The 55,145-nt window shown below is 68.3% G+C and carries 57 protein-coding genes and 2 tRNA genes (1 of these 59 running past the window's edge); 44 read left to right on the top strand and 15 right to left on the bottom strand.

All coding sequences use genetic code 11. The features are described from left to right. The 4 genes in view from K9D25_RS05805 to K9D25_RS05790 are tightly spaced (at most 12 nt apart) and all read left to right on the top strand, a layout consistent with a single transcriptional unit that may run on beyond the window. On the top strand, positions 1-198 hold the end of the coding sequence (locus tag K9D25_RS05805; protein WP_244449934.1) for a Tim44/TimA family putative adaptor protein. Its footprint begins 531 nt before the window's first position; 198 of the gene's 729 nt are visible here — the last part of the coding sequence; the start codon falls outside the window, past its left edge; the stop codon is at positions 196-198. Between the two features lie 12 nt (positions 199-210). Beyond that, complete coding sequence (mltA, locus tag K9D25_RS05800) at positions 211-1,470, top strand: murein transglycosylase A (RefSeq protein WP_244449933.1); 1,260 nt, start codon at positions 211-213, stop codon at positions 1,468-1,470. Next, positions 1,470-2,075 (top strand): Smr/MutS family protein, encoded by a 606-nt coding sequence (locus tag K9D25_RS05795; protein ID WP_244380375.1) that lies wholly within the window; start codon positions 1,470-1,472, stop codon positions 2,073-2,075. The genes mltA and K9D25_RS05795 overlap by 1 nt, the downstream gene beginning before the upstream one ends. Further along, positions 2,072-2,437: a helix-turn-helix domain-containing protein gene (locus K9D25_RS05790; protein ID WP_244380373.1), complete on the top strand. Its 366-nt coding sequence runs from the start codon at positions 2,072-2,074 to the stop codon at positions 2,435-2,437. Before K9D25_RS05795 ends, K9D25_RS05790 begins: the two co-directional genes overlap by 4 nt. A gap of 175 nt (positions 2,438-2,612) precedes the next feature. On the opposite strand, the gene hslU is transcribed toward K9D25_RS05790, so the two are convergent. From hslU to hslV, 3 genes are read right to left on the bottom strand one after another with little or no spacing between them, the layout of a single operon-like run. Next, positions 2,613-3,920, bottom strand: a complete 1,308-nt coding sequence (gene hslU, locus K9D25_RS05785) for an ATP-dependent protease ATPase subunit HslU (protein ID WP_244380371.1) — start codon at positions 3,918-3,920, stop codon at positions 2,613-2,615. Further along, positions 3,917-5,005 (bottom strand): hypothetical protein, encoded by a 1,089-nt coding sequence (locus tag K9D25_RS05780; protein ID WP_244380369.1) that lies wholly within the window; start codon positions 5,003-5,005, stop codon positions 3,917-3,919. The genes hslU and K9D25_RS05780 overlap by 4 nt, the downstream gene beginning before the upstream one ends. Further along, on the bottom strand, positions 5,002-5,547 hold the full coding sequence (hslV, locus tag K9D25_RS05775; RefSeq protein ID WP_244380367.1) for an ATP-dependent protease subunit HslV: 546 nt from the start codon (positions 5,545-5,547) through the stop codon (positions 5,002-5,004). Before hslV ends, K9D25_RS05780 begins: the two co-directional genes overlap by 4 nt. Before the next feature lie 145 nt (positions 5,548-5,692). Between hslV and hisB the strand changes: the two genes are divergently transcribed. From hisB to K9D25_RS05730, 9 genes are all read left to right on the top strand, one after another. After that, the gene (gene hisB, locus K9D25_RS05770) at positions 5,693-6,286 is read left to right on the top strand and encodes an imidazoleglycerol-phosphate dehydratase HisB (protein WP_244380363.1); all 594 of its coding nucleotides are present in this window, start codon (positions 5,693-5,695) and stop codon (positions 6,284-6,286) included. A gap of 21 nt (positions 6,287-6,307) precedes the next feature. Further along, entirely contained in the window at positions 6,308-6,805 is a 498-nt protein-coding gene (locus K9D25_RS05765) for a DUF2628 domain-containing protein (RefSeq protein WP_244380356.1), read from the top strand. After that, complete coding sequence (gene hisH / locus K9D25_RS05760; protein WP_244380354.1) at positions 6,802-7,464, top strand: imidazole glycerol phosphate synthase subunit HisH; 663 nt, start codon at positions 6,802-6,804, stop codon at positions 7,462-7,464. Before K9D25_RS05765 ends, hisH begins: the two co-directional genes overlap by 4 nt. Next, the gene (gene hisA / locus K9D25_RS05755; protein ID WP_244380346.1) at positions 7,461-8,195 is read left to right on the top strand and encodes a 1-(5-phosphoribosyl)-5-[(5-phosphoribosylamino)methylideneamino]imidazole-4-carboxamide isomerase; all 735 of its coding nucleotides are present in this window, start codon (positions 7,461-7,463) and stop codon (positions 8,193-8,195) included. The genes hisH and hisA overlap by 4 nt, the downstream gene beginning before the upstream one ends. A gap of 26 nt (positions 8,196-8,221) precedes the next feature. Further along, entirely contained in the window at positions 8,222-9,019 is a 798-nt protein-coding gene (gene hisF, locus K9D25_RS05750; RefSeq protein WP_244450804.1) for an imidazole glycerol phosphate synthase subunit HisF, read from the top strand. Beyond that, a complete protein-coding gene (locus K9D25_RS05745) occupies positions 9,019-9,354 on the top strand; it encodes a phosphoribosyl-ATP diphosphatase (protein WP_244380341.1) in 336 nt (111 codons plus the stop codon). The genes hisF and K9D25_RS05745 overlap by 1 nt, the downstream gene beginning before the upstream one ends. Before the next feature lie 129 nt (positions 9,355-9,483). Further along, complete coding sequence (gene coaA / locus K9D25_RS05740) at positions 9,484-10,443, top strand: type I pantothenate kinase (RefSeq protein WP_244380339.1); 960 nt, start codon at positions 9,484-9,486, stop codon at positions 10,441-10,443. A gap of 1 nt (position 10,444) precedes the next feature. Continuing rightward, positions 10,445-11,086, top strand: coding sequence for an alpha-ketoglutarate-dependent dioxygenase AlkB family protein (locus K9D25_RS05735; RefSeq protein WP_244380337.1), 642 nt, complete (start codon positions 10,445-10,447; stop codon positions 11,084-11,086). 54 nt (positions 11,087-11,140) lie between these two features. Next, positions 11,141-12,094: a hypothetical protein gene (locus tag K9D25_RS05730; RefSeq protein ID WP_244380335.1), complete on the top strand. Its 954-nt coding sequence runs from the start codon at positions 11,141-11,143 to the stop codon at positions 12,092-12,094. A gap of 76 nt (positions 12,095-12,170) precedes the next feature. Here K9D25_RS05730 and grpE read toward each other — a convergent pair whose 3' ends face one another. Both grpE and hrcA read right to left on the bottom strand, forming a co-directional pair. Next, on the bottom strand, positions 12,171-12,791 hold the full coding sequence (gene grpE, locus K9D25_RS05725) for a nucleotide exchange factor GrpE (protein WP_244380333.1): 621 nt from the start codon (positions 12,789-12,791) through the stop codon (positions 12,171-12,173). Between the two features lie 81 nt (positions 12,792-12,872). Beyond that, positions 12,873-13,973 carry a heat-inducible transcriptional repressor HrcA gene (gene hrcA, locus K9D25_RS05720; RefSeq protein WP_244380331.1) on the bottom strand — a complete coding sequence of 367 codons (1,101 nt, stop codon included), beginning with the start codon at positions 13,971-13,973 and terminating at the stop codon, positions 12,873-12,875. A gap of 211 nt (positions 13,974-14,184) precedes the next feature. On the opposite strand from hrcA, the gene rph reads away from it, so the two are divergent. From rph to K9D25_RS05700, 4 genes are all read left to right on the top strand, one after another. Next, complete coding sequence (gene rph, locus K9D25_RS05715) at positions 14,185-14,898, top strand: ribonuclease PH (protein ID WP_244380326.1); 714 nt, start codon at positions 14,185-14,187, stop codon at positions 14,896-14,898. Beyond that, positions 14,895-15,548, top strand: a complete 654-nt coding sequence (gene rdgB / locus K9D25_RS05710) for an RdgB/HAM1 family non-canonical purine NTP pyrophosphatase (protein WP_244380322.1) — start codon at positions 14,895-14,897, stop codon at positions 15,546-15,548. Before rph ends, rdgB begins: the two co-directional genes overlap by 4 nt. Further along, positions 15,541-16,716 (top strand): radical SAM family heme chaperone HemW, encoded by a 1,176-nt coding sequence (gene hemW / locus K9D25_RS05705; protein WP_244380321.1) that lies wholly within the window; start codon positions 15,541-15,543, stop codon positions 16,714-16,716. The genes rdgB and hemW overlap by 8 nt, the downstream gene beginning before the upstream one ends. A 66-nt stretch (positions 16,717-16,782) precedes the next feature. Then, positions 16,783-17,586, top strand: coding sequence for a DUF3800 domain-containing protein (locus K9D25_RS05700; protein ID WP_244380317.1), 804 nt, complete (start codon positions 16,783-16,785; stop codon positions 17,584-17,586). A 160-nt stretch (positions 17,587-17,746) separates the two neighbouring features. Here the strand turns inward: K9D25_RS05700 and K9D25_RS05695 are convergent, their stop codons facing one another. After that, on the bottom strand, positions 17,747-18,952 hold the full coding sequence (locus K9D25_RS05695; protein WP_244380315.1) for a penicillin-binding protein activator: 1,206 nt from the start codon (positions 18,950-18,952) through the stop codon (positions 17,747-17,749). A 215-nt stretch (positions 18,953-19,167) separates the two neighbouring features. Here K9D25_RS05695 and rsmI point away from each other — a divergent pair, with 215 nt between their 5' ends. The 3 genes from rsmI to gshB all read left to right on the top strand — a co-directional run bounded on the left by rsmI (position 19,168) and on the right by gshB (position 21,545). Further along, positions 19,168-20,091: a 16S rRNA (cytidine(1402)-2'-O)-methyltransferase gene (gene rsmI / locus K9D25_RS05690; RefSeq protein WP_244380306.1), complete on the top strand. Its 924-nt coding sequence runs from the start codon at positions 19,168-19,170 to the stop codon at positions 20,089-20,091. Beyond that, complete coding sequence (locus K9D25_RS05685; protein ID WP_244380290.1) at positions 20,084-20,488, top strand: YraN family protein; 405 nt, start codon at positions 20,084-20,086, stop codon at positions 20,486-20,488. The genes rsmI and K9D25_RS05685 overlap by 8 nt, the downstream gene beginning before the upstream one ends. 115 nt (positions 20,489-20,603) lie before the next feature. Next, positions 20,604-21,545 (top strand): glutathione synthase, encoded by a 942-nt coding sequence (gshB, locus tag K9D25_RS05680; protein WP_244380289.1) that lies wholly within the window; start codon positions 20,604-20,606, stop codon positions 21,543-21,545. An 83-nt stretch (positions 21,546-21,628) separates the two neighbouring features. On the opposite strand, the gene K9D25_RS05675 is transcribed toward gshB, so the two are convergent. From K9D25_RS05675 to K9D25_RS05660, 4 genes are all read right to left on the bottom strand, one after another. Beyond that, a complete protein-coding gene (locus K9D25_RS05675) occupies positions 21,629-21,913 on the bottom strand; it encodes a DUF1150 family protein (protein ID WP_244380288.1) in 285 nt (94 codons plus the stop codon). Between the two features lie 47 nt (positions 21,914-21,960). Next, positions 21,961-22,383: an Hsp20 family protein gene (locus tag K9D25_RS05670; RefSeq protein ID WP_244380287.1), complete on the bottom strand. Its 423-nt coding sequence runs from the start codon at positions 22,381-22,383 to the stop codon at positions 21,961-21,963. A 197-nt stretch (positions 22,384-22,580) separates the two neighbouring features. Further along, entirely contained in the window at positions 22,581-23,627 is a 1,047-nt protein-coding gene (locus tag K9D25_RS05665) for a GNAT family N-acetyltransferase (protein ID WP_244380286.1), read from the bottom strand. 259 nt (positions 23,628-23,886) lie between these two features. Beyond that, positions 23,887-25,419 carry a YifB family Mg chelatase-like AAA ATPase gene (locus K9D25_RS05660; RefSeq protein ID WP_244380285.1) on the bottom strand — a complete coding sequence of 511 codons (1,533 nt, stop codon included), beginning with the start codon at positions 25,417-25,419 and terminating at the stop codon, positions 23,887-23,889. Between the two features lie 262 nt (positions 25,420-25,681). On the opposite strand from K9D25_RS05660, the gene K9D25_RS05655 reads away from it, so the two are divergent. The 14 genes from K9D25_RS05655 (at position 25,682) to K9D25_RS05590 (ending at position 42,441) form a co-directional block, all read left to right on the top strand. After that, complete coding sequence (locus tag K9D25_RS05655; RefSeq protein ID WP_244380283.1) at positions 25,682-26,155, top strand: formate dehydrogenase subunit gamma; 474 nt, start codon at positions 25,682-25,684, stop codon at positions 26,153-26,155. Next, a complete protein-coding gene (locus K9D25_RS05650; RefSeq protein WP_244380281.1) occupies positions 26,152-27,711 on the top strand; it encodes a formate dehydrogenase beta subunit in 1,560 nt (519 codons plus the stop codon). The genes K9D25_RS05655 and K9D25_RS05650 overlap by 4 nt, the downstream gene beginning before the upstream one ends. Positions 27,712-27,723: 12 nt before the next feature. Further along, positions 27,724-30,579, top strand: coding sequence for a formate dehydrogenase subunit alpha (gene fdhF, locus K9D25_RS05645; protein ID WP_244380272.1), 2,856 nt, complete (start codon positions 27,724-27,726; stop codon positions 30,577-30,579). 16 nt (positions 30,580-30,595) lie between these two features. Beyond that, a complete protein-coding gene (gene fdhD, locus K9D25_RS05640) occupies positions 30,596-31,444 on the top strand; it encodes a formate dehydrogenase accessory sulfurtransferase FdhD (RefSeq protein ID WP_244380264.1) in 849 nt (282 codons plus the stop codon). After that, positions 31,434-31,721, top strand: coding sequence for a formate dehydrogenase subunit delta (locus K9D25_RS05635; RefSeq protein ID WP_244380262.1), 288 nt, complete (start codon positions 31,434-31,436; stop codon positions 31,719-31,721). Before fdhD ends, K9D25_RS05635 begins: the two co-directional genes overlap by 11 nt. A gap of 271 nt (positions 31,722-31,992) precedes the next feature. Beyond that, complete coding sequence (locus tag K9D25_RS05630) at positions 31,993-33,819, top strand: monovalent cation:proton antiporter-2 (CPA2) family protein (RefSeq protein ID WP_244380260.1); 1,827 nt, start codon at positions 31,993-31,995, stop codon at positions 33,817-33,819. Positions 33,820-33,961: 142 nt separating this feature from the next. Next, positions 33,962-34,969: a phosphogluconate dehydrogenase (NAD(+)-dependent, decarboxylating) gene (gene gnd / locus K9D25_RS05625; RefSeq protein WP_347881464.1), complete on the top strand. Its 1,008-nt coding sequence runs from the start codon at positions 33,962-33,964 to the stop codon at positions 34,967-34,969. A gap of 17 nt (positions 34,970-34,986) precedes the next feature. Beyond that, positions 34,987-36,531 carry a glucose-6-phosphate dehydrogenase gene (zwf, locus tag K9D25_RS05620; protein WP_244380256.1) on the top strand — a complete coding sequence of 515 codons (1,545 nt, stop codon included), beginning with the start codon at positions 34,987-34,989 and terminating at the stop codon, positions 36,529-36,531. After that, the gene (locus tag K9D25_RS05615) at positions 36,528-37,397 is read left to right on the top strand and encodes a Cof-type HAD-IIB family hydrolase (RefSeq protein ID WP_244380254.1); all 870 of its coding nucleotides are present in this window, start codon (positions 36,528-36,530) and stop codon (positions 37,395-37,397) included. The genes zwf and K9D25_RS05615 overlap by 4 nt, the downstream gene beginning before the upstream one ends. Positions 37,398-37,570: 173 nt before the next feature. After that, positions 37,571-37,921, top strand: a complete 351-nt coding sequence (locus K9D25_RS05610; RefSeq protein ID WP_244380253.1) for an AraC family ligand binding domain-containing protein — start codon at positions 37,571-37,573, stop codon at positions 37,919-37,921. Between the two features lie 89 nt (positions 37,922-38,010). Beyond that, complete coding sequence (locus K9D25_RS05605) at positions 38,011-39,753, top strand: alkaline phosphatase (RefSeq protein ID WP_244380252.1); 1,743 nt, start codon at positions 38,011-38,013, stop codon at positions 39,751-39,753. 17 nt (positions 39,754-39,770) lie between these two features. Continuing rightward, positions 39,771-40,265: a hypothetical protein gene (locus K9D25_RS05600; RefSeq protein ID WP_244380250.1), complete on the top strand. Its 495-nt coding sequence runs from the start codon at positions 39,771-39,773 to the stop codon at positions 40,263-40,265. Between the two features lie 2 nt (positions 40,266-40,267). Next, a complete protein-coding gene (locus K9D25_RS05595) occupies positions 40,268-40,984 on the top strand; it encodes an ABC transporter ATP-binding protein (RefSeq protein WP_244380238.1) in 717 nt (238 codons plus the stop codon). Positions 40,985-41,094: 110 nt separating this feature from the next. Beyond that, positions 41,095-42,441, top strand: a complete 1,347-nt coding sequence (locus tag K9D25_RS05590) for an ABC transporter permease (protein ID WP_244380236.1) — start codon at positions 41,095-41,097, stop codon at positions 42,439-42,441. Between the two features lie 158 nt (positions 42,442-42,599). Here the strand turns inward: K9D25_RS05590 and K9D25_RS05585 are convergent. Both K9D25_RS05585 and K9D25_RS05580 read right to left on the bottom strand, forming a co-directional pair. Beyond that, positions 42,600-42,675 (bottom strand) — tRNA-Ala (locus K9D25_RS05585). 166 nt (positions 42,676-42,841) lie between these two features. Further along, positions 42,842-43,240, bottom strand: coding sequence for a TIGR02300 family protein (locus tag K9D25_RS05580; protein ID WP_244380234.1), 399 nt, complete (start codon positions 43,238-43,240; stop codon positions 42,842-42,844). Between the two features lie 213 nt (positions 43,241-43,453). Between K9D25_RS05580 and aroA the strand changes: the two genes are divergently transcribed. The 8 genes from aroA to K9D25_RS05540 all read left to right on the top strand — a co-directional run bounded on the left by aroA (position 43,454) and on the right by K9D25_RS05540 (position 51,510). Then, positions 43,454-44,818: a 3-phosphoshikimate 1-carboxyvinyltransferase gene (gene aroA / locus K9D25_RS05575; protein WP_244380232.1), complete on the top strand. Its 1,365-nt coding sequence runs from the start codon at positions 43,454-43,456 to the stop codon at positions 44,816-44,818. After that, entirely contained in the window at positions 44,815-45,453 is a 639-nt protein-coding gene (cmk, locus tag K9D25_RS05570; protein WP_244380230.1) for a (d)CMP kinase, read from the top strand. The genes aroA and cmk overlap by 4 nt, the downstream gene beginning before the upstream one ends. 59 nt (positions 45,454-45,512) lie before the next feature. Next, on the top strand, positions 45,513-45,920 hold the full coding sequence (locus K9D25_RS05565) for a carboxymuconolactone decarboxylase family protein (RefSeq protein WP_244450803.1): 408 nt from the start codon (positions 45,513-45,515) through the stop codon (positions 45,918-45,920). A 3-nt stretch (positions 45,921-45,923) separates the two neighbouring features. Continuing rightward, complete coding sequence (gene cobF / locus K9D25_RS05560) at positions 45,924-46,697, top strand: precorrin-6A synthase (deacetylating) (protein ID WP_244380211.1); 774 nt, start codon at positions 45,924-45,926, stop codon at positions 46,695-46,697. A 212-nt stretch (positions 46,698-46,909) separates the two neighbouring features. Then, positions 46,910-47,251, top strand: coding sequence for a hypothetical protein (locus K9D25_RS05555; protein ID WP_244380188.1), 342 nt, complete (start codon positions 46,910-46,912; stop codon positions 47,249-47,251). A 576-nt stretch (positions 47,252-47,827) separates the two neighbouring features. Next, positions 47,828-47,926, top strand: a tRNA-Leu gene (locus tag K9D25_RS05550). Positions 47,927-49,222: 1,296 nt separating this feature from the next. Continuing rightward, positions 49,223-50,929: a 30S ribosomal protein S1 gene (gene rpsA, locus K9D25_RS05545; RefSeq protein WP_244380186.1), complete on the top strand. Its 1,707-nt coding sequence runs from the start codon at positions 49,223-49,225 to the stop codon at positions 50,927-50,929. 200 nt (positions 50,930-51,129) lie between these two features. Continuing rightward, a complete protein-coding gene (locus tag K9D25_RS05540; protein WP_244380184.1) occupies positions 51,130-51,510 on the top strand; it encodes an ester cyclase in 381 nt (126 codons plus the stop codon). Positions 51,511-51,661: 151 nt separating this feature from the next. On the opposite strand, the gene K9D25_RS05535 is transcribed toward K9D25_RS05540, so the two are convergent. Next, positions 51,662-51,835, bottom strand: a complete 174-nt coding sequence (locus tag K9D25_RS05535) for a transposase (protein ID WP_244380179.1) — start codon at positions 51,833-51,835, stop codon at positions 51,662-51,664. Continuing rightward, the gene (locus K9D25_RS05530) at positions 51,832-52,740 is read right to left on the bottom strand and encodes a DMT family transporter (RefSeq protein ID WP_244380172.1); all 909 of its coding nucleotides are present in this window, start codon (positions 52,738-52,740) and stop codon (positions 51,832-51,834) included. The genes K9D25_RS05535 and K9D25_RS05530 overlap by 4 nt, the downstream gene beginning before the upstream one ends. A 119-nt stretch (positions 52,741-52,859) precedes the next feature. Between K9D25_RS05530 and K9D25_RS05525 the strand changes: the two genes are divergently transcribed. Both K9D25_RS05525 and K9D25_RS05520 read left to right on the top strand, forming a co-directional pair. Continuing rightward, positions 52,860-53,573 (top strand): ArsR/SmtB family transcription factor, encoded by a 714-nt coding sequence (locus K9D25_RS05525; RefSeq protein WP_244380170.1) that lies wholly within the window; start codon positions 52,860-52,862, stop codon positions 53,571-53,573. A 226-nt stretch (positions 53,574-53,799) separates the two neighbouring features. Beyond that, positions 53,800-54,327: a YqhA family protein gene (locus K9D25_RS05520; RefSeq protein WP_244380168.1), complete on the top strand. Its 528-nt coding sequence runs from the start codon at positions 53,800-53,802 to the stop codon at positions 54,325-54,327. Between the two features lie 6 nt (positions 54,328-54,333). On the opposite strand, the gene K9D25_RS05515 is transcribed toward K9D25_RS05520, so the two are convergent. Then, positions 54,334-54,927: a sugar O-acetyltransferase gene (locus tag K9D25_RS05515; protein WP_244380167.1), complete on the bottom strand. Its 594-nt coding sequence runs from the start codon at positions 54,925-54,927 to the stop codon at positions 54,334-54,336. Between the last annotated feature and the right edge of the window lie 218 nt (positions 54,928-55,145).

Here is a 55,145-nt window from a genome sequence, read left to right as displayed (position 1 = left end):
GAGGCGCGCGGACGCAGCGCGCAGATCACCGTGCGCTTCCTCTCGCAGCTGATCTCCGTCACCCGCGACCGCAATGGCGGCGTGGTGGACGGCGATCCCGAACAGGTCGCCGACGTGACCGATGTGTGGACCTTCGCGCGCGAACTTGGCGCCCGCGACCCCAACTGGAAGCTGGTCGCCACCGAAGCGGCTTCGTGAGAAGATGACGGGGTGCGCACGCCTCTCATCCTCCCGGCCCTTCTCCTCGTTCTGACCGGCGCCCTCGCCGGCGGGGGCAACGGCGCGCAGGCCGCCCCGGCCCCGCTGTTTCCGCAGGCGGTGCTGGAGCCGACCCGTTTCAACGACCTGCCCGGCTGGGCCGGCGATGACCATGTGAAGGCGCTCGCCACCTTCCGCTGCAGCTGCACGGCGCTTGCCCGCAAGCCGGACCTCGTAAATCCGCCCCGCCCCGTCTTCACCGCCTTGCGCCCGATCTGCGCCCGTGCGGCGCGGCTGCCGAAGCAGGTGGGCGAGGCGGCGGCGCGAAAATTCTTCGAGCGCGAATTCCGCCCCTACATCATCACCGCGCTGGACAAGCCGGACGGCTTCCTCACCGGCTATTACGAGCCGGAAGTGGAGGGGTCGCGCACCCGTTCCGACGTTTTCGCCACGCCACTCTATGCCCGGCCGCGCGACCTCATCATCGAAACCCTGCCGGGCGGCGGGCCGCCGACCAACAAGAGCGGCGCCTTTCGCGAGGTGGATGGCCAGCGCCTGCCCTATTTCGACCGCGCGGCCATCGAGGACGGCGCGCTGGGCGACCAGGCCGAGGTGGTGGCGTGGATCCGCGATCCCGCCGACGCCTTCTTCGCCCATATTCAGGGATCGGTGCGGGTGCGCCTGCCCGATGGCGAGGTGCTGCGGCTCAATTACGATGGCCATAACGGCCAGCCCTATACGCCGATCGGCCGGCTGCTGATCGAACGCGGGCTGGTGCCGCGCGAAAAGATGTCGATGGACGCCATTCGTGGCTATATCGCCGCCCATCCCGACGAAGGGCGCGAGCTGATGCGGCAGAACCGTTCCTATGTCTTTTTCCGCGTCGCCCATGAACTCACCGCCGAGGACGGCGCGGTGGGCGCGCAAGGCCTGCCGCTGACCGCCGGGCGCTCGCTCGCCGTCGACAAGGCGATCCATGTCTACGGCACGCCCATTTTCCTCGACGCGGAGCTGCCGACCGGGCCGGACGGTGCGCCCGAGCCCTTCGAGCGGCTGATGATCGCGCAGGACACCGGATCAGCCATTATCGGCCCGGCGCGCGGCGACATCTTCTTCGGCGCGGGGCCGGAGGCGGGGACCATCGCTGGCCGGGTGCAGCATCCCGGCCGCTTCGTGCTGCTGCTGCCGCGCGCGCTCGATCCCGCCCGCGCCCGCGTGCCGCTGCCGAGGCCCCGTCCCGCGATCCCCGCTGCGCTGTCGGAGACGCCGTGATGGCGGGCAGCGATTCAGCCGGGCGTACCCGCCGGCGGCGGCCGCTCGACGCCGAGGAAAAGGCGCTGTGGGAGCATGTGACCCGCTCCATCAAGCCGATCCGCCCGGTGAAGCGCGCCGCCCTCGCCAAGGCCGAGGCCGGCGGCGTGGTCGAAGCGCCGCCCGAGGCCGCCCCGACGGTCGCCAAGCCAGCCAAGGCCGTGCCCGCCGCCCCCAAGGCGCCACCGAAGCCACCCGCCCCGCCGCCGCTCGCTCCGCTGGAGCCGAAGCTGCGGCGCCGGCTGTCGCGCGGGGCGGAGGTGGATGCGCGGCTTGACCTGCACGGCATGACCCAGGCCGCCGCGCATGGAAGGCTGATCGGCTTTCTGCGCGCGGCGCAGGGCGAGGGTCACGGGCTGGTGCTGGTGATTACCGGCAAGGGCGAGGCGATGAGCATGCTGGCCGGCGAAGGCGGGCGCGGGGTGCTGCGCCGGCTGGTGCCGCAATGGCTCGGCGCGCCGGAGCTGCGCACCATCGTGCTCGGCTTCGAGACCGCCGGGCGTGGCCATGGCGGGGAAGGCGCGCTCTATGTGCGGGTGCGGCGCCTGCGCGGAGGCCGGCTGTGACCCCCTTCGGCCGCCGTTTGCGCGAACTGCGCGCCGAGCGCGGGGTGACGCTGAGCCAGATGGCCGAGGCGATCGGCGTTTCCGCCGCCTATCTCTCCGCCCTGGAACATGGCAAGCGCGGCCAGCCGACCTGGCTGATGCTCCAGCGCATCATCGCCTATTTCAACGTGATCTGGGACGAGGCAGAGGCGCTGCAGGCGCTGGCGGAGCTTTCCGACCCGCGCGTGGTGGTGGACACATCAGGCCTCTCGCCCGAGGCGACGGAACTGGCCAATCTCCTCGCCCGCGAGATCGCCACCCTGCCGCCGGAAGCGGTGGCGGAACTGCTTGGCCGGCTCAAGATCCTGGGGCGGCCGGGGTAGCGCGAACACCGCCGCCGTCGGTCATCCCAGCCGAAGGCGAAGCCGCAGAGCCGGGATCGTCAGCGAAAGAGAGCGATCCCGGATCGGGCTGCGCCCGTCCGGGATGACTTACGAAAGGGGAGCCCCCGTTTCACGTGAAACGGTGAGTCGGCTCAGCGCTCGTTCCGGCGCCGAATCAGAGGATGTAGCGACTCAGATCCGTGTTGCCGGCGAGGTCGGCGACGCGGGAGCGGACATAGTCGGCATCCACCACCACTCGGTCGCCGGCGCGATCCGGCGCGGTGAAGGACAGGTCGTCCAGCACCCGCTCGATCACCGTCTGCAGCCGCCGGGCGCCGATATTCTCAACGCTGGCGTTCACCTGCACGGCGATGTCGGCAATGGCGGCCACCGCGTCCTCGGTGATGATGAGTTCCACCCCTTCCGTGCCCATCAGCGCCACCGACTGCTTGACGAGGCTCGCCTCGGTCTCGGTGAGGATGCGGGTGAAATCCTCGCGGGTGAGGGCTTCCAGCTCGACCCGGATCGGCAGCCGGCCCTGAAGCTCGGGCAGCAGGTCCGACGGCTTGGAGACGTGGAAGGCGCCGGAGGCAATGAACAGGATGTGGTCGGTCTTCACCGCCCCGTGCTTGGTGGAGACGGTGGTGCCCTCGATCAGCGGCAGCAGGTCGCGCTGCACGCCCTCGCGCGAGACATCGGCGCCGCCGCGCCGCTCAGAGCCGGCGATCTTGTCGATCTCGTCGAGGAAGACGATGCCGTTCTCCTCCACCGAGCGGATGGCTTCCTGCACGATGGCGTCCTGGTCGATCAGCTTGTCGGCTTCTTCCGAGAGCAGCAGCGGATGGGCGTCCTTCACCGTCACCCGGCGCGGCTTGGAGCGGCCGCCGAACGCCTTGCCCAGCATGTCGCCAATGGAGACCGCGCCCATCTGCGCGCCGGGCATGCCGGGAATCTCGAACATCGGCATGCCCTGATTGCCCGAGGCGATCTCGATCTCGATTTCCTTGTCGTCCATCAGCCCGTCGCGCAGCTTCTTGCGGAAGCTCTCCCGCGTGCCTGACGAGGCGGTGGCGCCGACCAGCGCGTCGAGCACCCGCTCCTCGGCGGCGAGATGCGCCTTGGCCTCGACGCCCTTGCGGCGCACCTCGCGCACCAGGCCGATGCCGATCTCGACGAGGTCGCGGATGATCTGTTCGACATCCCGGCCGACATAGCCGACCTCGGTGAATTTGGTCGCCTCCACCTTGAGGAAGGGCGCGCCGGCCAGCTTGGCGAGGCGGCGGGAGATTTCCGTCTTGCCGACGCCGGTGGGGCCGATCATCAGGATGTTCTTCGGCAGCACTTCCTCGCGCAGCTGCCCTTCCAGCTGCTGGCGGCGCCAGCGGTTGCGCAGGGCGATGGCGACCGCGCGCTTGGCCTTGTGCTGGCCGACAATGTAGCGGTCGAGCTCGGAGACGATTTCGCGGGGCGAGAAGCTGGTCATGACGATGAGGCGTTCCGCGTCGAGAGAGAAACAGGGGGGTGGGGCAGGCGCTGCGCCAGGCGGGTCGGGAGGAGCGCGAGCACGCCCCGGCGCAGCGGGTGCCAGAGCGCGCTCAGCAGGAGGATCAGGGCGCCGAGCACCAAGAGGCTCAGCGGCGTCGAGCTGTCGGCAAAGCCGCTGACCTCGATGAGCGAGGCGAAGGCGAAGCCGGCATAGGCGAGGCCGGAGACCAGCAGCGCGCGGCGGTCGATCAGCACCGCGACCACGCCGAGCATGGCGAACACCGCCAGCACCGGCAGCGCGCTGGCCTCTCCGGGCGTGCCGTCCGGCCAGATGAAGCCGTGGATGAGCGGATGCACGATCAGCGGCGCCGCCAGCAAATGCAGCCAGAAAGCGATGTCGGTGCGCCGGGTGAGCCGCTGGGGATCGCTGATGTCGAAACGCATGGCGAGGGCGAAGACGCCGAGCCCGCAAAGCATGAGCACCGGATTGATCGCGGCCTCGATGCCGCCGGGCGCCACGGCCGCAACCAGGCCGACCACGATCGCGACCAGTGCCGCCGCGCCCGCGGCGATGGTGATCGGCACCCGGAAGCGCCAGTAATGCAGCGTTGCCGCCGCCAGCGTCGCCAGGCCGGCGAGCGCCAGGGTCACGGGTTGCTCGCTCAGCGACAGGACGCTCGGAAACAGAGGCACGGTGCTGCCCAGCGCGGCCGACGCCGCCACGAACACCGAGGCGCAGAACACCACCAGCAGCACGATGCTGGGCAGCGCCATGCGCTGTACGCGGGTGAAGAATTCCGCCAGCAGCCAGCTGGCCGCGGCGATCGCGGCCCACATGCCGGCGGGGCCGAGCGCCGCGCTGAAATAGCCCAGCGCGCCGAGGAACAGCGCGAGGCCGATGGTGACGAAGATGTCGCCGAAGCCGGTGACGAGGCGCAGTCGCTCGTCATCCTCCGGCGGCGGGAGGGCGGCGGCGGTGCTCGGCGCCAGTTCCGCCTCCAGCGCACGCAAGCGCTCGGCCTGCTCCGGCGAGAGGATGCCGCGCTCGGTCGCGATGCGGACGGTGGCGTCGGAGATCGTCACCCGATCGTCTCCACCACCACATTATGGTTGGTGTAGATGCAGATATCGGCGGCGATGGCGAGGCTCTTGCGGACGATAGTCTCGGCGTCCTTGCCACTGTCGGCGAGCGCGCGGGCCGCTGCCAGCGCGAAGCCGCCGCCCGAGCCGATGGCGGCGATGCCGTTTTCCGGCTCCAGCACGTCGCCGGTGCCGGTGAGCACCAGCGTGACGTTGGCGTCGGCGACGATCATCATCGCCTCCAGCCGGCGCAGATAGCGGTCGGTGCGCCAGTCCTTGGCGAGCTCGACACAGGCGCGCTGCAGCTGGCCGGGATACTGTTCCAGCTTGGCTTCCAGCCGCTCGAATAGGGTGAAGGCGTCCGCCGTGGCGCCGGCGAAGCCGCCAATCACGTCGCCCTTGCCCAGCCGGCGCACCTTGCGCGCGTTCGACTTCATCACCGTGTTGCCGAGCGTCACCTGCCCGTCGCCGCCAATGGCGACGCGCCCGTCGGCGCGGACGGAGACGATGGTGGTGCCGTAGATCGTGTCGGGGGAATGGGTCATGAAGGGCTCCGGTAGAGGTCCCTTACTTAAGGCCTCGCTGCGCGGGCGCAACTCGCCGCGCGCGCAGGCGCCGCTGTCATGCGTGCATATGGCATAGCAACCGCATAGCTGCTAAGAGGCGCGCTCTTTCCGGGAGCCCTTTGCCATGCGCACGGCCAGCATCACCCGCGCCACCAAGGAAACGCAGATCCGCCTCTCCGTCGATCTCGACGGCACGGGGAAGGCGATGGTCGCGACCGGGGTGGGCTTTTTCGACCACATGCTGGACCTTCTGGCCCGCCATTCGCGCATCGACATGGAGATCGAGGCGAAGGGCGACCTGCACATCGACTTCCACCACACGGTGGAGGATGTCGGCATCGCGCTCGGCCAGGCGGTGAAGGCGGCGCTGGGCGACATGCGCGGCGTCACCCGCTATGCCAGCCTTCACCTGCCGATGGACGAGACGCTGACCCGCGTCGCGCTCGACATTTCCGGCCGGCCGTTCTTGGTATTCCGCACCGAGTTCGCGGTGGCGAAGATCGGGGAGTTCGACACCGAGCTGGTGCGCGAATTCTTCCAGGCCTTCGCCATCAATGCCGGGCTGACCCTGCATGTGGAGACTCTCTATGGCGCCAACGCGCACCATATAGCGGAGAGCTGCTTCAAGGGTCTGGCCCGCGCGCTGCGCGCGGCGGTGGCCATTGATCCGGCGGCGGCGGGGGAAATCCCCTCCACCAAGGGCAGCCTTGGCGGCTGACAGGGCAGGAACGGGCATCACATGGCGGTCTGGACGGTTTTCGAACCCGAGGAGGCGGAGACGCGACGCAGCACCCCGCAATGGGCGGACGGCTTCGTCTTCGTGCCTGAACGCCTGTCCTGGAGCGCGCTGCTCCTTGCCCCGTTGGTGTTGCTGCGCCACCGCCTGTGGCTGGCTTTCGTCGGCTATGCGCTGCTCCAGGCGGCGGTGATCCTCGCTGTCAGCGTGCTCGACCTGCCCGACCGTGCGCTGGTGCTGCTGCTGGCCGGCAATATAGCCGTCTCCGTCGGCCTGCCGGGCCTGCGGCGGTCGAAGCTGCTCGCGCAGGGCTATGAGGAAGCGGGCTGCGTGGTGGCGCCGAAGCTGGACGCCGCCGAACAGCGCTATTTCGACGCCCGGCTCGGCGATGTGGCCGCGCCGCGTCCCTTCCTGCCGCCGATGGGCGGCGCCCGTGCCCCTGCCGGGGCGCGGCCGGCCGAGGCCGGCGTGCTCGGCCTGTTTCCGGAGGCGTCCCGATGACCCCACCCGCCCCCGTCGCTTTGATCGACTACGGTTCCGGCAATCTTCATTCCGCCGGCAAGGCGCTGGAGCGCGCCGCGCGCGAGGGCGGCAGCGGCAAGGCCGTGCTGGTGACGGCCGACCCCGACGTGGTGCGCCGCGCCGACCGTATCGTGCTGCCCGGCGTCGGCGCCTATGCCGATTGCCGGCGCGGGCTCGACGCCGTGCCCGGCATGGTGGAGGCGCTGACCGAGGCGGTGATGGAGCGCGGCCGCCCCTTTCTCGGCATCTGCGTCGGGCTGCAATTGATGGCGACGCGTGGGCTGGAGCATGGCGAGACCGCCGGGCTCGGCTGGATCGACGGCGATGTGGTGAAGATCGAGCCGGCCGATCCGACGCTGAAGATCCCGCATATGGGCTGGAATTCGCTCGACGTGGCGCGTGCCCACCCGATCCTCGACGGCATTCCCACCGGCGCGGACGGGCTCGACGCCTATTTCGTCCATTCCTACCATCTCAAGGCCGCGCGCGCGGCGGACGTGATCGCCACCACCTCCTATGGCGGGGCGATCACTGCCATGGTCGGCCGCGACAACATCGCCGGAACGCAGTTCCATCCCGAGAAGAGCCAGCGCCTCGGCCTCGCCCTTCTCGCCAATTTCCTGAAGTGGGCGCCGTGATCCTCTTTCCCGCCATCGATCTCAAGGAAGGCAAGTGCGTGCGCCTGCAGCAGGGCGACATGGCACGCGCCACCATCTTCAACCACGACCCCGCCCAGCAGGCGGCGCAGTTCGAGGCCCAGGGCTTCCGCTATCTGCACATCGTCGATCTCGACGGCGCTTTCGCCGGCGCGCCGGTGAACGCGGCGCCGGTGGAGCGCATTCTCGAAGCCGTCAGCATGCCGGTGCAGCTCGGCGGCGGCATTCGCGACATCGGCCGGGTCGAGGACTGGCTGGAAAAGGGCATCACCCGTGTCATCCTCGGCACGGCGGCGGTACGCGACCCGGCCTTCGTGAAGGAGGCAGCGCGGCGCTTTCCCGGCCGCGTGGCAGTGGGGCTCGACGCCAAGGACGGGCGCGTGGCGGTGGAAGGCTGGGCGGAAACCTCGGACCTCACCGCGCTGGAACTGGCGCAGCGCTTCGAGGATGCCGGCGTCGCCGCCATCATCTACACCGACATCGCCCGTGACGGGCTGCTGAAGGGCCTCAATATGGAGGCCACCATCGCGCTGGCAGAGGCGATCTCCATTCCGGTCATCGCCTCGGGCGGGCTCGCCTCGCTCGACGATGTGAAGGCGCTGATGGAGCCGCGCGCGGCGAAGCTGGAAGGCGCCATCACCGGACGGGCGCTCTATGATGGCCGGCTCGATCCGCGCGCCGCGCTGGCACTGGTGGCGGGGCGGACGGCATGAGCGACGCAGCCGCCCAGGGGGATTCCATGCTGAAAGTCCGCGTCATTCCCTGCCTCGACGTGAAGGACGGCCGGGTCGTCAAGGGCGTGAAGTTCGTCGATCTGCGCGATGCCGGCGATCCCGTGGAGGCGGCCAAGGCCTATGACGCCGCCGGAGCGGACGAGCTCTGCTTTCTCGACATCACCGCCAGCGTGGAAGCCCGCAGCACGCTGATCGATGTGGTGAGCCGCACCGCCGAACAGTGCTTCATGCCGCTCACCGTCGGCGGCGGCGTGCGCACGGTGGAAGATATCCGCGCGCTGCTCAACGCCGGCGCCGACAAGGTGTCGATCAACACGGCGGCGGTGAACCGGCGGGACTTCGTGCGCGAGGCGGCGGAAAAGTTCGGCGAGCAGTGCATCGTCGTCGCCATCGACGCCAAGAAGGTTTCCGCCGAGGGGGAGCCCGACCGCTGGGAGATCTTCACCCATGGCGGGCGCAACCGCACCGGCATCGACGCGGTGGAGTATGCTAGGGAAGTCGTCGCGCTCGGGGCCGGCGAAATCCTGCTCACCTCCATGGACCGCGACGGCACCGGCGAGGGCTTCGACCTGAAGCTGACCCGCGCCATTTCCGATGCGGTGCAGGTGCCGGTGATCGCATCCGGCGGGGTGGGCACGCTCGACCACCTCGTCGACGGCATCCGCGACGGCGGGGCCTCGGCGGTGCTGGCCGCCTCGATCTTCCATTTCGGCACCTTCACCATCGGCGCCGCCAAGGACGCCCTGGCTGAGGCCGGCCTACCCGTCCGGCACGGCGGTGGCGATAGCGCGGAGACGGCCTGATGACCGACACACCCACCCGCGTCAGCCTGGAAGACCTCGCCGCCATCGTCGCCCGGCGCGCCGCGGCCGAGGGCGAGCCGTCCTATACCCGCACCCTGCTCGCCAAGGGCGTCGCCAAATGCGCGCAGAAGCTGGGCGAGGAAGCGGTGGAGACGGCGCTCGCCGCCGTCGGCACCGATACGAAAGCGGTCATTTCCGAAAGCGCCGATCTTCTCTACCATCTTGCCGTGCTGCTTCAGGCGCGCGGCGTGTCGCTGGATGACGTGTATGCGGAGCTCGGCCGCCGGACGAACCAGTCCGGCCTGGAGGAAAAGGCGTCCCGCCCCAAGGGCTGAGGGCGCCATCCCCTTGTTCCCGACGGCGGTTCTCCGGCCGGCGGCCAGTATCCTGCCTTCAACTAAGGTGGTATACGGTCGACCAACGCCCGGCGCTTTGAATGTCCGGGCGAGCCGGGAAACGCTACCATGGACCTGAAGCTCGACGGGGCGGTGCTGTCGCCTTTCCGTCAATTCAGCCGCGCCGAATGGGCGGCTTTGCGCGCCGACACGCCCCAACCGCTGAAGCCGGACGAGATCCAGCGGCTGCAGGGTCTCAATGACCGGCTGTCACTGCCCGAGATCGAGGAAATCTACCTGCCGCTCTCGCGCCTGCTCTCGATCTATGTCGGGGCGACGCAGAAACTGTTCCGGCAGATGCAGAAGTTTCTCGGCCCCGAGCAGAACGGCAAGATGCCCTACATCATCGGCGTTGCCGGCTCGGTGGCGGTGGGCAAATCCACCACCGCCCGCGTGCTGCAGGCGCTGCTGGCGCGCTGGCCCAACACGCCGAAGGTGGCGCTGGTGACCACGGACGGCTTTCTGCTGCCCAACGCCATCCTGGAGCAGGAAGGGCTGATGGGGCGCAAGGGCTTCCCGGAAAGCTACGACCTGCCGGCGCTGCTGCACTTCCTCACCGACATCAAGGCCGGCCGCCGGCCGGTGCGGGCGCCGCTCTACAGCCATTTCGACTATGATGTGACGCCCAATGCGGCGATCGAGGTCGATCAGCCCGACATTCTCATCGTCGAGGGGCTGAATGTGCTGCAGACCAGCCGCCCGCCCAAGGATGGCAAGGGCATTCCCTTCGTCTCCGACTTCTTCGACTTCAAGGTCTATATCGACGCCGACGAGACCATTCTGGAGCGCTGGTATGTCGAGCGCTTCATGCGGCTGCGCGAGACCGCCTTCCGCGATCCCAAAGCCTATTTCCACCGCTATTCCAGCCTCACCGGCGCGGAGGCGGACGCCACCGCCCGCGCCATCTGGCGCTCGATCAACCTGGTGAACCTGCGCGAGAACATCCTGCCCACCCGCCAGCGCGCCGACCTCATCCTGCGCAAGGGCGGCGACCATGAGGTCGAGGCGGTAGCGCTGAGGAAGCTCTGACGTGACGGCGGCGGTCGATATCGTGCCCGGCTGCCGCTACTGGCCGGGCTGGCTCGACCGGCAGGGGCAGGAGGCGCTGGCGGAGGAACTGCGCGCCGTCCTGGCTGTGGCGCCGCTGTTCACCCCGCTCATGCCGCGCACGGGCAAGCCCTTCTCCGTCCGCATGTCCAATTGCGGGCCGCTCGGCTGGGTGTCGGACGTCTCCGGCTATCGCTACCAGCCGACCCATCCCGAGACCGGCCAGCCCTGGCCGCCCTTCCCGCCTGCGCTGATCCGCGCCTGGGACGTGCTGGCGGGCGTCGATCTGGCACCCGAGGCCTGCCTCATCAACTGGTATGGGCCTGAGGCGCGGATGGGGCTGCATCAGGACCGCGACGAGGAGGAGTTTTCCGCGCCGGTCCTCTCGCTGTCGCTCGGCGACACCGCGCTGTTCCGTATCGGCGGCACGGCGCGCAGCGATCCCACCCGCTCGCTCCGCCTCGCCTCGGGCGATGCGCTGCTGCTGGCAGGGCCGGCGCGGCTGGCCTTTCACGGCATTGACCGCATCTATCCCGGCACGTCGACGCTTTTGAAGCAGCCGGGGCGCATCAATCTGACGTTACGGCGGGTACACAGGGCGGGCACGAGCGAAATTCGGCCTTGATGAATGCGCAGAAAGGGCGAAGTTACAGCCGCCTTGAGATTTGAAGGATTGCGAATGCGCCTTGTTGCCCGCCTTGCCGCCGCAGCCTGTGTGCTGGCGGCGCTCGCCCTTCCCGCTGCCGCCCAGACGGTGTTCGTCAATGAGGGCACGATCGGCCTGGTGCCGCCGGAGGGCATGGTGCCTGTGCCCGGCGTGCCCGGCTTCCAGGACCGTGCCGCCAGCGCCTCGCTGCTCGTGCTGGAAATGCCCAAGCCTGCTTATGAGGAGATCACCAAGAGCTTCGCCGCCAAGGAGCTGGAGAAGCAGGGCGTGACGGTCGAGGAGCGCCGCGACGTGACGCTCGCCGATGGCGTGCCGGCGATCCTGCTCAAGGGATTCCAGACCGTCGGCGCCGGGGCGCTGAAGAAATGGATCCTCGTCGCCGGCGGCAAGGACCAGACCGGCATGATCACGGTGCAGTTCCCGGAGGCTGCGAGCAGCCGCTATCCCGACGCCAAGATCGAGGAGGCGCTGAAGACGGTGGTGTTCCGCGCGCCGCCCAGCACCGAGGAGATGCTCGCCAAGCTGCCCTTCACGCTGGACCAGCTGAGCGGCTACAAAGTGATGAAGGTGATCGGCAATAATGCGGTGCTGCTCACCAAGGCCGATGCCGCCCCGGCGGACAAGGGCGAGACCCAGTCCCAGTCCTTTTTCATCGTCGCCGTAGGGCCCGGTGAAATCCGCGAGGATGAGCGGGAGGCGGTGGCCAAGCGGGCGATCGCCAGCGTGCCGGGCATCAAGGAACTGCGCGTCGAGCGCGGCGGCCCGCTGCGCGTCGGCGGCCAGCCCGGCTATGAGCTGATCGCCAATGCGGTGGACCAGCAGAGTGGCACGCCGGTGAAGGTGGCGCAGTGGCTCAGCTTCGGCCGCAATGGCTATCTGCGCATGGTCGGCGTGGCGGCGACGGAGAATTTCGATGCCGACTACACCGCCATGCGCGCCGTGCGCGATGGCGTGACCCTGCGCTGATCTTCTGAACCAGCCGCAAAAAAGGGCCCCACGGGGCCCTTTTTCATCTCGGATGGGCCGGCGCGCGGAGCGCGGCTCAGTTTCCAGCCGGCGGCGCGTCCGTGGACGCTGCCTTCGGGCCGCCCTTGGAGACGCCGACCAGCGCCGGGCGCAGCACGCGCTCGCCGAGCTTGTAGCCGGGCTGGATGACCTGAACCACGGTGCCGGAGGGCACCTCGGTGTTCGGCACCTCGAACATCGCCTGATGCATGTTCGGATCGAACTTCGCCCCATCCGCCTCGATGCGCGCCACGCCGTGCTTGGACAGCGCATGCAGCAACGCGCGGCCGGTGAGGTCGATGCCTTCCAGCAGCGTCTTCAGCGTGCCGTCGGCCTTGGCGCGGGCCTCGGCGTCGATGGCGCCCAGCGCGCGCTCGAAATCGTCGGCCACGGTGAGGATGTCGCGGGCAAAGCCGGTGATGCCGTAGATTTTGGCGTCTGCCACCTCGCGCTCGGCGCGGCGGCGCACATTGTCGGCCTCGGCGAAGGCGCGCAGGAACTTGTCCTTCAGCGCGGCGATCTCGGCCTCGAGCTGTTCCTTCTCGGCGGCGAAGGCGGCAGCGAGGTCGTCCGGCGCGCCCGCAGCGCCGTGGCCGGCGTCGACAGTCTGATCGCCCGTTTCGGGCTGGTCAGCCGGGGTGCGGTTTTCGTCGCTCATGAATACCTCGTCGAAGAATGGATTTGTCCCGGCGGCGTGGCCGCGCGGACGCCCGCCATATCGGGGCGGAAGCCGCAAAAATCAAGCCGCGTCAATCCCCGGACCGGCAAGGACGCGGCTGACGACGCGGGCGGTGAAGTCGACCATCGGCACGATGCGGGCATAGTTGAGCCGCGTCGGCCCGATGACGCCGAGTACGCCGACCACTCGGCCCTGCCCGTCGCGATAGGGCGCGACGATGGTGGAGGAGCCCGACAGCGAGAACAGCTTGTTCTCCGAGCCGATGAAAATGCGCAGGCCCTGCGCGTCCTCGGCCCGCCCCAGAAGGTCCACGACCTCCTGCTTGGCTTCGAGATCGTCGAACAGCAGACGCACCCGCTCCAGATCCTCGATGGCGCGCAGATCGTGCAGCAGCCGCGTTTGGCCGCGTACGATCAGCCGCCGCTCGGCCTTGTCGCCGCCCGACCAGCTGGCCATGCCGCTTTCCACCACCCGCGCCGTCACCTCGTCGAGCTCGGCGCGGCGGGCGGCGAGGGTGCGCTCCACCTCGGTGCGCAGTTCCACCAGCGTGCGCCCGCGCGTCAGCGCGCTGAGGAAATTGGTCGCTTCCACCAGCGCGGAGGAGGGCAGGCCCTTGGGCAGCGGCACGAGGCGGTTTTCCACCTCGCCATCCTCGGAGACGAGGATCAGCAGCGCCCGGCTGGGGTCGAGCGGCACGAATTCGATATGTTTGAGCCGCACATCGGTCTTGCCTGTCGTGACGACGCCGGCGCCGCGCGACAGGCCGGAGAGCAGGTTGGACGCTTCCGCCAGCACCCCGTCCACCGTCTGGGCGCGGGCGGCGGCGCGCACCTGCGTCTCGATCGAGTTGCGCTCGTCTTCCGACACGTCGCCGATCTCCAGCAGCGCATCGACGAAGAAACGCAGCCCCCGCTCGGTCGGCAGACGGCCGGCGCTGGTGTGGGGAGCGAAGATCAGCCCCGCCGCTTCGAGGTCCGCCATCACATTGCGCACCGAGGCGGGCGACAGGGTCATGGGGATGAGCCGGGAGATGTTGCGCGAGCCGGCCGGCTCGCCGGTGGCGAGATAGGTCTCGACAATCTGCCGGAAAATCTCGCGCGAGCGCTCGTCGAGCCGCGCCAGCGACGGCGCGGTGGCGGAGAGAAATGGGTCGAGGGGCATCGCGGGGCCTGTCCCTTGTCTCGTCTACCCGGTCATGGGTGTCTATTATCTCGGTAATCGCCGCCCATGTACAAGGCGGCGCGTGTTGAGGCCCCGTCATTGGGCCGTGAGGGACCGCCGGCGATTGCACCGGGCCCGCGCCGCCCTTACAAGGTCCGCCCACAGGGCCTGTCGCGACGGGCTCGTCGCCGCCGTTCAGGAGATCGTCCGCATGCGCCCTTCCCGCCGCCTTCCCGACGAGATGCGGGCCGTAAGCTTCGAGCGCGGCGTGCTGCGCCATGCCGAGGGCTCCTGCCTCGTGAAGTTTGGCGAGACCCATGTACTCGTCGCCGCGACGCTGGAAGAGCGGCTGCCGCCCTGGCTGAAGGGGCAGGGGCGGGGCTGGGTGACGGCGGAATACGGCATGCTGCCGCGCGCCACCCATGACCGCACGCGCCGTGAGGCCGCTGCCGGCAAGCAGTCCGGCCGCACGCAGGAAATCCAGCGCCTCATCGGCCGGTCGCTGCGCGCGGTGATGGATCTCGAAAAGCTCGGCGAGCGGCAGATCACCATCGATTGCGACGTGATCCAGGCCGATGGCGGCACCCGCACCGCTTCCGTCACCGGGGCGTGGATCGCGCTGCATGATTGCCTGAGCTGGATGAAGGCGCGCGGCATGCTCTCCACCCTGCCGCTGCGCGACCATCTCGCCGCGGTTTCCTGCGGCATCATCGACGGCGAGCCGCGGCTCGATCTCGATTATGCCGAGGATTCCGAGGCGCATACGGATGTGAACTTCGTCATGACCGGCTCCGGCGGCTTCGTCGAGGTTCAGGGCACGGCGGAGAAGACGCCGTTCACCGAGGACGAGTTCAACGCCATGCTGGGCCTCGCCCGCAAGGGTGTCGCCAAGCTGGTCGATCTGCAGAAGCTGGCCGTCGCATGAGCCCCGCCGCGCACCGCCGGCTCGAAGGCCGGGTCGTCATCGCCACCCATAATCCCGGCAAGCTGGAGGAGATGCGGGGCCTGCTGGCACCCTATGGCATCGACGCCGTTTCCGCCGGCGAGCTCGGTCTGCCGGAGCCGGAGGAAACCGGCCTCACCTTCGGCGAGAATGCCCGCATCAAGGCCATCGCCGCCGCCAATGCGTCGGGCCTGCCGGCCTTCGCCGACGATTCCGGCCTGTGCGTCGATGCGCTGGGCGGCGCGCCGGGGCTCTACACCGCCCGGTGGGCGGGGCCGGAAAAGGACTTCATGGCGGCGATGACCCGCGTGGAGGAGGAACTGCGCGACGCCGGGGCGGAACTCCCCGATCTGCGCAAGGCGCATTTCATCTCCGCTCTGTGCCTCGCCTGGCCGGACGGGCATGTCGAGGATTTCGAGGGCGTGGTGAACGGCACGCTGGTCTGGCCGCCGCGCGGGCCGGCCGGCTTCGGCTATGATCCGATGTTCCAGCCCGATGGCCATGAGCGCACCTTCGGCGAGATGAGCGGGGCGGAGAAGCACGGCCTGCCGCCGCATGGGCGTGGCCTCTCCCACCGCGCGCGGGCCTTCATGACGCTGGCGCAGGCCTGCCTCGGGGCGACGTTTGACTGAGCGCGCCCCCGCGCCGCCGCCGGTGGACCCCGGCTTCGGCGTCTATGTGCATTGGCCGTTCTGCAAGGCCAAATGCCCCTATTGCGACTTCAACTCGCATGTCCGCCACGCGCCGCCGGACCAGGCGCGCTTCGTGGCGGCGTTCCGTGCCGAGATCGCGCATACGCGCGAACGCATCGGCCAGCGGCGGACCCACAGCGTGTTCTTTGGCGGCGGCACGCCGTCGCTGATGGAGCCGGCGACGGTCGGCGCCATTCTCGACGCCATCCATGAGGCCTGGCCGCTCGACGCGCGTGCCGAGGTGACGCTGGAGGCCAACCCCACCAGCGTCGAGGCCGGCCGTTTTCGCGGCTATCGCGCCGCGGGCGTCAATCGCGTCTCGCTCGGCGTGCAGGCCCTGGACGACGCTGCGCTGAAGGCGCTGGGGCGCATGCACAGCGCGGAGGAGGCGCTGGGCGCGGTGGCGGTGGCGCGCGCCGCCTTCGAGCGCGTCTCCTTCGATCTCATCTATGCCCGGCCGGACCAGCGGCCGCAGGACTGGGCCGCCGAGCTTCAACGCGCCATCAATGAGGGCTGCGAGCACCTCTCGCTGTACCAGCTGACCATCGAGGAGGGCACGCCCTTCGCCGCCTTGAACCGCGCCGGCCGGCTGATCGTGCCCGAGGACGAGTTGGCGCGCGCCCTGTGGGACGTGACGCAGGAGACGACGCGCGCCGCCGGCCTGCCGGCCTATGAAATCTCCAACCATGCCCGCCCGGGGGCGGAGAGCCGGCACAATCTGCTCTATTGGCGCTATGGCGAATATGCCGGCATCGGGCCCGGCGCGCATGGACGGCTCGACACGCCGGAGGGCCGGGTCGCCACCTCCACCGAGCGCGGGCCGGAGGCATGGGTGGCGAAGGTGGAGGCGCAGGGCCATGGTGTCATCGCCGACGAGACGCTGACCCGCGCCGAGCAGGCCGACGAATATCTGCTGATGGGACTGCGGCTCATGGAGGGCATCGACCGCGCCCGCTTCGCCCGGCTGGCGGGGCGCGGCTTCGACCCCGCGCGCGTCGCGGCGCTGCTGGAAGACGGCATGATCGAGGAATTGCCGGGCGACCGCCTGCGCGCCACCGCTCTCGGCCTTCCCGTGCTTGACGCCCTCGTCGCCGATCTGGCGGCGTGAAGCGTCCACTTTCAATTTGCGATTGAGGCACTATGGTAGAGGCGAGTGTGGAGTTTTTAGAATCCTGTGACCAAGTACTACACCGCTTATATCGATGAAGCCGGTGACGAGGGTATCGGCAAACTTGCGGCTGGGCCTGTGGGTGGTCAGTCGCGTTGGCTTGTACTTGGTGCCTGTATAGTCAGTCGAGAAAATGATCTAAAGTTGCCAGCGTGGAGAGACAAAATTCTCTCCAGATTTCCCGACAAGAAGTCTCGCGATCTTCATTTTCGTGAATTAAAGCATGAACAAAAGATTGTCGTGTGTCAGGAAATATCAGTTCTTCCGATTGGAGTATCCCTTGCATTTTCACATAAGGTGACAATTCCAGGAACAAAGTGGGAGTCAATTTTTAAGCAAAAGGGATATTTATACAATTATTTATTGCGATGGCTGCTTGAGCGCGTGACTATGACATGCGAAAGGGCGGCAGGCGGAGACCAATGTGTACTTAAGATTGTTTTTTCCCGTCGAGGAGGAACCGACTATCAGGCTATGAAGGATTATCTATGCTTGATGCGGGATGGCAATGAGGTAATGAGACCCGTGCGATCAATTCGCTGGAACGTATTGGATATCGACACTATTTCGGTAGAAAATCATAAAAAATGGGCAGGATTACAATTGGCGGACTGCGTTACAAGCGCAGGATTTTGCGCCCTAGAGCCTAATAGATATGGAAATTACGAGTCTTCTTACGCAAGAATTCTACGAGATCGATTTATAAAGCAAAATGGATCCATATTTAACTGCGGAATTACACCTGTTCCGTCGTTACGACGATGCAATATTGACGATGCTCAACGCGAATTCTTTGAAAGCTTCATATAGAGGTGGGCAGACCCCCGGCCCCTGATCCACATCGCAAAGGATGCTGCCGCTCAAAGAGCAACTCGGAGTTATTCCGGCGCGTGTCTGCCCAATCCGAATCTGACGGATGTGTTGAAGAAAGTCAAGAGTCAATAAGAACAAAGATGGAACATAATGTGTCTCACATCCCCTGCGCGAAGCTGCGCGGGGCGGGGCTGACGATCTGGCTGGTCCCGCCGGAAATCTGCATCACCGCCAGCCCGCGTTGATTGGTGCCATCGGCGCGGAAGCGGAAAATGCCGTCGACGCCGGAAAAGCCCGACGGGTTCTGGATCGCCGCATCGGTGATGCCGTTCTCGCCATAGGAATTGACCAGCGCCGCCATCAGCGACACCGCGTCATGCGAGAGCGTGGTGGTGCGCACCGGCTCGCTGCCGAAGCGGGCGCGGTAGCGGGCGGCGAAGGCGCGGAAGCCGGATGTGTCCGGCGCGGCGAAGAGGCCGCCATTCATCGCGGGATTGGCGAACAGCTTGGCATCGTCCCACAGGCCTGTGCCGATCAGCTGCTTGCCGGCGAGGCTGGCGCCGGAGCCCGACAGCGCCTGCACGATCTGCGGCACGGTGTCGGCGGCGTCGGGGAGGAAGACGGCGTCCGCTTGCGCCATCGAGCCGGCAAGGCGCCGCGCGGCTTCCGCCGCCTGGCCCGAGGCGTAGCGCTCCAGCCCGACCACGCGCCCGCCGACCACCGGCACGGTTTCGCGGAAGGCGGCCTCGACCACCGAGCCATAGGCATTGTCCGGTACCAGCCCGACATAGGAGCGCCGGCCCTGGGAGGCGGTGTAGCGGATGACGCGCTCGACATCGGTCTGCGGCAGGAAGCTGAGGAGATAGACCCCCTGCGTCGCCACATTGGTATCGGTGGAGAAGCCGACCAGCGGCACGCCGCGCTGGCGCGCCACCTGTCCGGCGGCGGCGACGGAATGGGCGAAGAGCGGACCGATGAGCGCGCGGGCGCCCTCGTCCAGCGCCTGGCTGGCGGCGGCCTGCGCCCCCGGCCCGGTGCCGCCATCGTCCTTGACGATGAGCCTGATGCGGGCGCCGGAAAATTCCGACAGCGCCATTTCCGCCGCGTTGCGCAGCGAGATGGCCACCGCGCCGGCATTGCCGCTGGCGCCGAGTGGCAGGATGAGGCCGATGGGGGTGCCGGTGCCCAAGGCGGGGTTTGCGGTCGGCGGCGCTTCCGGCAGTGGCAGCGCCGCCTGCGGCGCCCCCATATCCGGCCCGGAGGAGCAAGCAGCCAGCCCCGCCGCGCCCGTCATGAGGAGAAAACCGCGCCGGCTCGTCCGGGCGAGGCCTGTGCGGATCGCGGCCGTATCCCTGGGGTTCATGCGGTGCGTTCGGCCCGGCTGTGCGCCTGCCACCCTGGCCGACGTCGCCCACCTTTTTAGGACGGCGGGACTCGCCCTGTCACCTTCTCCGCGCCGCCGGGGCCACGAATGCGTTAAATATCCACGCGTTCGGCCGTCATTTACCGCACGCGGGGCCTCAGCGGGCCCGGCACGCGGCGCATGACGCGGGCCGCGCGGCTCTCTACAATGCGCGCATGACCCTTTCTCCCGCTACCTCCGATTCCGCCGAGACCTCCGCGCCGCGCAGCTTCCGTATCGGCGCGCACAGCCTGCCCGCCGCGCGGCCGCAGCCCGGGCTCTATATCGTCGCCACGCCGATCGGCAATCTCGGCGACGTGACCCTTCGCGCGCTGGAAACCCTTGCCGGTGCCGATCTCATCGCCTGCGAGGACACCCGCGTCACCCGCCGGCTGCTGGAGCGTTACGGTATCGAAACGAAACTCGTGGCCTATCACGACCACAATGCCGAACAGGCCCGCCCGCGCCTGCTCGCCCAGCTGGCGGAAGGCGGCGTGGTGGCGCAGGTGTCGGATGCGGGCACGCCGCTGGTCTCCGACCCCGGCTACAAGCTGGTGGCGGCGGCGATCGAAGCCGGGCACCGCGTCATTCCGCTGCCCGGCGCCTCGGCGAGCCTTGCCGCGCTGGTGGCCGCCGGCCTGCCGACCGACCGCTTCTTCTTCGAGGGCTTTTTGCCGCCAAAGAGCGGCGCCCGCCGCACCCGCATCAGCGAATTGAAGACGCTGCCGGCGACGCTGATCGTTTATGAGAGCGGCCCGCGCCTGCCCGACAGCCTCGCCGACCTTGCCGACGGGCTCGGCCCGCGCCCGGCGGCGGTGTGCCGGGAACTCACCAAGACCTTCGAGGAGGCGCGGCGGGGCACGCTGGACGCCCTCGCCGCCCATTATGCCGAGGCCGGCCCGCCCAAGGGCGAGATCGTGCTGGTGATCGGCCCGCCCATGGCCGAGGAATCGAGCGAGGCCGATCTCGACGCCGCGCTGAAGGCGGCCTTGGCCAGCCTTTCGGTGAAGGATGCGGCGGCGGCGGTGGCGACCGCGACCGGGCTTCCGCGCCGCGCGGTCTATGCCCGCGCACTGGCCTTGCAGGGCGGCGATGGCTGACGGCGGCGCGCCGGAGGATGCGGGGCGTGCGCGGGCGCTGCAGCGCCGCCAGGCCGCCTTCACCCGGGGCATGGCAGCGGAAGCCGCCGCCGCCGCCCTGTTCGAGGCCGAAGGCTTCGCCATTCTGGAACGGCGCGTGCGCACCCCGCGTGGCGAAATCGACCTGGTGGCGCGGCGCGGCGATCTCGTCGTCTTCATCGAGGTGAAAGCCCGCGCCTCGCTGCGTTTCGCGGCCGAATCGATCTTGCCGCGCCAGCGTCGGCGCATTGTCGGCGCGGCGGAAATCTACCTCGCGTGCCATCCTGAACTCGCCACGCTCGACCAGCGGCTCGATGTTGTGCTGGTGGCGCCGGGCGCGCCGCCGCTGCATCTGCCGGGCGCCTTCGAGGCAGAATGAGCGCGGGGCACGAGGCCGTGGCGCGGCGGCGCGCGAGCGACTAAACAGGGAGATGAAAACGCCGCCGGGCACATCTGCCGCCGGCCGGCTCCCTCCTGTCGCAGACGGAACTCCCATGAGCCTCAATGTCGCCGTCCAGATGGACCCGATCGACCGCATCAACATTGCCGGCGATTCCGCCTTCGCCCTGATGCTGGAAGCCCAGGCGCGCGGCCACGCGCTCGCCTATTACACGCCCGACCGCATGGCGATGCGCGATGGCGAGGTGTTCGCCACCGTGCACCCGCTGGAGGTGCGCGATGTGAAGGGGGACCACTACACGCTCGGCGAGGCGCGCCGGGTGCGGCTCGACACGTTCGACGTGATCCTGATGCGGCAGGACCCGCCCTTCGACATGAGCTACATCACCGCCACGCATCTGCTGGAGCGCATTCACCCGAAGACGCTTGTCGTGAACGACCCGGCCCATGTGCGCAACGCGCCGGAGAAAATCTTCGTCACCGAATTTCCGGACCTGATGCCGCCGACGCTGATTACCCGCGACCTCAATGAGATCAAGGCGTTCCGCGACGAGTTCGGCGACATCGTGATGAAGCCGCTCTATGGCCATGGCGGCGCCTCGGTGTTCCGGCTCACCCGCGACGACCTGAATTTCGGCTCGCTCTACGACCTGTTCGCCACCACCTTGCGCGAGCCCTGGGTGGTGCAGCGCTTCCTCCCCGAGGTGAAGCACGGCGACAAGCGCATCATCCTGGTCGACGGCGTGTTCGCCGGTGCGGTGAACCGGGTGCCGAGCGAGGGCGATCTGCGCTCCAACATGGTGCGCGGCGGGGCGGCGGCAGAGACCGACCTGACGCCCCGCGAGCGCGAGATCTGCGAGCGGCTGGGTCCGGCGTTGCGGGCGCGCGGTTTGCTGCTCACCGGTATCGACGTGATCGACGGCCATCTCACCGAGATAAACGTCACCGCTCCCACCGGCATTCGCGCCATCAAGCGCATTGGCGGGCCGGATATTGCACCGATCGTGTGGGACATGATCGAGGCCAAGCGCCGCTGAGGCCGGGTCGACGGCGCTGAAACGAAAACGGCACCGCCCCAAGGGACGGTGCCGTTGCCGTTTCAAGCAATGTGGACCGCGCGTCAGTGAACGCTGAGCGTCACCAACTCGTTCTGCATCGCATTGGCGATCGCCGCTTCCCGGCTGTCGGTCAGCATGATCGGCGTGCCGTCAGCGGCGTGCAGGGTGAACAGCACGAGACCGGGCGAGAGATGCGCCTGCGGAAACATTTCCGCCGCCTCTTCCGAACGGATGGTGCGCAGATAGGCGATGTGCCCGCCGCCGAGATTGGCGAAATCTTCCGCCGTGAGGGCGCCGGTGAGCGCCGAACCGGCGGAAGCGGGGTCGATATGAAATTCATTGGTCATGATCGGCTACTCCTCTGCGTACAGTCGAGACCGCCTGGGGGACGTCGTCACTCATCCGTCGCAATGGTGATACGCCGGACGACGCGTTCCGGTTCCGGCCGCACCAGTTCGACGCAGAGCAGGCCGTTCTTCAGCTCGGCGCCGATCACGCGCATGCCATCGGCCAGCACGAAGACGCGCTGGAACTGGCGGGCGGCGATGCCCCGGTGAAGAAAGACCCGCCCGGGCTCTTCGCTCTGGCGGCCGCGGATGACGAGTTCCTTCTCCTCCACCGTCACATCGAGCTGCTCGCGGGTGAAGCCCGCGACGGCCAGGGTGATGCGGAGTTTTTCCGGCTGATCCGGCGTGGCCACCCGCTCGATATTGTAGGGCGGGTACCCGTCGGAACCTTTCATGACACGGTCGAGCGCCCGCTCGACCTCGTCAAAGCCGAGCAGGAAGGGGCTCGACAGCGAGGGAATACGCGACATGCTCCCAAAGTCCTCGTCTGAAGCGACTTTGTGTGATGGGACCCCGATGAGGCATCCCGTTGGGAAGCGATATGGGAGGGCGCGGGCCGGCGCGCAAGACATCGCGCACGACATGTGGCCGCGGGATGGCGGCCGCAGGAGGCCGCGCCCGCAGAGGGCGACGGGGAACGGCCGCCGGGACGGGAAGCGCGTCGCGCTCAGGCGGCGTGGCGCTCGCCATTGACGCCGAAATGATCGAGATAGCGCGGGTTGATCTTCTCCACCGGCAACACGATCAGCACATCGGTGGTGCCGAACTGGCGGTCGATCACCGCGCCGCGCCCGATCTGCGCGCCGAGGCGCAGATAGCCCTTGATGAGCGGCGGCAGCGCCAGCAGCGCCGCCTTGGCGTCCAGCGCCTCGACGGAGACAAGGTCCATCGGCGCGGCATGTTGCGGCAGCGCCTGCGCCGCCCATTCCGGATCGGTCGGCGCGAAATGGTGCAGGAAGGCAAGCGGACGGGCGAGCGCCTGCGGGTCGCAGCCTTCCAGGCTGGCGCAGCCGAACATCACGTCGATGCCATGGCGGCGCACATAGGCCCAGATGCCATGCCAGAGCAGCTCCACCGTGCGCTTGGTGCGGTAGGATGAGAGCACGCAGGAGCGGCCGAGTTCCAGGAAACGGCGGTGCGGGTGGCGCGCCAGCAGCGGGGCGATGTCGAACTCGCTCGCCGTGTAGAAGCCATTGTGCCGGTCGGCGATCTCCTGCCGCAGCAGCCGATAGGTGCCGACGACGCGCGGCACGCTCCGGCCGCGCACCATGCGGCAGGACTCATGGTCGAGCACGAGAAGGTGATCGCAAATGCCGTCAAAGGCGTCGACATCGCGCCGGGCGAGCCGCATGGCGGCGGCCGGGGTCGCCGACATTTCCTCATAGAACACTTCGTAGCGCAGGCGCTGGGCGCGGCGCACATCCGCTGCCGTCACTGCGAGCCGCACTTCGAGCGCGCCGATGCGCCCCAGCGTTGCCGGGCCGGGCTCACCCCGGCTGCCGCGATGGCGCACGCCGGAATAGGAGCGCAAGGCCGGCATCAGGCGGGAGGGGGTAAGCGCCGCCGGCACCAGCCGCAGCGGCGCGGCACCGGGCAGGGCCGTTCGCGGGGTAAAGAAGCTGCGCAGGGCCGAGAGGCCGGGAGCGTTGAGCGAGGCGGCAAAGCGCGAGCTGGGCGGTGTTTCGACAGTCCCTTCGGCGAAAAGCTGCGTCATGTCCGATCCCCCACGCTGCCTTCACTATAGCGTTTTGTGACAGGAATCACATTTCTCGGACGGTCATGTGACAGACGGGGCGCGGGTCGCACCGGTGCCGGGCGCCCCGCGCTCGGCACCGAAGCCGGGGGGCCGTCGGGGTCAATGCGGCTGCGCGGGCGGGGCGGCGATGACGACTGATCCGGCTTGCACCGCGCGGGTGGAGCGAGCTGCGACACACGCTAAATGGCCCCGGCAGGCCCCCCGTCCGCTGGCGCCGTCAGGCGGCGGCGGCGTGGCGGTCCGCAGCGGCGCGGTAGGCCAAGGCCTCGGCCAGGTGTCCCCGGCCGACCGTCTCCGCGCCGGCGAGATCGGCAAGGGTGCGCGCCACCCGCAGCACCCGGTGATAGCCGCGGGCGGAGAGGCGCATCAGCTTGGCCGCGTCCGCCAGCAGGGCCGTGCCGGCGGCGTCGGGCGTGGCGATCTCTTCGAGGATAGGGCCCGTCGCCTCGGCATTGGTGAACAGGTCAGGTCGGCCGAGCGCCAGGAAGCGCTCGCGCTGCAGCACCCGCGCCTGCGCCACCCGCCGCGCCACGGCCGCGCTGGGCTCGGAGGGGCCGGGGCGCACGAGATCGACCGCTGCGACCGCCGGCACGTCGAGATGCAGGTCGACCCGGTCGAGGAACGGGCCGGAGAGGCGCGCCTGATATTCCGCCGCGCAGCGCGGGCCGCGCCGGCAGCTCTGCCCCGGTTCGCCGGCGCGGCCGCAGCGGCAGGGATTCATCGCCGCGATCAGCTGAAAGCGGGCGGGATAGGAAATGCGGTGATTGGCGCGGGCGATGACCGCCTCGCCGGTCTCCAGCGGCTGGCGCAGCGAATCGAGCACGGCGGGAGCGAATTCCGGCAATTCGTCGAGGAACAGCACGCCATTATGCGCCAGCGAGACCTCGCCCGGCCGGGCCCGCATGCCGCCGCCCACCATCGCCGCCATGCTGGCGGAATGGTGCGGCGCGCGGAACGGGCGCCGGCTGGTCAGCGCCCCGCCCTGCAGCGTCCCGGCCACCGAGGCGACCATTGACACTTCCAGCAACTCCGAGGGGGTGAGCGGCGGCAGCAGCGAGGGCAGGCGCTGCGCCAGCATGGATTTGCCGGCGCCGGGCGGGCCGCTGAGCAGAAGATTGTGGCGCCCGGCGGCGGCGATCTCCAGCGCCCGGCGGGCCGTTTCCTGGCCCTTCACATCGGCGAGGTCGGGCAACTGGGCGGATCCCGCCTCCAGCCGCGGCTCGGGACGACTGAGGAATTGGCGGCCGGCGAAGTGATTGACCAGCTGGATCAACGAGTGCGGCGCCAGCACCGCCATGTCGGGGCTGGCCCAGGCCGCTTCCGGCCCGCACGCTTCCGGGCAGATGAGCCCGTGGCCGCGCGCATTGGCGCCGATGGCCGCCGGCAGCACGCCGGAGACGGCGGCGATGCGCCCGTCGAGCGCGAGTTCGCCCACCACGGTGAAGCCTTCCAGCGCGTCCGGACCGATGGCGCCGATCGCCGCCATCAGGCCGAGGGCGATAGGAAGATCGTAATGGCTGCCTTCCTTCGGCAGGTCGGCGGGGGCGAGGTTGACGGTGATGCGGCGGGCGGGGAGCGCCAGGCCGGAGGCGGTGAGGGCGGCGCGCACCCGTTCCTTCGCTTCGGTGACCGCCTTGTCGGCCAGGCCGACGAGATTGAAGGCCGGCAGGCCGGGGCTCACCTGAACTTGAACATCGACGGGACGGGTCTCCACCCCCTCGAACGCCACCGTCGCCACGCGCTGGACCATCGCACCCTCTCCCAGGAGATCCGGCAATGCACGTCGGGGCGCCGCCTTTCCGCACCCGCTGGTGGCAGAATACGGCCCAGAACGCGAAGGTCAAGAACAATAAGAGAACAAACCGAGTGGAACATGAACAGAACGTTAAGCGCCTACCCGCCTGATTGATGATAGAGAAATTCTATCGTGGCACGGAACACCTGAATTGATTTCGGTTTCGGCGCGTACCATCCTTACCTTTGGAAAATTCTAAAAGAAGGCTACGGGAGAAATGCCGCATTACGAACCCTGGAGCGACGAGCGTGCCCGCGCGGTCATCGATGAGTTTTCTCATCTGGAAGGCCCGCTGATGCCGATGCTCCACGCGGTGCAGGAGACGTTCGGCCACGTTCCCGACGCCGTCGTGCCCATGCTGGCCGAGAAGCTGAACGTCTCGCGCGCCGAAGTGCATGGCGTCGTGACCTTCTATCACGATTTCCGCCACGAGCCCGCCGGCCGCCATGTGCTGAAGCTGTGCCGCGCCGAAGCCTGCCAGGCGGCGGGCGGCGATGCGCTGGCCGAACATGCAGAACACCGGCTCGGCTGCAAGCTCGGTGAGACCACGGCCGATGGCCGCGTCACCGTGGAGCCCATCTACTGCCTCGGCCTGTGCGCGACCGCGCCCTCCGCCATGCTGGACGGGCGGATCGTCGCGCGGCTCAACGAGCGCCGGCTCGACGCCCTGATCGAGGAGGCCCAGTCGTGACCATCCGCATCTACGTTCCCAAGGATGCCTGCGCCATCGCCTGCGGCGCCGACGAGGTGGCCGAGGCGATCGCCGCCGCTGCCGTTTCGGCGCGCCAGCCGGTGGAGATCGTGCGCAACGGCTCGCGCGGTATGCTCTGGCTTGAGCCGATGATCGAGGTCGTCACGCCCGAGGGCCGCATCGCTTATGGCCCTGTCGAGGCTGGCGATGTCGAGGGCCTGTTCGCGGCCGGCTTCCTCACCGGCGGCGCGCATGCGCTGCGCATCGGCAAGCCGGAGGAGCACCCCTTCCTCGCCAAGCAGACCCGGCTCACCTTCGCCCGCTGCGGCATCATCGACCCGGCCTCCTATGCCGATTACCGCGCGCATGGCGGCTATAAGGGCCTGGAGCGCGCGCTGCAGCTCGGGCCGGCCGAGATCATCGAGGAAGTGAAGAAGTCCGGCCTGCGCGGCCGTGGCGGCGCCGGCTTCCCGACCGCGATCAAGTGGAAGACCGTGGCCGATGCCAAGGCCGACCGCAAATACATCGTCTGCAATGCCGACGAAGGCGACAGCGGCACCTTCGCCGACCGCATGATCATGGAAGGCGACCCCTTCGAGCTGATCGAGGGCATGACCATCGCCGGCATCGCGGTGGGCGCCACCAAGGGCTATGTCTACACCCGTTCCGAATATCCCCACGCCATCTGGGCGATGGAGAAGGCGATCGAGGTGGCGCGCGCCCATGGCATGCTGGGCGTCAACATTGCCGGTTCGCCCTACAGCTTCGATATGGAAGTGCGCATGGGCGCCGGCGCCTATGTGTGCGGCGAGGAAACCGCGCTGCTCGACAGCCTGGAAGGCAAGCGCGGCACGGTGCGCGCCAAGCCGCCGCTGCCGGCGCATAAGGGCCTGTTCCAGAAGCCGACCGTCATCAACAACGTGCTCTCGCTCACCGCCGTGCCGCATATCCTGGCCGATGGCGGCGAGTTCTACGCCAATTTCGGCATGGGCCGCTCACGCGGCACGATGCCGATCCAGATCGCCGGCAATGTGAAGTTCGGCGGCCTGTTCGAAACCGCCTTCGGCATCACGCTCGGCGAGCTGATCAACGACATTGGCGGCGGCACCGCCACCGGCAAGCCGGTGAAGGCCGCGCAGGTCGGCGGCCCGCTCGGCGCCTATGTGCCGACCTGGCAGTTCGACCTGCCCTTCGACTATGAGGCGTTCGCGGCCAAGGACGCGCTGATCGGCCATGGCGGCATCGTCGTGTTCGACGAGAGCGCGGACCTCGCCAAGATGGCGCGCTTCGCCATGGAGTTCTGCTCCGTGGAAAGCTGCGGCAAGTGCACGCCCTGCCGCATCGGCTCGACGCGCGGCGTCGAACTGATGGACAAGATCATTGCCGGCGAGCGCGTCGAGGCCAACCTCGCCACGCTCACCGACCTCTGCCAGACCATGAAGCTTGGATCGCTTTGCGCCCTTGGCGGGTTTACCCCCTATCCGGTGCTGAGTGCGCTGAACCATTTCCCCGAGGAATTCGGCGCACCCCCGCGCCGCCTCGAAGCCGCCGAGTGAGGAGGACGCATCATGTCTCTCATCCATGAGATCGACTACGGTACGCCGGCTCCGAAGACCGACAAGATGGTGACCCTCACCATCGACGGCATGGAAGTGACCGTGCCGGAAGGCACGTCCATCATGCGCGCGGCGATGGAGATGGGGACGCAGATTCCGAAGCTCTGCGCCACCGATTCGCTGGAGGCCTTCGGCTCCTGCCGTCTCTGCCTGATCGAGATCGAGGGGCGCAACGGCACCCCGGCCTCCTGCACCACGCCGGTGGCGCCGGGCATCAAGGTCCACACCCAGACCCCGCGGCTCGCCCAGCTGCGCAAGGGGGTGATGGAGCTCTACATTTCCGACCACCCGCTGGACTGCCTGACCTGCGCCGCCAATGGCGACTGCGAATTGCAGGACATGGCCGGCGCGGTCGGCCTGCGCGAAGTGCGCTACGGCATGGAGGGCGCGAACCACTTCGCCCCCTCCTCCGAGCTCGCCATGCCGAAGGACGAGTCGAACCCGTACTTCACCTATGACCCGGCCAAGTGCATCGTCTGCAATCGCTGCGTGCGCGCCTGCGAAGAAGTGCAGGGCACCTTCGCGCTGACCATTTCCGGCCGTGGCTTCGACAGCCGCGTCTCGCCCGGCCAGTCGGAAGCCTTCCTCACCTCGGAATGCGTGTCCTGCGGCGCCTGCGTGCAGGCCTGCCCGACCGCGACCCTTTCCGAGAAGCGCCTGATCGAGATCGGCACGCCCGAGCATTCGGTGGTGACGACCTGCGCCTATTGCGGCGTCGGCTGTACCTTCAAGGCGGAAATGCGCGGCCAGGAAGTGGTCCGCATGGTGCCGTGGAAGGACGGCAAGGCCAATCGCGGCCATAGCTGCGTCAAGGGCCGCTTCGCCTGGGGCTATGCGATGCACCAGGACCGCATCCTCAAGCCGATGATCCGCTCCAAGGTCACCGAGCCGTGGCGCGAAGTCTCCTGGGAAGAGGCGATCGACTACACCGCTTCCGAGCTGAAGCGCATCCAGGACACCTATGGCCGCAAGTCGGTCGGCGGCATCACGTCCTCGCGCTGCACCAATGAGGAAGCCTATCTCGTCCAGAAGATCATCCGCGCCGGCTTCGGCACCAACAATGTCGACACCTGTGCCCGCGTCTGCCATTCGCCGACCGGCTACGGCCTGAACCAGGCCTTCGGCACCTCGGCAGGCACGCAGGACTTCGACTCGGTCGAGGATTCCGATGTCATCCTGGTGATCGGCGCCAACCCGACCGACGGCCATCCGGTGTTCGGGTCGCGCATGAAGAAGCGCCTGCGCGAGGGCGCGAAGCTGATCGTCATCGATCCGCGCCGCATCGACCTCGTGCGTTCGCCCCACATCAAGGCGGATTTCCACCTGCCGCTGCAGCCGGGCACCAACGTCGCCATCGTCACCTCGCTCGCCCATGTCATCGTGACCGAGGGGCTGGTGAACGAGGAATATGTCCGCCAATTCTGCGACTGGGAGGAGTTCCAGGACTGGGCCGAGTTCGTCGCCGATGCGCGCCACTCGCCCGAGGAAGTCGAGAAGCTCTCCGGCGTGCCGGCCGAGCAGATCCGCGGCGCGGCCCGGCTCTACGCCACTGGCGGCAATGCGGCGATCTATTACGGCCTCGGCGTCACCGAGCACAGCCAAGGCTCGACCACGGTGATGGCGATCGCCAACCTCGCCATGGCGACCGGCAATATCGGACGTCGCGGCGTCGGCGTGAACCCGCTGCGCGGCCAGAACAACGTGCAGGGCTCGTGCGACATGGGCTCGTTCCCGCATGAGCTGCCGGGCTACCGCCACATCTCCGACGACGCCACCCGCGCCACCTTCGAGGCGATGTGGGGCCGCCCGCTCGACCCCGAGCCCGGCCTGCGCATTCCCAACATGCTGGACGCGGCCGTCGACGGCACGTTCAAGGCGATCTACATCCAGGGCGAGGACATTCTGCAGTCCGACCCGGACACGCATCACGTCGCCTCCGGCCTCGCGGCGATGGAGCTGGTGATCGTGCAGGACCTGTTCCTGAACGAGACCGCCGCCTACGCGCATGTGTTCCTGCCGGGCTGCACCTTCCTTGAGAAGGACGGCACCTTCACCAATGCCGAGCGCCGCATCCAGCTCGTGCGCAAGGTGATGGCGCCGAAGAATGGCTATGGCGACTGGGAAGTGACCCAGATGCTCGCCCGCGCCATCGGCCTCGACTGGAACTACAGCCACCCGGCCCAGATCATGGACGAGATCGCCGCGCTCACCCCGAGCTTCGCCGGCGTGTCGTTCAAGAAGCTGGACGAGATGGGCTCGGTGCAGTGGCCCTGCAACGACGCCAATCCCGAGGGCATGCCGATCATGCACATTGGCGGCTTCGCGCGCGGCAAGGGCAAGTTCGTCGTCACCGAATATGTGCCGACCGACGAGCGTTCGGGGCCCCGCTTCCCGCTGCTGCTCACCACCGGCCGCATCCTCAGCCACTACAATGTCGGCGCGCAGACACGCCGCACCGAGAACGTGGCCTGGCATCCCGAGGACGTGCTGGAAATCCACCCGCACGACGCCGAGCAGCGTGGCGTGCGCGACGGCGACTGGGTGCGCATCGACAGCCGCGCCGGCTCCACCACCCTGCGCGCGCAGATCACCGACCGCGTGGCGCCGGGCGTCGTCTACACCACCTTCCACCACCCGACGACGCAGGCGAATGTCGTCACCACCGACTTCTCGGACTGGGCCACCAATTGCCCCGAGTTCAAGGTGACGGCGGTGCAGATCGCCCGCTCGAACGGCCCGTCCGAGTGGCAGGAAGACTATGACGAGTTCACCCGCCAGAGCCGCCGCATCGCGGTGGCGGCGGAGTGAGCGGGACCGGGCTGTCATGATCCCGCCGGTCGCCCGCGTTGCGCGCCGGGCCGTCACTTCCTCCGGGGTGGCGGCGGGCGAGCGGGCGATCCCCGAGGAGACGCCCGTCGCCATTGTCCATAACGGCTCGACCTATGCCGTGATGATGGCGACGCCGGCCGACCTCGAGGATTTCGGCTATGGCTTCAGCCTGACCGAGGGCGTCATCGAGAGCCTCGCCGATGTCGAGCAGATCGAGACGTTCGAATTTGGCGAGGAGGACGGCGTCAGCGGCGTCGAGGTGCGCCTCTGGCTCACCGCCGCCCGCGCCGGCGAACAGGTCGCCCGCCGCCGCCAGATCGCCGGCCCCACGGGCTGCGGCCTGTGCGGGGTGGAGAGTCTGGAGCTGGCGGTGAAGCCCGCCCGCACCGTGCCGGAGGGTCGACGGTTCACCGCGGCGGAAATCTCCCGCGCGGTGGCCGCCCTGCCCCCGGCGCAGACGCTGAACCACCAGACCCGCGCCGTGCATGCGGCCGCGTTCTGGGAGCCGGACGCCGGGCTCGTGGCGGTGCGCGAGGATGTCGGGCGCCACAACGCGCTCGACAAGCTCGTCGGCCATCTGGTTCGCAACGGCCATGGGGCCGATGGCGGGTTGGTGTTGCTCACCAGCCGGGTGTCGATCGAGATGGTGCAGAAGACCGCCATGCTCGGCGCCTCGGTGCTGGTGGCGGTGTCGGCGCCGACCGCTCTTGCCGTCCGCACGGCGGAGAAGGCCGGCATCACTCTCGTCGCCATCGCCCGTGACGACGGATTCGAAGTCTTTACCCACCCCCATCGCATCGTGCTGGACGGGGCAGAGAAGGAGCGTATCGCCCATGTCGGCTAACACGATGGAACGTCTGGTCTATATGGCGAACCAGATCGGCAAGTTCTTCGAGCCGCAGGGCTATGAGAAGGCCGTGAAGGGCGTCGCCAAGCACATCAAGGACTTCTGGGATCCGCGCATGCGCGCGCGCATCGAGGACCACATCGCCGCCGGCGGCGAGGGCCTTGCCCCGCATGTGCTCGAGGCGCTGAAGTCGCTGCCGCCGGTCTCCCGCGACACCATTCCCCTGCCGCGCCCGACCCGCGACATTCCCGGCCCGACCGCGCATCACCACTGAGGCCTGCGCCTTCGCTCCCAGCGCCTTCACACTCTGCGCCTTCACACCTGGCCGGCACGCCGCAAGGCGCTGCCGGCCTCGTCATGTCGGCGCTCTCGCGCCAGTGCATTCCGTAAGGGCATGTGCCCAGAGCCGTTTTCCCGCGCCATGATTTCGTGCGAATGGCCGGGTTCAGCGCCGAATCTCGCCTTTCCATCACGCTTCCGCCATCGGCGCGCGTCATCCGATCCTCTACTGTGGGGCGGGCGAAGGCGCGGAGGATGGCGGGTCCATGCATGCAGACGGCCACGGATTTCTGATCGGGGCGCTGGTATTCCTCGCCACCGCCGTCATCGCCGTTCCGGTCGCGCGCCGGCTCGGCCTCTCGCCGATCGTGGGGTATCTGCTGGCGGGCGTCGCCATCGGTCCGTCGGGCCTCGGCGCGTTCAACGATCCCGAACGGATCATCACCGTCGCCGAAATCGGCGTGGTGCTGCTGCTGTTCATCATCGGGCTGGAGCTGCAATTCTCGCGGCTGCTGGCGCTGCGTCGGGCGATCTTCGGCCTTGGCACGGCGCAGCTTCTGTTCAGCGGCGCTGCCATCGCGGTGCTGACCCATTACGCCGCGAACGGCTTCGACTGGCGCGGCGCGCTGGTCGCCGGCATGGCGCTGGCGCTGTCGGCCACGTCGATCGCCCTGCAACTGCTCGAAGAAAAGAGCGGCCTCGCCCAGCCCTACGGCCAGCGGGCCTTCGGCGTGCTGCTGTTCCAGGACATGGCGATCGTGCCGCTGCTCGCCTTGCTGCCCTTTCTCGGGCAGGGCGCGCATGAGGAGCACAGCTTTCTCGATTCGGCCGAGCATGTGGCGATCATTATCGGGGCGATGCTGTTTATCGTCGGTGCCGGCCGCTATCTGTTGCCACTTGTGTTCCGCATCCTGGCCCATTCCGGGGCCCGCGAGGTGATGACGGCCGCAGCGCTCCTGGTCGTGCTCGGCGCTGGCGCGCTGATGGCGGCGGCGGGGATGTCGATGGCGCTGGGCGCGTTCCTGGCCGGCGTCATGCTCTCCGAATCCAATTTCCGCCACGAGCTGGAAGCCAATATCGAAGCGTTTCGCGGGCTGCTGATCGCCCTGTTCTTCATGGGCGTGGGCATGTCGATGAATCTCGACGTGGTGCTCGCCAACGCGCCCTTGCTCATCGTCGGCACGCTGATGGTGACGCTGGTAAAGGCGGTGTCGGTGTGGGCGGTGTTCCGCTTTTCCGACAGCACGCGCGCCGATGCGGTGCGTTCGGCCTCCGTGCTGACGCCGGCGGGGGAATTTTCCTTCGTGCTGTTTCCGCTCGCGCTCAGCCTGGGGCTGATCGATTCGCGCCAGTCCGACATGCTGGTGGCCTGTGCCGCCATGACCATGCTGCTCGGGCCCCCCGTGGCGCTGCTCGGCGAGCAGCTCGCCCGCCGGCTCGACCGCCGCGCCGCCGTGCCCGACGAGGATTTCAGCGACGCGCATGGCTCGGTGCTGGTGGTCGGCTTCGGTCGCTTCGGCCAGATCGTCTCGCAATGCCTGCTGGCGCGCGGGCTGGAGGTGACGATCATCGACAATGATGTCGAGATGATCCAGAACGCTGGCCGCTTCGGCTTCCGCATCTTCTATGGCGATGGCACGCGGCTCGACGTGCTCCGCGCGGCCGGCGCCGAGCGGGCGCGGGTGGTCGCCGTCTGTGTCGACCGCCGCGAGACCACGGACCGCATCGTCGAGATCATCCGCCAGAACATGCCCGATGTGCGCCTGCACGCCCGCGCCTATGACCGTACCCACGCGGTGGCGCTGCGCGGGCGCGGGGTGGATTTCGAGATCCGCGAGACCTTCGAATCGGCCCTTGCTTTCGGTGAAGCCGCGCTGCGCGCCAATGGCATCGACGCCGCCACCGCGCAGGCGACCGTGGCCGATGTGCGCCAGCGCGACCTGGAACGGCTGCGCCTTCAGCTGGCCGAAGGCGAGGATCGCGGGCCGCTGCCGCTCGAGCCCGAGCCGCTGGTCGCGCCCGAGCGCCCCGCCCGCCCGCTCAATCCGGAGGCGGAGGACGTGCTCAAGCACGAGACCGAGTTCTCTTCCTGAGATGTGAACGCGCCGTCGCCAGGATGCCGGCGCTTTCGCACCCCACCCGTTCCAATTGTCGCATGGTCGGCATAGGCTTGGCCTAGACATTCGGCTTGAATGCAGCGGGCGCCGGCTCCGCAGCCGCGGCACGAGCGGGCGGGTGGCGTCGTATCGGGGAGAAAAGCAAATGCAGCTCGGAATCATCGGCCTCGGCCGCATGGGTGGAAATATCGCGCGCCGCCTCACCAAGGCCGGTCATGACTGCGTGGTGTGGGACCGCAACGAAGCCGCCGTGACGGAGCTGGGCGGCGAAGGCAACCGGCCCGCCGCCGATCTCGCCGATCTCGTCGCCAAGCTCGACGCCCCGCGCGCGATCTGGGTGATGCTGCCCGCCGGTGGCCCGACCGAGAGCACGATCGCCACGCTGACCGGCCTGCTGGCGCCGGGCGATGTCATCATCGATGGCGGCAATACCTTCTACAAGGACGACATCCGCCGCGCCGCCGAGCTCGAGCCCAAGGGTCTGCACTATATTGATGTCGGCACGTCCGGCGGCGTCTGGGGCCTGGAGCGCGGCTATTGCATGATGATCGGCGGCCCGAAGGAAGCGGTGGACCGGCTCGACCCGATCTTCGCCGCCCTCGCCCCGGGCCTCGGTGACATTCCCTGCACGCCCGGCCGCGAGGACCGCGATTCCCGCGTCGAGCACGGCTACATGCATTGCGGCCCGGCCGGCTCCGGCCATTTCGTCAAGATGGTGCATAACGGCATCGAATACGGGCTGATGCAGGCCTATGCCGAAGGCTTCGAGATCCTGAAGAAGAAGAACTCCACCGACCTGCCGGAGAATGAGCGCTTCACCCTCGACATGGCCGATGTCGCCGAGGTGTGGCGTCGCGGGTCGGTGGTGTCGTCCTGGCTGCTCGACCTCTCCGCCATCGCCCTCACCAAGGATGAGAGCCTGAGCGACTTCCCTGGCGAGGTCGCCGATTCCGGCGAGGGGCGCTGGACGGTCATGGCGGCGATCGAGGAGGCGGTGTCTGCCGAGGTGCTGTCCGCCGCGCTCTATACCCGCTTCCGCTCGCGCCAAGACCACACCTTCGGCGAGAAGCTCCTCTCGGCGATGCGCTTCCAGTTCGGCGGCCATACCGAATTCAAGACCAAGTGAGCGGCGGATAGCGATCCATGGGAAGCGAGTCCGTCGTTCTCGGCCAGAAGGTGCTGGCGCCCGATGCGGCGCCGGCACCGGCCTCGACCTTCTTCATCTTCGGTGCCTCGGGCGATCTCACCAAGCGCCTGCTCCTGCCCTCGCTCTACAACCTCGCCCATGAAGGCGTGCTGGTCGACGACTTCGCCATTGTGGGCGTCGACCATGTCGAGCGCAGCGAGGAGGATTACCGCGCCTTCCTCACCGATGCGGTGCGGGAACTGCCGGGCTCGCTCGACACCGAGGGCGAAACCTGGCGCTGGTTGATCAGCCGCATCTTCTACGTCGCCGGCGATTTCGAGGATCCGGCCACCTATGGCCGCATCCGCGAGCGGCTGGACCAGCGCAAGGCGCAGACCGGCAATGCGGTGTTCTACCTCGCCGTGGCGCCGCGCTTCTTCGCCACCATCGCCGAGCAGCTCGGCGCGGCCGGCCTGCTGAAGGAGGGGGAGGGCACCTTCCGCCATGTCGTGGTGGAGAAGCCCTTCGGCTCCGACATGCCCTCGGCCAAGGCGCTGAACCGCCGCCTGCTGGCGGTCGCCGACGAGCGGCAGATATACCGGATCGACCATTTCCTCGGCAAGGAAACGGTCCAGAACATGATGGCGCTACGTTTCGGCAACGGCATTTTCGAGCCGATCTGGAGCAAGGAATATATCGACCATGTCCAGATCACCGCCGCCGAGACGGTGACGGTGGAGCAGCGCGGCGGCTTCTACGACGCCACGGGCGCGCTGCGCGACATGGTGCCGAACCACATGTTCCAGCTGCTCGCCATGACGGCGATGGAGCCGCCCAACTCCTTCGACGCCGACGCGGTGCGCTCGGAAAAGACCAAGGTGATCGAAGCCATCCGCCACATGCGCCCGAGCGAGGCGATCGGCGCGGCGGTCCGCGGCCAGTACCGCGCCGGCTTCGTCAATGGCGAGGCGGTGAAGGACTATCGCGACGAGAAGGACGTGCATCCCGAGAGCCGCACCGAGACCTATGTGGCGCTGAAATGCTTCGTCGATTCCTGGCGCTGGAACGGCGTGCCCTTCTATGTGCGTACCGGCAAGGCGCTGGCGGTGCGGCGCACCGAGATCGCCATCCAGTTCAAGCGGGCGCCGGGCGTGCTGTTCCGCCACCTGCCCACCGCACTGAAGCCGAACCTGATGGTCATCCATGTGCAGCCGGATGAAGGCGTCTCGCTGCGCTTCGCCGCCAAGGTGCCCGGCCGCAAGGTCCGGCTCTCGGATGTCGAGATGAGCTTCAAATATGCCGACTACTTCAAGGCGGCACCCAGCACGGGCTATGAGACGCTGATCTATGACTGCCTGTGCGGCGACCCCACCCTGTTCCAGCGCGCCGACACGATCGAGGCCGGCTGGGAGGCGGTGGAGCCGATCCTGGAGGCGGTCAGCGGCGGCGAGAACGAGGTGCAGTTCTATTCCGCCGGTTCCAGCGGCCCCGCCATGTCGGATGTGATGCTGGCGCAGGACGGCTTTCAGTGGCTGCCGCTGGAGAGGGATCGCCCGCGATGAGCGCTTCGACCAAACTTGCCCTCGAAGAGCGAGGAGGCGCCACCCGCCCGCCCGCGTCGCGCATCCGCCTCATGGTGTCGGATGTCGACGGCACGCTGGTGAACAAGGCCAAGGAGGTGACGCCGGCCACCATCGCGGCGGTGCGCCGCCTGCATGAAGCCGGCATCGCCTTCGCTGCCGTCTCCGCCCGCCCGCCGCGTGGCATGCGGCTGATGGTGGAGGCGCTGAACGTCGACCTGTTCGGCGGCTTCAATGGCGGCTGCATCCAGCGCCGGGATTTCTCGGTCGTCGAGGAGCATTTCGTCTCGGCCGAGGCGGCGCGGGCCGGCATCGCCCTGATGCAGCCGCGCGGCGCGGCGGTCTGGGTCTTTGCCGATGACGAATGGTTTGTCACCGATCCCAATGGCACCTATGTCGCCGGCGAGATCCGCACCGTGGCCTTCCAGCCGACGGTGGTGGAGGATTTCGGCGATCATCTCACCCGCGCCGGCAAGATCGTGTTCTCCTCCACCGATTTCGACATGCTGGCGGCGAGCGAGCCGGAGCTGCAGGCTCTGGTGGGCGATGGCGCCACGGCGCGGCGCTCGCAGGCGAAATATCTCGATATGACCCCGCCCGGCACCGACAAGGGCTATGCGGCCCAGGCCTTCGCCCGGCACTACGGCGTGTCGATGGACGAGGTGGCGGTGATCGGCGACATGGCCAATGATCTGCCGATGTTCGCGGTCGGCGGCCTCGCCATCGCCATGGGCAATGGCGCGGCGGAGGTGAAGGAACAGGCGCATTTCGTCACCCTCACCAATGAGGAGGACGGCGTCGCCCACGCCATCGAGCGCTTCGTGCTGCCCCGCGCCCCCGGCGCTTGAGCTGAACGGGAGCCGTCGCGGCCGGGCGCAGGCGTCCGGTCGCGGTGCGTCAACTCTCCCGGACCGGCGCCTCCGCGCTCACAAGAGGTTCGACTGCGGGAACTGTCCTCCCGCATGTCCGTCATTTCCTTGCCGCCGGAGGAGCCATTGGCCCGGGCCGCAGGGAGAGCATGATGAAGCTGCAGAAATTCGCCATCGCCGACGTCACGCTGGAGCGTACCCCCAGCACGGAGGCCGAGATCTTCGTCGGCAATGCCGTCGATGAGCGCCACGGCGGGCCGATCACCATCGGCTATGGCCGCTACGCCCCCAACCAGACGCTGACGGAAACCATGGCGGTGGACGATGTGATGATCGTCCTCGCCGGCCGGCTTTCGGTGGCGGCGCAGGACGTCGAGGTCGAGGCCGGTCCGGGCGAGATCGTCTACATGCCGAAGGGCGAGAGGGTGACCATTCATGCGCGGGAGGAAGGCGCTCTCACCGCCTATGTCACCTATCCCCATTGGCGCACCGCCCGGCAATAGGCCCCGCCACCGGGGCACCCGACCTGTTATCGCCGTGACACGCGGCGGCGCTAACAAGGCCGGGTACTCCGGTGTAGCGAGGGAACACCATGCGCCTTTTTGCAGCGCTGCTGGCCGCCACGGCCTGCTTCATCGGCACCGCCGATGCGACGAATGTCTATCCGATCGATCGCGCCACGATCCTGGCCGGCTCGGCGTTCGACTTCAAGGTCGAGTTCGCCGGTGTCGTGAAGCCGGAAGATGTGTCGATCACCATCAATGGCGAGCCTGCAGCGAGGATCCTCGGCAAGGAATTCGAGTTCATCGCGAAGGAAGAAGGCGTCGACGCCTCGGCGGTTCTGTTGCGCGCGGCCAAGGTGGTCAAGCCTGGCGCCTACGCGGTCGAGGTGAAGGCCGGCAATGACACCAAGACGGTGCATTGGGACGTGTACGGCACCCCGGACGTGCCGAAGGCCAAGAATATCATCTTCTTCCTCGGCGACGGCATGTCGGTGGCGCACCGCACCGGCGCCCGGCTGCTCTCCAAGGGCATGACCGAGGGCAAGGCCAATGGCCGCCTCGCCATGGACGATCTCGACTACATGGCCTTCATCGGCACCTCGTCGACGAACGCCATTGCCACTGACAGCGCCAACACGATGTCGGCGCACATGACCGGCCACAAGACGGCGGTGAACGCGCTCGGCGTCTATGCCGACCGCACCAAGGACCCGCTGGACGATCCGCGGGTGGAGAACATCACCGAAGCGCTCGCCCGCACCGGCCGCAAGTCGGTGGGCATCGTCACCACCGCCGAAGTCGAGGACGCGACCCCGGCCGCCGTGGTCGCCCATACCCGCCTGCGCGACCGCAAGGCGGATATCGTCGAGATGATGTTCGCGCTGAAGCCGGAAGTCGTGCTCGGCGGCGGCTCGGCCTATTTCCTGCCAAAAACCACCCCCGGCTCGAAGCGCAAGGACGACCAGGACTTCATCAAGGCGTTCACCGAGGCCGGCTACAGCCTCGCCACCGACGCCGGCACGCTGCAGGTGGTGGGGCAGGCGAATGCCGGCAAGATCCTCGGCCTGTTCCACACCGGCAACATGGACTCGGTGCTCGATCGCAAATTCCTGAAGAAGGGCACGGTCGACAAATTCCCCGACCAGCCCGGCCTCGTCGACATGACCAAGGTGGCGCTGGCCCAGCTGGCCAAGAACCCGGAAGGCTTCTTCCTGATGGTGGAAGGTGCCACCATCGACAAGATGTCGCATCCCATGGACTGGGACCGCGCGCTCTACGACACCATCGAGTTCGACCAGGCCCTGCGCGTGGCGATGGACTTCGCCAAGGCGCATCCCGACACGCTGGTCATCGCGACTCCGGACCACACCCACGGCGTCTCCATCATCGGCACCATCGACGACGACAAGCCGGGCGAGGACATGCGCGAGAAGGTGGGCGTCTACGCGGCGGCCGGCTTCCCGAACTACACCGATGCCGACGGCGACGGCTATCCCGACAAGGTGGATGTGTCGCGCCGCCTCGCCGTGTTCGCCAACAACTTCCCGGATTATTACGAGACCTGGCGCCCGAAGATGAACGGCCCGTTCGACCCGGCGATCAAGAACGAGAAGGGCGAATACGTCGCCAACGCCGCCTATAAGGACCTGCCCGGCGCGGTGCTGCGCATCGGCAATATTCCGCGCTCCACCGACACCGCCGTGCATGCGGTCGATGACGGCATCCTGCAGGCCTCCGGCCCCGGCGCCGACGCCTTCAAGGGCTATATGGAGGAAAGCGACGTGTACCGCGTGCTGGTCGAGGCGTTCGCCCTCGCCCCGGCGCAGAAGTGATCTGGGGCGACGCCGCGATGTTGTCGTCCCCGCCGGCCCCCATGTGGGCCGGCTTTGAGGGGCGCCGCGCCCTCCTCATCGGAAGCGCGCGGCTGCTGCTTGGGGCTGGTGGCGCCTCTCTGTGCGGCCTGCCCGCTGCCGCGGCGACACGGCTCGACTTCGACGAACTCTACGCCAAGGTCACCGTTCTCGGCCTGACCTTCTCCGACAAGGTGAAGAGCCTGAACGGCCGCGAGGTGACCATGCGCGGCTTCATGGCGCCGCCGCTGAAGGCCGAGGCCAATTTCTTCGTGCTGACCGAAATTCCGATGTCCATCTGCCCCTTCTGCTCGTCGGATAGCGACTGGCCGGACAATATCGTCGTGGTCTATCTCGACCGCGCCCAGACCTTCGTGCAGGCCAATGCCCCGATCGACGTGACCGGACGGCTGGAGGTCGGCTCCTGGACCGACCCGCAAACCGGTTTCGTGAGCCTGCTGCGCCTGGTCGGCGCCGCTTTCCGGGCCGTCTGACCATGCCGGAACTTCGTGTCCGCGACCTCGTCGTGCGTTTTCCGGGGCTGGAGCGGCCGGCGCTGGATATCCCCGCGCTTCAACTGCCTTCCGGTGCCCATGTGGCGCTCACCGGGCCCTCCGGTTCCGGCAAGACCACCCTCATCAATATCCTCACCGGGCTCGACCGCGCCCCCGCCGGGCGGATCGTGTGGGGCGACACCGACATAGGCCGGCTGGGCGAGGGGGCCCGCGACCGCTGGCGTGCCGCGCATGTCGGGCTGGTGATGCAGGACTTTCACCTGTTCCCCGGCCTCTCGGCGCTGGAGAATGTGCTGCTGCCTCAGCGCCTGGCGGCGTTCCGGCTGGCGCCGGGGCGGCGGGACGAGGCCAAGCGCCTGCTGGCGCGGGTGGGCATTGAACGCCCCGGGCAGAAGGTGGAGACGCTTTCCCGCGGCCAGATGCAGCGCGTGGCCGTGGCCCGGGCGCTGGTGGCGCGCCCGCACATCCTCGTCGCCGACGAGCCGACCGCCAGCCTCGACGCTGATGCCGGGGCAGCGGTGGCGGAACTGCTTGTCGCGCTGGCGCGCGAGGTGGGGGCGACCCTCATCGTGGCGACGCATGATGCCCGGCTCATCGCCGGCATGGCGCAGGTGCTGCGCCTCGAGGCGGGGCGGCTGGTGCCAGCGGACACGCGTCCAGCCGCGCCGGCGCACGCGGCCGTCGACCCCGCCGCCTAGCTCGTTTCTGGGGCACGCCAGGTCAGCGGACGGGCTCCGGGCTTTGTTTGTCGCGTTTTCTTCCCGCGAATCGCACCCCGCTTCGCCCGAAGATGCTTCAGGAGGGGCAGATGTTCCGGCTCATTGCGGCGGATCTCGTTCGGCATCGCTGGGGTGCGCTCGCCATTGCGCTGCTGATCGCGCTGGCGACCGCGCTCGGCGTGGTGGTCACGCTGGAAGAGCGCGCCCTGCGCCTCGGCAGCGCCCGGGCAGCGGCCGCCTTCGACCTCGTCATAGGTGCGCCCGGCAGCGAGACGCAGCTGGTGCTCTCGGCGGTGTTCCTGCAGCCGGCGCCGCTGACCCTGCTGCCCGGCGATGTGCTGGCCGCGCTGGCCAGCGACCCGCGCATTGCCTATGCGGCGCCGGTCGGCTTCGGCGATTTCTCCGATGACCGGCCAATTGTCGGCACCACCCAGCCGCTGGTTGACGGTCTCGGCGGCGTGAGCGAGGGCCACAGTTTCCGCCGGCTGGGCGACGCGGTCATCGGTGCCGCCGTGCCCCGCACGCTCGGGGAGAGCTTCCATCCCATGCATGGTCTGGCGGAAGCCCGTGGCGGGGTGCACAGCGCCATCACCTACCGCATCGTCGGGCGGCTGGCGCCGACCGGCACCGCCTGGGACCGGGCCATCCTGGTGCCGATCGAGGCGGTGTGGCGCACCCATGCGCCCGGCGCACATGGGGCTGAGGGCCATGGCAGCGAAATTCACGGGTCCGAAGACCATGAAGACGCGAACCACGCGTCTGAGGACCACGCGCAGGCGGAGGCGGAACCGCATGGCACGCCGACGCGGACCATCGCCGAGGCGCACCGGCAGCGCGAACAGAGCGATGCCGCTGGCTTCGATGCCGCGATCGACCCGGCGGCGCTGACGAACCCCGATGCCCCGGGCGTGCCCGCCATCGTGGTGAAGCCGCGCAGCATCGCCGATGCCTACCGGCTGCGGCAGGCCTACCGCGCCGACCACACGCTGGCGGTGTTTCCCGGCGAGGTGCTCACCCGCCTTTACGGCACGCTCGGCGATGCGCGGCAGATTCTCGCCTTCGTGACGCTCAACGCCCAGCTTCTGGTGGCTGCGGCAGTGCTGCTGGTGGTGCTCATCCATGTCATGGGCCGCCGTCGGCAGATCGGGGCGCTCAGGGCCTTTGGGGCGCCGCGCGCGGTGGTGTGTGCGGTGGTCTGGCTGGAGGCGGTGCTGGTGATCGGCGCCGGGCTGGCTGGCGGATTCGCGCTCGGCTATGGCGTCGCCCGCCTGCTGGCGCGGCAGATCTCAATGCAGACCGGCGTGGTGCTGCCAGTGGGCTTCGCCGCCGAGGATGGCGCGGCCTTTCTGCTGCTGTTCGCCATTGGCGGGCTGGCGACTCTGCTGCCGGCCATGCTGGCCTATCGCCAATCCCCTGCGGCGGCCCTGCGCGCCTGACGCGCAGCACGGAGCGGCATGGCCGAGCGCGCCTGATTCGCCGCGCATTGCCTCTCGGCGTGCGTTCCGGCCATCAGCCGCGCCGCTGCCGTAACAACGCCAGATGCCGGCCATTCAGATCGACGTCTTTATCGCGAATGTCTGGGGGAAGAGAGATTTGGTGGAGCCAGGCGGAATCGAACCGCCGACCTCTTGAATGCCATTCAAGCGCTCTCCCAACTGAGCTATGGCCCCACCGAGGGCGCCGGATGCGTGGAGCGCCTTAGCGCTGCACCTTGGGTTCTCATCCGGTCTTTCCGGCCCGGATCGCTCCGGGACGGGACGCTCGTAAACCACAGGACGGATCGGACTGCAAGCCTCGATTTTAAATCGAGTGATCCGTCCCCAGGGCTTTCTTCGTTCAGCTCTCTTCGTCGTCCTCGATGCCGTCGCCGATGAGATCGGTCACGTCATCATCGCCATCCTCGTCTTCTTCGAGGAAGGTGTCGTCGTCATCGGTCGCGACCTCGTCATCGTCGATTTCGAGATCGTCGTCGACGGCCGCCGCCTTGGAGGTGCCGGCGGCTTCCTCGTCGGCGTCCTCCAGCGAGACCAGCTCGACATCGGCGACCTCTTCCAGGTCGGTGTCGGCCGCAGCAGCGGCGGCGCGCGGGGCTTCCACGCGGCCGCGGGTGACCGGAAGGGTGATCGGCACGATCTGGCCGGTATAGGGCGAGATCACCGGATCCTTGTTCAGGTCGTAGAACTTCCGCCCGGTGACGGGGCAGACGCGCTTGGTGCCTAATTCAGGTTTCACCACGGTTTCGGACCTCGGGTGGTGATGGAAAGGGTGCTCCCATTGAACCGCTGAGGGGGCGGAGTCAAGCCGCATCTGCACGGGCCGTGGCGGCTGGCCGGCCCCCGTGCTAGGAGGGGCCGCGCATTTGGCGCCGGAGGAGGCTTCTCCCGGCGTTCCGCGTTACCGCCCCCGGCCGGGCGGTTCCCCGATCGATCGCAAGACAAGGCTTCAGTGATGAGCAGCACCGGTCATGCCACCCTCCCCGTTCCCGCCCTTGCCCGCCGCTCCCCGGCGCTGAAGGGCCGGGTGCGCGTGCCCGGCGACAAGTCGGTTTCGCACCGCTCGCTCATCTTCGGCGCGCTCACCGTCGGCGAGACCCGCATTTCCGGCCTGCTGGAAGGCGAGGACGTGCTCAACACCGCCAAGGCCTGTGCCGCGCTCGGCGCCGATGTGGAGCGGGTGGGCGAGGGCGAATGGCGCGTGCACGGCGTTGGCGTCGGCGGGCTGCGCGCCCCCGAGGGCGTGCTGGATTTCGGCAATGCCGGCACGGGTTCGCGGCTGATGATGGGCGTGGTCGCCGGCAACCCGATCACCGCCACTTTCGACGGCGATGCCAGCCTGCGCCGCCGGCCGATGCGCCGCATTCTCGACCCGCTGGAGAAGATGGGTGTCGCGGTCGTCGATGCCGCCGAGGGCGGGCGCCTGCCGCTGACCCTCAAGGGGCCGCAGGAGCTGGTGCCAATCACTTATGAGAGTCCCGTGGCCTCGGCGCAGATCAAGTCCGCCGTGCTGCTCGCGGGGCTCGGTGCGCCGGGCGAGACGACGGTGATCGAGAAGGAAGCGAGCCGCGACCATACCGAGCGCATGCTCACCCATTTCGGCGCCGAGGTGACGGTGGAGCCCTATGGCGAGCATGGCCGCAAGGTGACGCTGAAGGGCCGGCCGGAGCTGAAGCCGGCGCCGATCCGCGTGCCCGCCGACCCTTCCTCCGCCGCCTTCCCGCTGGTGGCGGCGCTGATCGTGCCGGGCTCGGAGGTGGTGATCGAGGGGGTGATGACCAACCCGCTGCGCACCGGATTGTTCATCACGCTCAAGGAGATGGGCGCCGACATCACGTTCGAGAACGAGCGCGTCGAGGGCGGGGAAAGCGTCGCCGACATCCGCGTGCGGGCCTCCGCGCTCACCGGCGTCAACGTGCCGGCCGAGCGGGCGCCGTCGATGATCGACGAATACCCGGTGCTGGCCGTTGCGGCCGCTTTCGCCACCGGCGAGACGCGGATGAACGGACTTTCCGAATTGCGGGTGAAGGAATCCGACCGCCTCGCCGCTGTGGCGGATGGCCTTGCGCAGGCGGGGGTGGCCTATCGCATCGAGGGCGACGACCTCATCGTCACCGGCGCCGGGGCGGCGGCGGGGGGCGGAACGGTGGCCACGCACATGGATCACCGCATCGCCATGAGCTTCCTCGTCATGGGCCTCGCCACCGACAAGCCCTTGAAAGTGGACGATATTTCCTTCATCGCCACCTCCTTCCCGACGTTCTTGCCCCAGATGCGGGCGCTGGGGGCTCTCATCGATACCGAGGCTGTCGCGGGATGATCATCGCGCTGGACGGACCGGCCGCCTCGGGCAAGGGCACCATCGCCCGGCGGCTGGCCGCGCATTTCCGCCTGCCGCATCTCGACACCGGGCTGCTCTACCGTGCGGTGGGCGCCAAGGCCTTGGCGGAACACGTCAATTTCGAGGACGCCGCCGCCCTCGAACGCCTCGCCGGCGCGCTCGACCCTGCCGCCCTCGACCCCGAATCGCTGAAATCCGGCGCCGTGGGGGAGGCCGCCTCGCGCGTCGCCGCCCTGCCGGGCGTGCGCGCCAAGCTGTTGACGTTGCAGCAGGATTTCGCCCGCCAGCCCGGCGGCGCGGTGCTGGACGGGCGCGATATCGGCACCGTCATCGCGCCGCAGGCGGAGGTGAAAATCTTCGTCACCGCGACGCCGGAAGCCCGCGCCGCCCGCCGCCATGCCGAGCTGGTCGGGCGCGGCGAGGCCGTCGGCTACGAGCAGGTGCTGGCGGATATTGTGAAGCGCGATGAACGGGATAGCGGGCGCGCCAGCGCCCCGCTGATCCGCGCCGACGATGCCGAAATCCTCGACAACACCCAACTCGGCGTGGAGGAAAGCTGGCAGGCGGCGCTCGCCATCGTCGCCCGCCGGCGGGGCCTGGGAGCACCACAATGAGCGTGGATAGTGAGTCCGATGAGGTGGACGATGCGACCGATCGGGCCGATGTGGCCGACATGACCGGCAAGGCCCCGGCGGACGACAAGCTCGCCCGTGGCAAGGCGCGGCTTTCCGCCATCACCGGCCGCTCCGGCGAGGAGGTGATGGCCGCGCTCGGCGATGTCGCCCCGGATTTCGCCCGCTACATTTTCGAGTTCGGCTATGGCGATGTCTATTCCCGCCCGGGGCTGGATCTGCGCGCCCGCATGCTCGCCACCGTCGCCGGGCTGGTCTGCCTCGGCCATGCCGAGCGGGAGCTGCGCGTGCATATCGGCTCGGCGCTGAATGTGGGGGCGACGCGCGACGAGGTGGTGGAGGTCATCATGCAGATGGCGCTCTATGCCGGCTTCCCCGCCGCGCTCGACGCGCTGCTCATCGCCAAGGAAGTCTTTTCCGCGCGCGATGCCGCCCCCGCGGCGGGGTAGGCCATGCGGCGCGTGCTGGTCATCGGCATCGGCATGGGCGAGGCGGAAGGGCTCACCGGCCACGCCATCGCGGCGCTCGGGCGCGCCGAGGTGTTCTTCCTGCTCGACAAGGGGGAGGGCGCGGGGGAGCTGGTGGCGGCGCGCGAACAGCTGATCGCCCGCTTCGCCAAGCCGGGCCACCGCGTGGTGCGGGCGCCGAGCCCGCCCCGCCGCCCCGCTGCGCTCGCGGGCGCGCGCGAAACCTATGAAGGCGCGGTGGCGGACTGGCACGACGCCCGCGCCCGCCTGCTCGCCGGCCTCATCGCCGGGGAGCTGCCGGAGGAGGGCACGGGGGCGATCCTCGTCTGGGGCGACCCGATGCTCTATGATTCGACCCTGCGCGTGCTCGGCGCGGCGCGGGCGCAGGCGGAGTTCACCGTCGAGGTGTTTCCCGGCCTCACCGCCCTGCAGGCGCTGTGCGCGGCGCATCAAATCCCGCTCAACGCCATTGGCGAGGAAGTGGCGCTCACCACCGGGCGCCATGTGGCGCAAGCGACGCCCGCGTCCCCCGCCTTCGCCGTGCTGCTGGACGATGGTTCCGGCCTTACCGCGCTGGCGGCGCGGGGCTTTGACGGCGACATCTGGTGGGGCGCCAATCTCGGCACATCGGCGCAGGTGCTGCGGCACGGGCGGCTCGGCGCGGTCGCGGGCGAGATTGCCGAGGTGAGGGCGCAGGTGAAGGCGGCGCGCGGCTGGGTGATGGATGTGTGGCTGGCGCGGGCGCTGCCCCCCGGCTGAGGCCCCCGGACGTTTCGCGCGATACGTGTTGGCGCGAGAGCTTGGAGCGTTTTCGAGCGAAGTGGATACCGGTTCGCGTGAAGAAAACGCGACAAAACAAAGAATTAGACCATTTCACTGTTTCCGTGAAACGGTGAAATGGTCTAGCGAGCTTTGGCGCGCGCGCGTTCCCCGGCATAATGGGCGCGCAACGCAGCCGCGAGGAGCCCGCCATGGCCACCGACCCGCGTGACGATTCGGTTGAGGATGCCGCCCCTCGCCCCGGCCTGCCGGCGCGCCCCGTGCCGGCCCGGACTGCCGCCCCCGGCCGGGCGGAGCCCGCGCCCCGGCCGGAGGCTGCGCCCCGGGAGGAGGCCGCCTCCCCCGTGCTCGCCTGGCTCGCCGCCCCGCCGACGCACCCTCAGGAGATGAAAGCCGCGGGCGAAATCCGCCTCGGCCCGCTACGCCTCGCCGGCGGCGCCCGCATGACTCCCGCCGCCGTCCTCGCGGCCGGCGTGTGTACGGGGCTGATCCTCATGGGCGTCGCGGCGGTGGTGCGGGCGGGGAGGCGGTGAGCCTTTTGCGGGGATAAACGCTCGGCCCGCGCCGGGCGCTGCGCTTGCGGAGCCCCGGTTGCAACGCGCTGCCGCCCGCGTCATCCCGGAAGGACCGCAGGTCCTGTCCGGCATCGTGTCCCAAGTCTGGTAGACGATCCCGGCTCTTCGCCTTCGGCTGCGGCCGGGATGACGATGTTCCCGGTGACCCGCGCCTCGGTACGGCCATCACAGCAATTTGGCTAAGGCTTAGTATTCAACGGGGGGGCCTAGAGCGGAAGCTTCCGCTGCCTGAGTTATGGAAGACTTCTAGTGGCTTAGCCTTTTGCTATTCCCGTCATCCCCACTGTTCACCGACCTTTCCCGCCCATTGCATTCGGCGCTGGACATGATGCGCGAATCCCCTCTCGATCGGATATCGGCGTCGTCACCTGACACCTTCGCATGCCATCTAGATTTAGCGATTTTTTCACATGCTCCACACTAGAAATTGTGACGCAAGGTTGACGCATAGGACGGAGTCGGCCAGTTTTGTTTACGGGCTATTTAGCGCCCCAAACAGAACCGCCCCGAACCTTGCGGAACGGGGCGGCCTATGGAGATGTGGCAGAGCGGTTTATTGCAGCGGACTCAAAATCCGACGGGGAAGAGTTTCCAGACCAGCCCCCGTGGGTTCAAATCCCACCATCTCCGCCAACCTCGTGGGACGCTCAAATAGGGCGTCCCACCTTGCACCAAAGGAGACTAACCAAAGGGGGCAACTGTCGCAACGCCAACGGCAGCGTCTAATCCTCCTTAGAAACAATTTCTATGTCTTTTTCTACGTCTTCTCCGGCTCGGGCGTACCCGCCTGAGCTGCCTTTCAGCACTTCATCGAGCGGCAGTGTCATCTTCGACCGAGCTAACGCGGTTTCGAAAGCTTCTGCGACTGAGCTGCCGTTTAGGTTTACTGGCAAGGACACGTGACAGAAGAAGAATGTTACAGATTCATAGCTGAAGGCCGGCCGCCAGTTTTTAGCGTAACGCGGCTGGCTCCAGAGCTTAAGCAAGCAGTCCGATCTTCCACTAATCTCGTGTGGCTCGGGCACTTCTATGCGCTTAAAATTGTGGGAAAGCATCGGCTTACGCCGAGTCACCTTCCCATGATTCAAAACGCGATTGACTGCGGTAGGGCGGCCCTCGATGACAGGGGCCACCTATGTTTTTATTATCTTGACCGAGTAGTTTTTGGGACTTGGTTCAAGGCGGTGGTGAAACCTTGCCGTACAGGCAATGAGCTTTGGGTCTCGACATTTCACCCGATTAGCTCGCAAGAGGTCCGTAGGCGGTGCCGTAAGGAAACGGTGCTACGAGCCGAAAAATGGTGACGGGCGGTTGTGCCGCCCGTCCACGCGGTGGGGACTCCATATTCCCCCACATAGTTCACGCCATTGCGTCGCTGTACCTCTGTAAATACCGCGATGCGGCGGATACGGCCTGGAGATTCACCGTGTCTCGCGCGGGTTGAATCTTAGAGCAAGAGTCCCAAAACGCAACCGTCGTTTCGCCGCTCCCCCCCCCCTCCGCTTGCCCTTCCCCTCCCCTTGCGCTATTGCACGCGCGTGTCCGGGCCACCATTTATCGAGGCGGTCCATCGGGAGGGCCGGAGGCGCGGGATGCGCGCTCTCCGTCGCTTGGAGGCCTGCCCTCCGATTCCCGCCTCGCGGCTTGCCCCGGACCCATGCAACTTCTCTCGGTGGCGTGCCCGTGCGTGACGACCCTCTCAACGGGGCCGCGCCCGGACCGGCGCCGAACAGGCGTTTACCCAGAGTGCGATCCGATTGAGTCAATCTGATCGGGCAATCGCCCTCTGGACTCCAAGCCTTCTCTCCCGCGGCCAGCGCGCCGGGTCCGCTCACATGAGCGGACAGCGCCGGGCCTGCCAGACCCGGCGTCCGTGGGAAAGAAGGCTCATTCAACCCCGTCCGGCGCAGATCCTGGCAAGGAGCATCTATGTCCGCTACTCAAACGCTTGCCGCCGCGCGTGACGATTTCGCCGCCATGCTCGAAGAGAGCTTCGGCCAGTCCGAGCTCGCCGAAGGTTCCGTCGTCAAGGGCATCGTCGTCGCGATCGAGAAGGATCTCGCGATCATCGATATCGGCCTGAAGACCGAAGGCCGCGTGGCACTGAAGGAATTTGCCGGCCCCGGCCGCGACCAGGAAATCAAGGTCGGCGACGAGGTCGAGGTCTATCTCGAGCGCGTCGAGAACGCGCTGGGCGAAGCCGTCCTCTCCCGCGACAAGGCCCGCCGCGAAGAAAGCTGGGTCCGCCTCGAAAAGGCGTTCAACGCGCAGGAGAAGGTGACGGGCGTCATCTTCAACCAGGTCAAGGGCGGCTTCACCGTCGACCTCGACGGCGCCGTGGCCTTCCTGCCGCGCAGCCAGGTGGACATCCGCCCGATCCGCGATGTCGGCCCGCTGATGCACAACCCGCAGCCGTTCCAGATCCTCAAGATGGATCGCCGCCGCGGCAACATCGTGGTCTCGCGCCGCACGGTTCTCGAAGAGACCCGCGCCGAGCAGCGCCACGAGCTGGTGCAGAACCTCGAAGAAGGTCAGGTCATCGACGGCGTGGTCAAGAACATCACCGATTACGGTGCGTTCGTCGACCTCGGCGGCATTGACGGCCTGCTGCACGTCACCGACATCGCCTGGCGCCGCGTGAACCACCCGACCGAGGTGCTGAACATCGGCCAGACGGTCAAGGTGAAGATCATCAAGATCAACCACGAGACCCACCGCATCTCGCTCGGCATGAAGCAGCTGCTCGGCGATCCGTGGGAGGGCATCGAGGCCAAGTACCCGGTGGAGGCCCGCTTCAAGGGTCGCGTCACCAACATCACCGACTACGGCGCGTTCGTGGAACTGGAGCCGGGCATCGAAGGCCTGATCCACGTCTCCGAAATGAGCTGGACCAAGAAGAACGTCCACCCCGGCAAGATCGTCGCCACCTCGCAGGAAGTGGAAGTGGCGATCCTCGAGGTGGATCCGGTCAAGCGCCGCATCTCGCTCGGCCTCAAGCAGACCCTGCAGAACCCCTGGGACGCCTTCGCCGAGAAGTATCCGGCCGGCGCGGTGGTCGAGGGCGAGGTCAAGAACAAGACCGAGTTCGGTCTGTTCCTCGGCCTCGACGGCGATGTGGACGGCATGGTCCACCTCTCCGATCTCGACTGGAACCGTCCGGGCGAGCAGGTGATCGAGGAGTTCAAGAAGGGCGACATGATCAAGGCGGTCGTTCTCGACGTGGATGTCGAGAAGGAGCGCATCTCGCTCGGCGTGAAGCAGCTCGGCGGTGACCCCTTCCAGGACGCCGGCGAACTGCGCAAGGGCGCCATCGTCACCTGCGAGGTGATCGACGTGAAGGATGGCGGCGTCGATGTGAAGATCATCGGCTCCGACATGACCACCTTCGTCAAGCGCTCGGAACTGGCCCGCGACCGCGGCGACCAGCGCCCGGACCGCTTCGCCGTCGGCGAGAAGTTCGACGCCCGCGTCACCCTGTTCGACCGCAAGGCGCGCAAGGTGCAGGTCTCGATCAAGGCGCTGGAAATCGCCGAGGAGAAGGAAGCCGTGGCCCAGTTCGGCTCGCAGGATTCCGGTGCCTCGCTCGGCGACATCCTCGGCGCCGCGCTGAAGAAGCAGGCCGAGAAGGCGGATTGATCCGCCTCTCCGGGAGGGGCGCGCAAGCGGCCTCTCCCGAGAAGGCCGACTGATCCGCCTGACCCGGCCCGCCTGAGCGCGGATCGACAAAGCTAAAGACGGCCGGCGTGGCGACACGCCGGCCGTTTTGTTTTCGAGGCCGTGCCGTCGCCGCCGACCTTGGCCGCCCTATGTAGCAGCCGACAGCATGGGCCCTGCACATGACGAGAACCGATCTCGCCGATCTCTACCGAGCCTACATCGCCTGCCTGAACCGGCAGGACTGGCGACAACTGGGGCAGTTCGTCGGCGACGAGGTCCGCTACAATGGCGAGCCGGTCGGCCTCTCGGGCTATCGCGCCATGCTGGAAAGGGATTTCCGCGCCATTCCGGACCTGCGTTTCGAGATTGGCCTGCTGGTCGTCGACCCGCCGCACGTGGCCAGCAATCTGCTCTTCGATTGCACGCCGACTGGCCTGCTCTTCGGCCTGCCGGTCAATGGTCGCAGGGTCCGCTTCGCCGAGAACGTCTTCTACGAATTCCGCGACGGCCACATCGCCGAGGTCCGCTCGGTCATCGACAAGGCTGCCGTCGAGGCGTAGCTCTAGGCTCGGATCGGGCGGCCTTCGCCGGTGCAGAGGGTTGTGGAGCTTGGAGTTCAGCCGGCCTGTGGTGCGCCCGATAGGACGGGGAACATCCCCCTTTCTAACGGACTTGCCGCCGTACCGCGGACCCTCAGATGGGTGGCATCGATCATGATGCACGCCGGTCTGAGCCCGTCGCCGGCGAGGTTGGCCAAGATGCGCCGAACACCCCCAGCCAGCGCCAGCGGATGAAGTGGCTGTAGAGCGTCTTAGGCGGACAATAGCCCGTCGGCGCATCCTTCCATTGCGAGCCGTTGCGGATCACGTAGACGATGGCGCTCACCGCCCGGCCGGCTCCCTTCTCGGCGCCGTCATCGCCGCGACGCCGATCACCACCACCACCAGCCCGAGCCAGGCGGTGGGAGCCAGCGCCTCACCGAGGAAGGCGACACTGATGCCGACCCCGATCGGCACCCGCAGATAAGCCTGCGCCGTGGCGCCCACCGGGCCGAGCGTGTGCAGCAGGCGGAAATACAGCACGAAGGCCGCCGCCGTTGAGGCGAGCGCCAGCGCCACCAGAGCCGCCAGCGAGGCGGGCGAGGGGGTGAGCGTCCATGGCCGGTCGACCACCAGCGCCAGCGGCGCCAGCACCCCCGTTCCGCACAGCAGCGAGCCGCAGGCCGGCAGCATCGGGTCCAGCCCGGCAAAGCGGGCGCCGAACAGCGCCGCCCCGGCATAGCAGGCGGTGGCGAGGAGAATGGCGAGCGGCGCCAGCACCGCCCCCGGCGTCGCGAAGGCGTCCACACTGAGCGCTTCCGTCCCCACCACGAGGCCCGTCCCCACCAGCCCGCAGGCGACGCCCACCCCCCGCAGCGCCCCGCCGGAGGGATGCCGGCCGGTCGCTGCCGCCATCAGGAAGGCGAAGATCGGCGTGGTGGCGTTGAGGATGACCGCCAGCCCGGCGCCGAGCCGCGTCTCCGCCCAGGCGATGAGGGTGAAGGGCACCGCGCTGTTCAGCACGGCCTGGATGAGGAAGGCCCCCCATGTCGCCCGGTCCGCCGGCAGGCGCAGGCCGCGCCCGCGTAGCACCGCATAGAGCACCGCGCCGGCCAGCGCGGTGCGGGCGGCGATGAAGCTGAGCGGGGGAATGGTCTCCACGCCGATCTTGATGAAGCTGTAGGAGACGCCCCACAGGGTCGCTAGCAGCAGAAGAAGGGCGAGTTCGACCGCGAGGCGGGGCTTTTCCATCGGGCGTCCGGCGTTGGGAAGGGGCGCCCTGACTAGCGCGCCGCGCCGCGCCGATGTTTCGGCGCCGGCCGAAGCGTCACGGGCTGACGGGCGGCCCGCCGGGGGGTTAAGCTTGCGGTATGGACGCCCCTGCCCCCCACGCCACCGCAACCTTCGCCTCCGGGGCCCGCATCGCCGAAATCGCGGCGCTGCTGGGCGATCCGGCGCGCGCCAACATGCTGCTGGCGCTGATGGGCGGGCCGGCGCTGACGGCGGGCGAGCTGGCGCGCCAGGCCGGGGTGAGCGCGCCCACCACCAGCGGCCACCTCGCCAAGCTGGCCGCGGCCGGGATGGTGGCGGCGCGGGCGCAGGGGCGGCACCGCTATTACCGGCTGGCCTCGCGGGAGATCGCCGAGGTGCTGCACGCGCTGATGCTGGCGGCGACCCTGGGCCCGCCGCGCCATCGCCCGCCCGGCCCGCGCGAAGGCGCGCTGCGGCTCGCCCGCAGCTGCTACGACCACCTCGCCGGCCGGCTGGCGGTGGCGCTGCTGGCGGCACTGGAGGCGCAGGGGCACGTGCGGCTCTCCAATGAGGGCGAGGCGGTGGAGCCGACGCCGCAGGGGCGGGCCTTTCTGGCCGATTTCGGCCTCGATCTTGAGGGGCCGGGACAAGCCGCCCGCCACGCGTCCCGTCGCCCGCTCTGCCGCACCTGCCTCGACTGGAGCGAGCGCCGCCCGCATCTCTCCGGCCGGCTCGGCGCCGGCCTGCTGGAGCGCCTGCTGGCGCTCGGCTGGCTCACCCGCGTGCCGGGCAGCCGCGCCCCGACCCCACCCGCGCCGGCGAAGCCGGGCTGATCGCCACCTTCCATCTGCCGCCGGACTGGCGGGAGGAGGAGTGAAGGCTTCCCGGTCCGCCCGAATCCTGCGCCGGGACATCCTCGCCGGCCGCCCGTCCAGGAAAGGCCGCCGCCGTAGGCGCTCGGCACCACTTCTTTCGGCAGGGGGATGCCCTCTTCGCATGAAAACGCGCTAGCATCGCCGTACCGGCGCGCAGGGGGCGCGGCAGCGGAGGGCGATGTTCATGGCGGCAGAAGCGTCGGGCTGGGGCGGCCGGCTCATCGTGCGCATCGTGCTGCTTAGCCGCTGGGCGATGGTGCCGCTGTTTCTCGGGCTGGCCTTCGCCCTGCTGCTGCTCATCGTCGCCTTCGCGCTGCGGCTGTGGAGCTTCGCGGTCCAGCTGCCCGGCCTGACCGAGACGGCGGTGATCATGGAACTGCTGACCCTGATCGACCTCGTGCTGGTCGGCGGGCTGATGGTGATCGTCATCCAGTCCGGCTACGAGAATTTCGTCGCGCCGATCGACCGCCGCCACGCGCCGGACTCGCCGGCCTGGATGATGCGGATCAGCTTTTCCGGACTGAAGCTCAAACTGTTCGCCTCGCTGATGGCGATCTGCGCCATCACCCTGCTCAAGGCGCTGATGCGGCTGGAAACGGATGTGAGCGAGACGCAGGTGCGCTGGCTGATGGCGGCGAGCGTGCTGTTCCTCGTCGCCTATGCCGTGCTCGCCTTCACCGACCGCTTCGCCGGCACGGCGCGCGAGGAATAGCGCGCCTCACCGCACCCGCGCCGGGTTTCCCACCGCCGTCGCGCCGGCCGGCACGTCGCGCGTGACCACGGCGCCGGCGCCGATGACGGCATCGTCGCCGATGGTGATGCCCGGCAGGAGGATCGCCTTGCCGCCGATCCAGACATTGCGGCCGATAGTGACCGGGCGGCCATATTCCAGGCCGAGGCGGCGCACCTCCGCGTCGCGCGGGTGCTCGGCGGTGTAGATATGGGTGCCCGGCCCGATCTCGGTGCCGTCGCCGATGCGCACCTCCACCACGTCGAGGATCACGCAGTCGAAATTGAGAAACACCCCCGTGCCGAGATGGATGTTGAACCCGTAGTCGCAGTGGAAGGGCGGGCGGATGCCGGTGCGCTCCCCGACCGTGCCGAGCCCTTCCGCCAGCAGCGCCCGCCGCTCGGCGCGCGAGAGGGTGAGCGAGGCGTTGAAGCGCGCCAGCCAGGCGAAGCAGGCGCGCTCGGCGGCCTGAATCTCGGGATCGCTGGCGCGGTAGAGTTCGCCCGCCCGCATGCGCTGCATCTCGCTGCGGGGATCGTCGGCGGCGGGAAGGGCGGGTTCGCGGCGGGCGGATGAGGACATGGGCGGCGCTCCGTGGCCAGGGACGGGCGCCCTGCTTGGGCGATGGGGGCGGGGCGCGGCAACACACGTTCGGTTTCGCGCGGTGACAGAGCGCCCCTCGGGACCGGGCGTGACCCTTGCGTGCCAACGCGGCTGGGTCCCCGGGTCAAGCCCGGGGATGAGGGCGTGAAGGTGGAGATCGCCTGCGTCCTTCGAGGCGCGCTGCGCGCGCACCTCAG

Origin of the sequence: Ancylobacter polymorphus (assembly GCF_022836935.1) — a bacterium.
GTDB classification, from domain to species: Bacteria; Pseudomonadota; Alphaproteobacteria; order Rhizobiales; family Xanthobacteraceae; genus Ancylobacter; species Ancylobacter polymorphus_A.
Note: the sequence above shows the minus strand (reverse complement) of the source record. Positions and strands in the feature narration are given on the sequence as shown.

What these genes read in the sequence shown, in the direction of transcription:
- K9D25_RS05795 (WP_244380375.1), top strand. Translation starts at nt 1,470, where the DNA reads ATGGCGGGCAGCGATTCAGCCGGGCGTACCCGCCGGCGGCGGCCGCTC.
- hslU (WP_244380371.1), bottom strand. Translation starts at nt 3,920, where the DNA reads ATGACCAGCTTCTCGCCCCGCGAAATCGTCTCCGAGCTCGACCGCTAC.
- hslV (WP_244380367.1), bottom strand. Translation starts at nt 5,547, where the DNA reads ATGACCCATTCCCCCGACACGATCTACGGCACCACCATCGTCTCCGTC.
- hisB (WP_244380363.1), top strand. Translation starts at nt 5,693, where the DNA reads ATGCGCACGGCCAGCATCACCCGCGCCACCAAGGAAACGCAGATCCGC.
- K9D25_RS05765 (WP_244380356.1), top strand. Translation starts at nt 6,308, where the DNA reads ATGGCGGTCTGGACGGTTTTCGAACCCGAGGAGGCGGAGACGCGACGC.
- hisH (WP_244380354.1), top strand. Translation starts at nt 6,802, where the DNA reads ATGACCCCACCCGCCCCCGTCGCTTTGATCGACTACGGTTCCGGCAAT.
- hisF (WP_244450804.1), top strand. Translation starts at nt 8,222, where the DNA reads ATGCTGAAAGTCCGCGTCATTCCCTGCCTCGACGTGAAGGACGGCCGG.
- K9D25_RS05745 (WP_244380341.1), top strand. Translation starts at nt 9,019, where the DNA reads ATGACCGACACACCCACCCGCGTCAGCCTGGAAGACCTCGCCGCCATC.
- coaA (WP_244380339.1), top strand. Translation starts at nt 9,484, where the DNA reads ATGGACCTGAAGCTCGACGGGGCGGTGCTGTCGCCTTTCCGTCAATTC.
- K9D25_RS05730 (WP_244380335.1), top strand. Translation starts at nt 11,141, where the DNA reads ATGCGCCTTGTTGCCCGCCTTGCCGCCGCAGCCTGTGTGCTGGCGGCG.
- grpE (WP_244380333.1), bottom strand. Translation starts at nt 12,791, where the DNA reads ATGAGCGACGAAAACCGCACCCCGGCTGACCAGCCCGAAACGGGCGAT.
- hrcA (WP_244380331.1), bottom strand. Translation starts at nt 13,973, where the DNA reads ATGCCCCTCGACCCATTTCTCTCCGCCACCGCGCCGTCGCTGGCGCGG.
- rph (WP_244380326.1), top strand. Translation starts at nt 14,185, where the DNA reads ATGCGCCCTTCCCGCCGCCTTCCCGACGAGATGCGGGCCGTAAGCTTC.
- rdgB (WP_244380322.1), top strand. Translation starts at nt 14,895, where the DNA reads ATGAGCCCCGCCGCGCACCGCCGGCTCGAAGGCCGGGTCGTCATCGCC.
- K9D25_RS05695 (WP_244380315.1), bottom strand. Translation starts at nt 18,952, where the DNA reads ATGAACCCCAGGGATACGGCCGCGATCCGCACAGGCCTCGCCCGGACG.
- rsmI (WP_244380306.1), top strand. Translation starts at nt 19,168, where the DNA reads ATGACCCTTTCTCCCGCTACCTCCGATTCCGCCGAGACCTCCGCGCCG.
- K9D25_RS05685 (WP_244380290.1), top strand. Translation starts at nt 20,084, where the DNA reads ATGGCTGACGGCGGCGCGCCGGAGGATGCGGGGCGTGCGCGGGCGCTG.
- gshB (WP_244380289.1), top strand. Translation starts at nt 20,604, where the DNA reads ATGAGCCTCAATGTCGCCGTCCAGATGGACCCGATCGACCGCATCAAC.
- K9D25_RS05675 (WP_244380288.1), bottom strand. Translation starts at nt 21,913, where the DNA reads ATGACCAATGAATTTCATATCGACCCCGCTTCCGCCGGTTCGGCGCTC.
- K9D25_RS05670 (WP_244380287.1), bottom strand. Translation starts at nt 22,383, where the DNA reads ATGTCGCGTATTCCCTCGCTGTCGAGCCCCTTCCTGCTCGGCTTTGAC.
- K9D25_RS05665 (WP_244380286.1), bottom strand. Translation starts at nt 23,627, where the DNA reads ATGACGCAGCTTTTCGCCGAAGGGACTGTCGAAACACCGCCCAGCTCG.
- K9D25_RS05660 (WP_244380285.1), bottom strand. Translation starts at nt 25,419, where the DNA reads ATGGTCCAGCGCGTGGCGACGGTGGCGTTCGAGGGGGTGGAGACCCGT.
- K9D25_RS05655 (WP_244380283.1), top strand. Translation starts at nt 25,682, where the DNA reads ATGCCGCATTACGAACCCTGGAGCGACGAGCGTGCCCGCGCGGTCATC.
- fdhF (WP_244380272.1), top strand. Translation starts at nt 27,724, where the DNA reads ATGTCTCTCATCCATGAGATCGACTACGGTACGCCGGCTCCGAAGACC.
- fdhD (WP_244380264.1), top strand. Translation starts at nt 30,596, where the DNA reads ATGATCCCGCCGGTCGCCCGCGTTGCGCGCCGGGCCGTCACTTCCTCC.
- K9D25_RS05635 (WP_244380262.1), top strand. Translation starts at nt 31,434, where the DNA reads ATGTCGGCTAACACGATGGAACGTCTGGTCTATATGGCGAACCAGATC.
- K9D25_RS05630 (WP_244380260.1), top strand. Translation starts at nt 31,993, where the DNA reads ATGCATGCAGACGGCCACGGATTTCTGATCGGGGCGCTGGTATTCCTC.
- zwf (WP_244380256.1), top strand. Translation starts at nt 34,987, where the DNA reads ATGGGAAGCGAGTCCGTCGTTCTCGGCCAGAAGGTGCTGGCGCCCGAT.
- K9D25_RS05615 (WP_244380254.1), top strand. Translation starts at nt 36,528, where the DNA reads ATGAGCGCTTCGACCAAACTTGCCCTCGAAGAGCGAGGAGGCGCCACC.
- K9D25_RS05610 (WP_244380253.1), top strand. Translation starts at nt 37,571, where the DNA reads ATGAAGCTGCAGAAATTCGCCATCGCCGACGTCACGCTGGAGCGTACC.
- K9D25_RS05605 (WP_244380252.1), top strand. Translation starts at nt 38,011, where the DNA reads ATGCGCCTTTTTGCAGCGCTGCTGGCCGCCACGGCCTGCTTCATCGGC.
- K9D25_RS05600 (WP_244380250.1), top strand. Translation starts at nt 39,771, where the DNA reads ATGTTGTCGTCCCCGCCGGCCCCCATGTGGGCCGGCTTTGAGGGGCGC.
- K9D25_RS05595 (WP_244380238.1), top strand. Translation starts at nt 40,268, where the DNA reads ATGCCGGAACTTCGTGTCCGCGACCTCGTCGTGCGTTTTCCGGGGCTG.
- K9D25_RS05590 (WP_244380236.1), top strand. Translation starts at nt 41,095, where the DNA reads ATGTTCCGGCTCATTGCGGCGGATCTCGTTCGGCATCGCTGGGGTGCG.
- aroA (WP_244380232.1), top strand. Translation starts at nt 43,454, where the DNA reads ATGAGCAGCACCGGTCATGCCACCCTCCCCGTTCCCGCCCTTGCCCGC.
- cmk (WP_244380230.1), top strand. Translation starts at nt 44,815, where the DNA reads ATGATCATCGCGCTGGACGGACCGGCCGCCTCGGGCAAGGGCACCATC.
- K9D25_RS05565 (WP_244450803.1), top strand. Translation starts at nt 45,513, where the DNA reads ATGACCGGCAAGGCCCCGGCGGACGACAAGCTCGCCCGTGGCAAGGCG.
- cobF (WP_244380211.1), top strand. Translation starts at nt 45,924, where the DNA reads ATGCGGCGCGTGCTGGTCATCGGCATCGGCATGGGCGAGGCGGAAGGG.
- K9D25_RS05555 (WP_244380188.1), top strand. Translation starts at nt 46,910, where the DNA reads ATGGCCACCGACCCGCGTGACGATTCGGTTGAGGATGCCGCCCCTCGC.
- rpsA (WP_244380186.1), top strand. Translation starts at nt 49,223, where the DNA reads ATGTCCGCTACTCAAACGCTTGCCGCCGCGCGTGACGATTTCGCCGCC.
- K9D25_RS05540 (WP_244380184.1), top strand. Translation starts at nt 51,130, where the DNA reads ATGACGAGAACCGATCTCGCCGATCTCTACCGAGCCTACATCGCCTGC.
- K9D25_RS05530 (WP_244380172.1), bottom strand. Translation starts at nt 52,740, where the DNA reads ATGGAAAAGCCCCGCCTCGCGGTCGAACTCGCCCTTCTTCTGCTGCTA.
- K9D25_RS05525 (WP_244380170.1), top strand. Translation starts at nt 52,860, where the DNA reads ATGGACGCCCCTGCCCCCCACGCCACCGCAACCTTCGCCTCCGGGGCC.
- K9D25_RS05520 (WP_244380168.1), top strand. Translation starts at nt 53,800, where the DNA reads ATGGCGGCAGAAGCGTCGGGCTGGGGCGGCCGGCTCATCGTGCGCATC.
- K9D25_RS05515 (WP_244380167.1), bottom strand. Translation starts at nt 54,927, where the DNA reads ATGTCCTCATCCGCCCGCCGCGAACCCGCCCTTCCCGCCGCCGACGAT.